Raw genomic sequence first — 57409 nt, forward strand, 5'->3', positions numbered from 1 at the left:
CGATCACCTGGCCGGCCCTGCGCCCTGTGGCGGGAATGGCCCTGGTTCTGCAGCTGATCGCCTCGATGAAGATCTTCGGCCAGACCTACATCATGACCACGGGCGGCCCCTTCAACACCACCCGCGTGACCCTGCACTACATGTACGAGACCGCCTTTACCCAGAGCGACGCCGGCTATGCCGCCGCGATCGCGGTGGCCTTCGTTGCGATCGTGGTCGCGCTGTCGCTGGCCCAGGCCGGCTTCGTGCGCTGGCTGGCGCGGAGGGAAGCATGAGCGCGGCCCGCATGCCCGCCGGCGCGCGCGGCGGCACGGCCTGGACCGCGATCGGCGCGCTGGCCGCACTGCTGCTGGCCGCCATGTGGGTGGCGCCCCTGCTGTGGGCGATGAGCACCGCGCTGCGCCCCGAACACGAGACGGTATCGAACGTGTTCCACTGGCTGCCCCGTGACTGGACCCTGGAGGCCTTCGCCAAGGTGCTGGCCGCCGGCAACGTCGGGCGCTGGCTGTTCAACAGCGCCCTGGTGGCCCTGCTGGTGACGCTGGTGACCATGGCCCTGTCCCTCATGGCCGCCTATGCGTTTTCCCAGCTGCGCTTCCGCGGCCGCAATTTCGTGTTCGCCATTACCATGCTGGCCTTCCTGGTGCCTTTCGAAGCGCTGCTGGTGCCCCTGTTCCGGATGATGAACCAGCTCGGCCTGATCAACAGCTATGCCGGCATCGTGCTGCCGCAGGTGGTGGCGCCGGTGGTGATCTACGTCTTCAAGCAGTTCTTCGACGCGATTCCCGCCGACTTTCGCGAGGCCGCCGTGATGGACGGCGCCGGGCCGCTGCGCATCCTGTGGAGCGTCTACCTGCCGGTGTCGGGCAATATCGTATGGGCGATGGCAATCGTGACCTTCATCGGCGCCTGGAACAACTTTTTGTGGCCCTTCATCATCGTCACCTCGAACGACATGATGACGATTCCGCTCGGCCTGACCCAGACCTACGACGCCTTCGGGGTACGTTATGCCCAGCTGATGGCGGCCGCGCTGATCGGCGCGCTGCCGGTGGCGCTGGCCTATGTGCTGTTCCAGCGCCGCGTCACGCACGGCTTCCTGGCCGCGACCGGCCTCAAAGGATAGGAGACTCCATGGCATCCGTACGCCTGCAAGGCATTACCAAGCACTACGAGGACAACCCCGTCATCAAGGGCGTCGACCTCGACATCGCGGACGGCGAGTTCGTGGTGCTGGTCGGCCCCTCGGGCTGCGGCAAGTCGACCCTGCTGCGCATCGTGGCCGGGCTGGAAGAGGTCAGCGCGGGCACGGTGGAGATCGGCGGACGGGTCTGCAACGAGGTGGAGCCCGCCAGGCGCGGCATTGCGATGGTGTTCCAGAGCTATGCGCTGTACCCGCACATGACGGTGGCCGAGAACATGGGCTTCGCGCTGAAGCTGGCCGGGGTGCCGCGCGCCGAGATCCAGGAGCGTGTGGGGCGCGCCGCCGAGATCCTCCAGATCGGCCACCTGCTCGAGCGCCGTCCCAAGGCGCTGTCGGGCGGCCAGCGCCAGCGCGTCGCGATCGGGCGCGCCATCGTGCGCAAACCCGAGGTCTTCCTGTTCGACGAACCCCTGTCGAACCTCGACGCCGCGCTGCGCGGCCAGACCCGGGTCGAGCTGGCGCGCCTGCACCGCGAGCTCGGCGCCACCATGATCTACGTCACCCACGACCAGGTCGAGGCCATGACGCTGGGCCAGAAGATCGTCGTGTTCAATGGCGGACGCATCGAGCAGGCCGGCACCCCGCTCGCGCTGTACGAGCGTCCGGCCAACCGCTTCGTGGCCGGCTTCCTCGGCTCGCCGCGCATGAATTTCCTGCCCGGGCTGCTGGCCGGCGAAGAAGGTCCGGCGGCCCACGTACGCCTGGCCGGAGGCGCCGTGGTCGAGGTGGCGGCCGACTGCGCGCGCGCGGCGCCCGGCGCAGCCGTCACCCTGGGCGTGCGCCCCGAGCACCTGCGGATCGAGACGGACGAAGGGGCAGGGGGCGTCCCGGCCACGGTCGCGCTGGTCGAGTACCTGGGCGACGCCGCCATCGTCTACGCCCAGGCCGACGGCGTGCCCGAGATGCTGGCCGTGAAGTGCCGGGCCGACGGCGCCGGGCCTGCGCGCGGCGCGCGGGTCCGGCTCGCCTTCGATCCCGGCCAGGCCCACCTGTTCGACGCGGACGGCGCCGCCCTGCCGCGCAGCCTGGCAGCCTGAGGGAGCGACAATGAGCGAACCGGGGGCACCGGGCCAGCGGCGGCGGCCCACCATGACCGACATCGCGAAGCTGGCCGGCGTGTCGCAGTCCACGGTGTCGCTCGTGATCAACCACATGAGCGGGGCCAAGGTGTCGAGCGAGACCCGCAAGCGGGTGCTGCGCATCGCCCGCGAACTCGGCTATCCCGTCGAGCGCATGGGCCACGCGGCCCCGCGCGACGAGCGCAAGTTGATCGTCTACCTGACCGACGAACTGTCCACCAGCCCGCACGCCATGCTGACCATCGACGGCGCCCGCGACGCCGCATGGGAGCACGACTGCCTGCTGTCGGTCTACGCCACCCGCAACGACCCTGCCTACGAAGGGGCGATCCTGGCACGGATGCTGGCCGATCCTTCGCTGCTGGGCGTGGTGTACGCCGCCATCTTCACGCGCGCCGTCGTGGTGCCCGCGCAGCTGGCCTCGGTACCTACCGTACTGCTGAACTGCCACCAGAAGGAGCGGCGCGACCGGTTGTATTCCTCGGTGGTGCCGAGCGAGGTGCTGGGCGGCTATGCCGCCACCATGCACCTGCTCGAGCGCGGCCACCGGCGCATCGGCTTCATCAACGGCGAAGGCTGGATCGAAGCGGCCGCCGAGCGCCTCAAGGGTTACCGCCAGGCCCTGTCCACGCGCGACATCCCATTCGACCCGCAACTGGTGCGCGAGGGCGACTGGCAGGTGAGCAGCGGCCGCGCGCACGCGCATGAGCTGCTCGGCCTGCAAGACCGTCCGAGCGCGCTGTTCTGCGCCAACGACCTGATGGCGGTCGGCGCCATCGAGGCGGCGCGCGAGCTCGGCCTGGAGCTGCCGCGCCAGGTGTCGGTGGTCGGCTACGACGACCAGGACATCGCCCGCTATATTCAGCCGCCGCTCACCACAGTGTTGTTGCCAAACTACGAAATGGGCCGCTGGGCCGCCGAAAGCCTGATTGCCCAGGTGAACGGCGGTGTGCTGCGCCGTACCAGCGTAAAGATGGATTGCCCTCTGGTGGAGCGTGATTCGGTGGCTTTTTTCACCCCTTTGTAAGGCCCTTTTTGGCGGTCCTTGAGTGCGCCACGCGCACACGGATTCGGATAGCTTTTGTCATATTGGTCATAAATTATGACTAATAACGATTCCAGTATCGGCGCGCCCGTCCGCCACCCGGCGGACGCAGGCGGCGCCACCGAATTCAGGAGACTTCGATGACCACCTTGAAAGTCCGGCCGGTCTGCGCCGCCGTCCTCTTGCTGTGTGCCCATTCCGGCTTGGCCGCCGCCCAGGAGCAGGCCGCCCCTGCAACCGGCGGTATCGCCACCGTCACGGTGAGCGGCATCCGCAGCAGCATCCGCTCCGCCGAGCAGATCAAGCGCGACGCCGAACAGGTGGTGGATTCGATCAATGCCGACGATATCGGCAAGTTCCCCGACCGCGCCGCCGGCGACGCCCTGCAGCGCATCGCGGGCGTGCAGGTGGGTCGCGACCGCGGCGAGACCAGCAGCGTGATCATCCGCGGCCTGCCGGACGTGGCCACCACCATCGACGGCAACGAGATCTTCACCGGCACCGGCCGCCGCCTGTCCTACCAGGACTTGCCGGTGCAGTCGATCGCCGGCCTGGACGTGTACAAGTCGGCCACCGCCAACCAGTTCGAGGGCGGTATCGCGGGGGCCGTCAACATCCGCCTGCGCGCGCCTTTCGACTTCAAGGGCTATACCCTGAGCGGCTATCTCGAGGGTCGCCGCCAGTACGTCGAAGGCAGCGAAGCGCGCAAGGAAAAGACCAGCCCGGGCGGCGGTGTCCTGATGAGCAATCGCTGGCAGACCGGCGTCGGCGAGATCGGCGTGCTGGTCGACCTCGCCTACAACAAGGAACGCTTTGCGATGCCGGTGCAGTGGGTTGACCGGCCCGACCGCATTTTCTCGGTCAGCCCGGACGGCACCGCCACCCGCCTGAACGACGACCAGCCGATTGCGCCGCTGCGCCCCGGCGACCGCCTCGGCGAGTTGCCGAACATCGGCGGCATCTATAATGCCGGCGACCGTGAACGCGGCAGCCTCCATGCCGCCGTCCAGTGGAAGCTCAATCCACAGACCGAACTCTCCGCCCAGTATCTGGGAACCGGCTACGGCACCCGGAACGAAGTCGACTACATCCTGAACATCGCCACCTGGACCCCGCGCCTGACCAACGTGGTGCTGGCGCCCCAGGGCGACTATTGCAACACACCGGTCGGCCAGATCTGTCCGATCCAGGCGGCCAGCGCGCCGGCGGCCCGTTTCGGCAACCCCTACGACTGGGATCCTTACACTGCGACCAGTACCTGGGGGGTGAAGGAGCATACCGCCACCCACTACCTGAACTTCGGCGCGAAGTACCGCCAGGGCCCGCTGTCCGTCGACAGCAACCTGGCCTTCACCCGCTCCGACTACGTCAACGACACCGTGATCGTCGACCAGCAGATCCCTGGCGCCAGCTCCTCGGTGTATACCTTCGGCCGCGACGGCCACGGGGGCTACAACGCCATCACCACGCCGACCAGCGGCAACGCACTGCGCGACCCCAGCCAGTTCGTCCTGCGCGGCATGGTGCAGAACTGGGGCGAGTCGCGCGGCGAGCAGACCCAGTTCCGTGTCGACTCGGTGTACCGCCTGGGCGACGGCTTCATCACCGCGCTGACCGGAGGCATCCGCCTGTCGAATCGGGAGGTCAGCTTCCATAGCGGGGAGCGGGCCAACGACCTGCCGGACACCACGGTGCGTCCTTCGCCGGTGGCTGCCTTCGGCGCTTCCTTCCAAAGCCTGGTACCGGGCCTGGACCGCCTTGGCGGTCCATGGGTGACGCCTTCGCGCGACTTCCTGATCGACCGGGCCGATACCGTGCGCGCCTTTTACGGCCAGCCGGCCGGACGTGTGCCGGATGACCCGATGCGCCTGTTCGAGCAGCGCGAGCGCACCGCCACGCTGCACCTGGGCGCACGCTGGAAGGCGCAGCTGGGGGCGGTCGGCATGACCGGCAATCTCGGCGGGCGCCTCGTGAAAGTCGACCGCAAGCTGGAAGGCAGGCGCCGCATCGGCGACGTCGTCACCCCGATCAGCGAAGACAGCGACGAGACCAACTTCCTGCCGAACGTATCGGCGGTGGTGAACTGGACCGACCGTATCCAGTCGCACTTTAGTGTGGGCAAGACCATTACCCGGCCCGAGTTTTCCCAGCTGAACCCGGCCCTTTCCCTGATACCGCCGACCGTGAACAGGGAGGGGACAGGCGCCGCAGGCAACCCGGAGCTCGCACCAACCGAGTCGATCAATAGCGACGCCACGCTGGAGTACTACTTCCGCGACAACGGCTTTGCCCAGATTGCGCTGTTCCACCGCGACATCGATGGCTACCTGCAGACCTTCGAACAGACCGAGACCATCAACGGCGTCGCCTACCGCGTCACCCGACCGCAGAACTCCGGGAAAGGCAAGCTGAAGGGGGCGGAGTTCGGCATCCAGAAGTTCTTCGACTTCCTGCCGGGCGCCTGGAGCGGCCTGGGCGCGCAGTTCAATTACACCTGGATCGACGGGGAGAACCAGACCCGGACCGGCTTGAACAGCGGCGCCTACACCACAACCGCGCTGATCGGGGTGGCGCGCCAGAGCTGGAACTTCGCGCTGCTCTACGAGCGCGAGCGCTGGACCGGCCGCCTGGCGGCCACCCGCCGCGGCAAGTACGTCGAGCAGATCGCCGAGCCGCGCTTCGGCCAGGACCGCATGGTCAAGGCCTCGACCTACGTCGACCTGAGCATCGGCTACGCGCTCACGCCGAACCTGTCGCTCAATTTCGATGCGATCAATCTGACCAGGGAGCGCTTCGAGAGCTACCTGGGCGACCCGATCCGTCCGCGCGACATCCGCTACAACCCGACCACGTACGGCCTGAGCCTGCGCTATCAAATGTAAGGGTGAACCGATGCTGAAGACGTATTGCAACCCGGTGTATCCGGACATCATGGCCGATCCCTTCGTGCTCAGGCACGAGGGGCGCTACTACGCCTACGGCACCGCCCCCGAAGGACCTGGCGGCGGGCGCTTCCCGGTGCTGGTGTCGAACGACCTGGTCGACTGGCGCCGCGCCGGCTACGCCATCACGGCGCCCGGCGACGACCACTTCTGGGCCCCGGAAGTGGCGTATAGCGAAGGCAAATTCTGGATGTACTACTCGTCCGGCGACATCGAGGGCAAGCACCAGAAGCTGCGCGTGGCGGTGGCCGACCATCCGGTGGGACCCTTCGTGGACCAGGGCAAGCAGCTGGTCCCGAACCTCCAGTTCTCGATCGACGCCCATCCGTTCCGCGACAAGGACGGCCAGTGGTACCTGTACTACTGCGTCGATTTCCTGGAGCTGGAAGACGACCATCGCATCGGCACCGGCATCGTGGTCGACCGCCTGGTGGCGATGGACCAGTTGGCGGGCGAGCCGCGCACGGTGGCGCGCCCGCACGCCGACTGGCAGCTGTTCAAGAAGGGGCGCGCGATGTACGACGCGGTGTACGACTGGCACACGGTGGAGGGCGCCTCGGTGCTGGTGCACGGCGGGAGGTACTACTGCTTCTACAGCGGCGGCGCCTGGGAGAAGGAAAACTATGGCGTCAGCTACGTCGTGGCCGACCACCCGCTGGGGCCGTTCACGCGGCCCGAAGGGAGCGACGAAGCCTTGCTGATGCGTTCCCGCCCCGGCAATGTGATCGGCCCCGGCCACAACTCTTTCACCACCTCGCCCGACGGCAGCCAGGACTGGATCGTGTACCACGCCTGGGACACCGCCATGACGGGGCGGCGCATGTGCATCGACCGGCTGGTGTGGGAAGGCGGCAAGCCCAGCACGGACGGGCCGAGCTTCACGCGCCAGCCGGCGCCGGGCGGGCTGGTCTTGTAGGCGGCGTCAGGGCACGACCGGCGTCAGCGCCGGCTCGCCCGCGAAGTAGGCGCGCAGGTTGGCGATGGCCAGCTCGCGCATCGCCTGCCGCGCCTCCACCGTGAAGCTGCCCACGTGCGGGCTCAGGACCACGTTCTCGAGCGCGATGAGGCCTGGGGGCACGCGTGGCTCGTCCTCGAACACGTCGAGCGCCGCCGCGCCCAGCCGCCCGGAGGCGAGGGCGGCGACCAGCGCGGCCTCGTCCACCACCGAACCGCGCGCGATGTTGACCAGGGTGCCGTCCGGCCCCAGGGCGTCCAGCACCGCCGCGTCCACCGCGGTCCGGGTGGCGGCGCCGCCCGGCGCGCACACCACCAGGTAGTCGCTGGCGGCGGCCAGCGCTTCCAGCGAGGCGCAGCGCAGCGCCGGTTCCGGCCCGCTGCTGCGCTGATAGTAGCGGATCGCCATGCCGAAGGCGCGCAGGCGCGCGGCCACGGCCTGGCCGATGCGCCCGTAGCCGTAGATGCCGGCGACCTTGCCGCGCAGGCTGCGCGCCGGGCCCAGCGCACGCTTCTCCTGCCAATGCCCGGCGCGTACATAGCGGTCCAGCTGGGGCAGGCGGCGTGCGGCGGCCAGCAGCAGGGCCACGGCCAGGTCGGCCACATCCTCGGTGAGCACGTCCGGCGTGTTGGTGACGACGACGCCGCGCCCGTGCAGGGCGCCGAGGTCGACGGCGTCCAGGCCCACTCCATGCACGGCCACGATCTCCAGCGCCGGATAGCGCGCCGCCAGCGCGGCGTCGATGCCGACCGTGCCGGTGGTGAGGATGCCGCGCACCCGGCCGGCTTCCTCGCCGGGGAAGGCCGCGGCGGCCTGCGGCGTCATGCGCGCCATCACATGGCAGGTGAAATGCGCATCAAGGGCGGATAGCGTGTCGTCGGGCCACACATTCCCGTAGATGGCGATCGCAGGCTTCATCCATGCTTCCTTGTGCTTGACTGACACCGCATCGTTCAGGCCGTTCCGCCGGCAGGCGTGAAGGACGCTGGCGCGGCCAGCAGCGCGCGCAGCGCGTCGAAGGGCATCGGCCGGGCCAGGTAATAGCCTTGCGCCTGGTCGCAGCGGGCCGCGCGCAGGAAGGCCAGCACCTCGCCCGTCTCGATGCCTTCGGCCACCACCGCCATGCCCAGCGCGTGCGCCATGTCGACAAAGGCCTTGACGAAATCGACGGTGGTCACGTTCCCGTCCTGCTGCATGACGAAGGAACGGTCGAGCTTGAGTACGTCGATGGGGAAGCGCCGCAGGTAGGCCAGGCCCGAGTAGCCGGTGCCGAAGTCGTCCACCGCGATCTGGATGCCGAGGCGCTTGAGCTCGCGCAGCATCGACGCGGTGTGCTCGATGTCCTCGATCAGCGCGCTCTCGGTCAGCTCCAGTTCCAGGCAGTCGGGCGGCAGGCCGGTGGCGGCCAGGATCGCGCAGACGTCGGCGGCGAAGCCGGCCTGGGCCAGCTGGCGCGCCGACACGTTTACCGAGACCACCATCTTGCCGCCGTGCTCCCGCATCAGCCGGCGGGTGCGCGTGCAGGCTTCTTCCAGCACCCAGCGGCCGATTGCATTGATCAAGCCGGTCTCTTCGGCGATGCCGATGAACTGCTGGGGTGACACTTGTCCGCGCTCCGGATGGTTCCAGCGGATCAGGGCCTCCATGCCGTACAGTGTCATGCCCTCCGCGCCGCTGCCGGCGAGGCGGTAGCGCGGCTGGTAGTGCAGCTCGAATTCGCCGCGCGCCAGCGCCGGGCGCAGCGATACCTCGAACGCCATGCGCTCCCGGGTGGCCACCGTCATCTCGGGCTCGAAGAAGCGGTGGCGGTTGCGGCCCGCGTTCTTGGCGCGGTACATGGCCGTGTCGGCGGTCTGGAACAGCAGTTCGCGGGTCTGGGCGTCCTGCGGGTACATGCTGATCCCGATCGACGCGCCGACGATCACGTCGATGCCGCCCACCGTCACCGGCGCCGTCAGGACCTCGAGCAGCTTGTCGGCGATGCGGGCCGCGGCCGGCTGGCCGCTGGCGCAGTGGGCGGCCACCACGAATTCGTCGCCGCCGAGGCGGGCGATGATGTCGGTCGGTCGGATCACCCGACGCAGGCGCGCGGCGACCTCGCACAGCAGCACGTCGCCCATCTCGTGGCCGAAGGAATCGTTGACTTCCTTGAAGCGGTCGAGGTCGAGGAACATCACGGCCACCGAGCTGCCGTAGGGGCAGGCGTCGAGCATCTGCTGCACGCGCTCGCCCAGCAGGGCGCGGTTCGGCAGGCCGGTGAGGGTGTCGTGGGTGGCCAGCTGCTGCAGCCGGCTCTCCGCTGCCTTGCGGCCCGTGATGTCGGTCATCAGGCCGGTAAGCGAGACGGCATGGCCGGCGGCGTCGCGCTTGATGCTGCCGTTGAACAGCACATGGATGTGCGAGCCCTGGCGGTGGCGCAGCACCGCTTCCACGCCCTGGACGGCGGCCGGGCCGTCGCCTTCGCGCAGCGAGGCCAGGGGGAAGGAGACGAACAGGTCGTCCAGGCGCAGGGCCAGCAGCATCTCGCGCGGATAGCCCGACAGCGCGCATAGCGCGGGGTTGACGTCGAGCAGGGCGCCGTCGCGGTGGGCCAGCAGGTAGCCCGCCGGGGTCATCTCGATGACCTCGCGGAAGCGCTGTTCGCTCTCGCGCAGTTGGCGCTCGGCCTCGGCGCGGTCGCTCAGGTCGCGGATCACGGCCAGGAAGAACTCTTCGCCCTCGTCGTCGAAACGGGATACCTGGACTTCCGCAGGGAAGGTGCTGCCATCCTTGCAGCGCTTGTCGAGCCGCAGCAGTTGCGCCTGGCCGGCGCGCAGGCCGGACAGCAGGGCCTGTGCTTCGGGGACGCCGAAATTCACGTCGTCCGTGACCATGCCCTGGAACTCTTCGCGACTGTAGCCGAAGCGGGCGCAGGCCATGTCGTTGACGGACACGACCCGCAGCGCGCCATCGATGATCATGATGCTGTCGCCGGCCTGGTTGTACAGCTTGCGAAAGCGCTGCTCGCTCTTCTTCAGCGCCTGCTCGGCGTCGCGCCTGGCGGTGATCTCGTGGAAGTACACCGAGATGCCGTCCGCATGCGGGTAGACGTGCACCTCCAGCCACACCTGACGCGGCTCCCAGAATTCCTCGAAGCTGTCCGGCTGGCGCGTCTCCATCGCGCGCTGGTAGCGCAGCAGCGAGGGCGAATGCAGCAGGTCCGGCGCGATCTCCAGCAAGGGGTGGCCGATGGCGGCGGCCGCGTTCACGCCGACGAAGTCGCCGGCCTTCTGGTTGGCATAGGTGAGGCGCCAGGCGCCGTCGATGGCGAAGAAGGCGTCGCCGATACTCTCGAGCATGCTGTTCAGCGTCGCTTCGGACTTCAGCAGCGCCTCGCGTGCGTGGTGCTGTTCGGTGACGTCGCGCCCGGTGAGGAACATGCGCTGGTGCGCGTGGGACCAGCGGGCCGACACCGACATCAGGACCTCGCGCCCGTCCTTGTGGCGCACGCGCATGGGAACGTCGGGGCGTTCAGGATGTTCGGTCTGCAGGCTCCCCTGGATGCCGATGGCTTCCTCGTGCTGTTCGGGGTGGACGATGTCGTTGTAGTGCCGGCCGACCAGTTCGGCCGGCTCGTAGCCGAGCAGCGAGCGCGCCGCCGCGTTCAGGCGCAGGATATGGCCGCGGCCGTCGAGCACGACCAGGAGGTCGAGCGCGTTGTCGATCAGGGCCGAGTTTTCTTCGGCGAGCAACGCAAGCCCGTCCGGCGAGGCAAGGGAGATTTCCAAGGTAGTCACTGGTGTCGCGGCCAGGCGCCGCTGCTGGTGGAAGTGCGACCGTCGGGGGGGAGGACGATCTGCGGGCCAGTATAGCCATTTCGGTGTGGAAACCGTATGCATGGCGACGAAATTACGACACTCGTATAGACAACTTTACGCATTCGCTCCAGGCTGTGTCGGGCCTCGGTATGCGGCACATCCGGCGACCATGCGGGGCAACAATTGTTACACTAGCCACGCGCCCGGGACCGGCCTGCCGGGTCCCGGCTTACCCTGCACCTGAAAACCCCGGCCCCTACTCGTCGGCGTCCTCGTGTTCGCGCTCGCGCTTGAGGGCAACGAAGTCGCGCTCGAACATCGCGTGCAGCTCCTCGCGCGCGCGGCGCGCCATCGACACGTACTGGGCGCGATCCTTGTAGTAGGGATAGACGTCGAGCACGCTGCGCAGGTTGTGCTCGCGAAAGCGCATCGCCGCCTGGCGCGCGAAATAGGCGCCGAATCCGAGTTCCTCCATCGTCCGCCGGCCCAGCATCAGCGCGGATTCAAACGTTTCTCGCTCGATCACGGTCACGCCCAGGTCCATCAACTGGTAGCAGTGGGTGACGTTGCGGGCGCGGGCCAGGATCGGCAACTGCGGGAATTCGGCGCGCACTGCGGCCGCCAGCTTCAGGCTGTCCTCGACGCCGTCGACCGACAGCACCAGCGCCCGCGCGTGCGCCGCGCCGGCTGCGTGCAGCAGGTCGGTGCGGGTGGCGTCGCCATAGAACACCTTGAAGCCGAACTCGCGCAGCGTGTCGATCTGGTCCGGGTCGTGGTCGAGCATGGTCAGCGGCACCTGGTTGGCGTGCAGCAGGCGTCCGACGATCTGGCCGAAGCGGCCGAAGCCGGCGATGATCACGTGGTCGCGGTTGTCGTCGATGGCGTCGGCCGGACGCTGGCGGCGGCCCTGCCACCAGGGTTCCAGCACCCGGTCGTACAGGATCAGCAGGAGCGGCGTCGCCAGCATCGACAGGGCCACCACGACCACCAGGATCGAGGCGGTTTCGGCGTCGAACACGCGCGCCGCCGTGGCCGCGCCGAACACCACGAAGGCGAACTCGCCGCCCTGGGACAACAGGAAGGCGAACAGCACGCGCTGGCGGCCCGGAATGCCGACCTGCCGCGCGAGCAGCCATAGGACGCCCAGCTTGATGGCCAGGAAGCCCGCGGCCATGGCGACGATGCGCCAGGGCTGGGCCAGGAACACCCCGAAGTCGACCGACATGCCGACCGCGATGAAGAACAGGCCGAGCAGCAGGCCCTTGAAGGGTTCCAGGTCGGTCTCCAGTGCATGGCGGTATTCCGAGTCGGCCAGCAGTACGCCCGCGATGAAGGCCCCCAGTGCCATCGACATGCCGACCGACTGCATCAGCAGGGAAATCGAGATCACCAGCAGCAGGGCGAAGGCGGTGAAGATCTCGCGCATGCCGGTGCCCGCGATGAAACGCAGCACCGGGCGGATCAGGAAGCGCCCGGCCAGCACCAGCGCGCCGATCACGGCCAGCGCCTTGAGCACGCCTGTCCAGCCGCCGCCCGCATCCGTGGCGGCCACGCCCAGCAGCGGCACCAGCGCGATCATCGGGATCGCGGCGATGTCCTGGAACAGCAGGATCGAGAACCCGGCCTGCCCGGCGGGCGTGGGAATCAGGTTCCTCTCCTGCATGGTCGTGAGCGCGATCGCGGTGGACGACAGCGACAGCCCGAGGGCCGCGATCAGGGCGGTCTTCCAGCCTGCGCCTGCCAGCATCGCGGCCAGCAGCAGCAAGGCCGTCACGCCCAGCACCTGGACCGCGCCCCAGCCGAAGATCGAACGGCGCAGCGACCACAGGCGGGTGGGCTCGAGTTCGAGGCCGATCACGAACAGCAGCAGCACCACGCCGAATTCGGAAAAGTGCAGGATGGTCTCGACCTCGCGGATCAGGCCCAGTCCCCAGGGGCCGATCGCGATCCCCGCCAGCAGGTAGCCAAGCACCGCGCCGAGGCCGAGGCGCCGTGCCAGCGGCACCACCAGCACCGCGGCGGCCAGGTAGACCAGGGCGTTGAGCAGCAGGTCATGTTCCATGCCGGTCTCCTGGCGCGAGCGCGATGCCGGCATGGCGTGCCAGCAGCGCGCGCAACTCGTGGGCGTGGCCGCCGGCCGCTTCGAGGTCGGCCGCATCGGCGCCGTAGAACACGTGCGGCGCGAGCCAGTCCATGCCGCAGGCCCTGGCGGTCTGCTCGAGCGGCGCGAGGAAGTCCTCCAGTGCACGTCCGTGCCGCCCGCCCGGCCGGTAATCCGATGCGGCGCCCGCGCCGGCCACGGCGGCCCAGGCGGATTTACCGTGCAGGGGGCCCGGCCGGTCCTGTGCCCAGGCCGGCTTGAACACCGTATCGAACCATTCCTTGAGCAGGGCCGGCATGGCGTACCAGCCCAGCTGGAACACGAACACCACCAGCGGCGCCGCCTTCAGGAGGGCGCGCTCGCGCGGCACGTCGATGTAGAAATCGGGATACAAGGCATACAGGTCCTGTACGCGCACGCCGGGCAGTCCCGCGACCGCTTCCGCCACGCGGCGGCTGATGCGCGAACGCTGCAGCGAGGAATCGGCGAAGACGACCAGGGCGCGCAGGTCCTCCGGGTCGGGTAGGTCAGCTGGCATGGAATCTCCTGGAATAGCGTGCGGGCAATGGCAGGATTGTACTTGCAAGGAAGAAAATGTTGTGTCTTTGCTGCGTAATGACAGTGCGCCAGATTGTTTCATGCTTAGCGTATCGATATTACAATTGCGATTCGACAAAAACGGATAGCACCAGCATGGCGCAAGCGGCAGCATCAGGTCCCCGGCGTTTCGCCCATGGCGGCGGCCGGATCGGCAAGATTATCGATGAACTCGACTGGAGCGCAACGGCGCTCGGCCCGATCGCCGGATGGCCGCCGGTGGTCCGTAATACGGTCGAGCTGATACTGCGCTCGCCGGTGCCCATGGTGACCATGTGGGGCGCGGACGGCATCATGATCTACAACGCGGGCTACGCCCGCATCGCCGCCGGGCGCCACCCGCGGCAGCTGGGCGCGCCGGTACGCAGCAGCTGGCCCGACGAGGCGGCCTTCAACGATTACGTGATGCGGGTCTGCATGGCCGGCGGTACGCTGTCCTGCCGCGATGCCGAGTTGATGCTCGGCGGCCAGGGCGCACCCGGGCGGGTCTGGCTGGACCTCGACTATTCGCCCATCGCCGGCGACGACGGCGCCATCGCCGGCGTGCTGGGCGTGGTGGTGGAAACCAGCGGGAAGGTGCGCGCCCGGCGCCTGCTGTCCAGCCAGCAGCAGCGCCTGCGCGCGAGTGAAGCGCGCCTGTCCAGCCTTGCCGAGGCGATGCCGGCCCAGGTCTGGGCTGCGGACGCCAGGGGCCGGCTCGACTGGTTCAACGAGCGCATCCACGCCTATAGCGGCTACGGCTACGACGAGCTGTCGGGCGACGGCTGGGGGCGCATGGTGCACCCGGGCGACCTGCATGCGGTCCGCACCCGCTGGACCGAGGCGGTCGCCACCGGCATGGCGTTCGAGGCCGAGGTGCGGCTGCGCCGGTCCGACGGCAGCTACCGCTGGCACCTGAACCGCGCGCTCCCGCTGCGGGCGGAGGACGGGCAGGCCAGCGGCTGGATCGGGACCAATACCGACATCGAAGAGCAGAAGAACATGGCGCAGCGCTACGCCGCGCTGAACCAGGACCTGCAGGGGCAGGTGGCCCTGCGCATGGCCGAACGCGACCGCATGTGGCGGCTGTCGCGGGATATCCTGCTGGTATGCGCCTTCGACGGCCGGGTGGAAGCCCTGAGCCCGGCCTTCGGCGCGCTGCTCGGCTGGGCCGAGACCGATATCCTGGGCAAGAACTTCCTGGAGCTGGTGCATCCGGAAGACCGCTCGGCCACGGTCGCCCAGATGGCGGCGCTCGGGCGCGGCGCCCCTGTCGAGAAGTTCGAGAACCGCTACCGGCGCAGGGACGGCAGCTGGTGCCTGCTGTCGTGGAGCGCGGCGGCCGACGAAGGCCAGGTGCACGCGATCGGGCGCGACATCACGCTCGATCGCGAGCAGCGCGAGACGGCCCGCCGCACCGAGTTCGCCCTGCAGCAGGCGCGGAAGATGGAAACCATCGGCAAGCTCGCCGGCGGGGTGGCGCATGAATTCAACGAGCTGCTGCAGCGCATCTCGGGAAACCTGCGGCTGTTCCAGGTGTCGGGGCCCGGGGCGGGCCCGGATACGGGCCCGGATTCGGGCGCCATGCACCCCGATTGCGGCCGCTGGATCGAGAACGCGCGTTCGGCGGTGGACGAGGGCGCCAGGCTGGCCGGCTGCCTGCTGGCCTTCGGCCGCCGCCAGCTGCTCGCGCCGGAGCTGGTCCGGGTCGGCCGCCTGGTCTCCGGCATGGAAGACATGCTGCGCCGCGCCCTGGGCGAGGAAATCGAGATCGCGATGGTGATCCCGGGCAGTCTGTGGAACACCTCGGTGGACCAGGCCCAGCTCGAGAACGCGCTGCTGCGCCTGGCGGCCAATGCCCGCGATGCGATGGGGGGCAGCGGGCGCATGACGATCGAAGCGGGCAACGCCGTGCTCGACGAGCTGTACTGCCGCACGCACGGCGACGCGACGCCCGGAGATTACGTCATGCTGGCGGTGAGCGACACCGGCTGCGGCATGCCGCCCGAAGTCGTCGACCGCGCCTTCGAGCCTTTCTACTCGACCAAGGAAGAGGGCAAGGGCCTGGGCCTGTCGATGGTGTACGGATTCGTGAAGCAGTCCGGCGGCCACGTAAGGATCCATGGCGAGCCGGGAAGCGGCGCCACCATCAAGGTCTACCTGCCGCGCTCGGGCGCGCCATAGGCAAGGATCCGGATGCCGTTGCGGGGCATGCCGGACGACACGCCGGCGGCCCAGGCGTCCGCCTTGTGCACACGAGCCCGCCGGCCTCGTCCTACACCAGGCTTGGGGCTGGGACTATTTGTGTGCGGCCGGCGCGGGACTATCATGGGTCCATGATTCCATGAACAGGGAGGCCATCATGTCGATGCAAAGCGAAGGCAAGGACGCCAAAGGACGCAACTACCACCAGACCACCCGGGACGGCACCGGCAGCGCCGCCAGTGTCGGCACCGGCGGCACCGGCGACATCGGGTCCATGGGCAGCGAAAGCATGAGCGGGGCCAATCAGCAATCCGCCAGCCGCAGCGACGACCTGCTTGCGGGGCACACCACCGACCAGGAAGCCGACCAGGCCTTCAGCGGCGGCAGCCAGGGCGGCCAGATCCAGACCGGGATGGAAGGCATTGGCCGGGGCAGCGGCAGCCGGCAGTCCGGTGAAGAGAAGAATCAGCAGTCCGGCCAGCAGAACCAGCAGTCCGGCCAGCAAAACCAGCAGTCTGGCCGGCAGGGCGCGACGGGGCCGGGCGAGGGCGATCCCGACCAATACGACCAGGGTAGCGCCGGGCGCGAATCCTGATGCTGTTCAGGCGCCGCCTGGCGCCGTGAGGCCGGACTCCGCGTCCGCGCAGCGCAGGCGGTAGAGCACGTGGCGCGACAGCGGATGGTCCGGCGGCAATGCCGGGTGCGCGAAGGCGCCCCCGGTGTCTTCCTGCATGCCCAGCTTTTCCATCACCGCCCGCGAACGCAGGTTGGCGGGCACGGTGAAGGAAACGATTTCATCCAGGCCCAGTTCCGTGAAACCGAAGCGCAGGCAGGCGCGCGCCGCCTCGCCGGCATAGCCCAGGCCCCAATGCGATGCCGCCAGGCGCCAGCCGATGTCGGTGCAGGGCGCGAAGGGCAGGCTCCACGGTCCACTACCCGGCTGGTGGCGCTTCAGGCCGACGAAGCCGGCGAAGTCGCCGGTGGCCGCCACGCTCACGGCGAAGTAACAGGCGCCACTGCGCGCAAACAATTCCTGCTGGGCCGCGATGAAAGCCTCGGCTTGCGCCATGCTCAAGGGGCCGGGCAGGAATTCGATCACGCGCGGGTCCTGGTTCATGGCCCAGAAGGCCTGCGCATCGGCGGCTTCCCAGGTGCGCAGCACCAGGCGCTGGGTACGGATGAAGTTCATGGCGGCTCCCATCAGCCGGCCTTGGCCACGTCGCCGGCTGCCGCGTCCTCGATGAAGCGCGCCGTGCGCTCCGGCTGGGTTATCGGCAGCATGTGCCCGCCGTCGACCAGTTCCAGCAAGGCGCCGGGAATCCTGTCGACCAGCGCCTGGCCGTTGGCGCGCCAGTCGAGGATGCCGTCCTGGCGACCGAACAGCACCCGTACCGGCAGGCGCAGTTCGCCGTAGCGGCGCGCGAGGGCAGGCATGTGGCCGGCCACGGCCTGCAGGTCGGCCGAACTGGCGAGGAATTGCGCAGGGCGCAGGCTGAGCAGGCCACCGCCGCGGATGGCGAAGTCTGCCGGCACGGTCTCGGGGCCGAACACCTGGCGCAGCACACCCTTGCCCGTGGCGATGCCGAGCGGGACGGCCAGGGTCGCCGCGAACAGCCGCCGCAGCCAGCCGCTCTCGATGGTGAGCGCACGAAAGGCCGGCGGCGCCGAGTCCGGCGCGTGGGTGAGCGGGGCCACCAGTGCCAGCGCGCCCACCAGCCGCGGATGCTCCAGCGCGAGCGTGAGCGCGGCGGCGCCTCCCAGCGAATGGCCGACCACGGTCGGCTGCTGCAGTCCGAGGCGTTCGACCAGGGCCGCAATCGCGCGCGCCTGGGTCGACAGGTCGGCCGGGATGCCGTCGGGACGCGTCGAATAGCCCGAGCCGGGGCGGTCGACCGCGACCACGCGGTAGCGCTTGGCCAGCTCGCGCACCGCGCCATAATTGAAGTGCGCCATCTGGCCGCCGAGGCCATGGATCATCAGGAGCGCCGGGCCATGCCCCTCGTCGCGCACGTGCAGGCGCACGCCTTCGAGCTCGATGAAGCTGCCGCCGGGCGGCAGCAGGGCTTCGATGCGGCGCGCGCTGCGGTGGCTGAACAGGGCCAGCAGGGCCAGCAACAGCGCCATGCCGCCGAGGAAAGAGAGCAGGGTGGTCATCGGGCAGTCGCTTTCTTCAGTATTTTCCAGTAGTGGAAGGGACTCAGGCGCTCGAGCAGGGCCACGAAGCTGGCGTCGCCGCCGGAAGCGCGCACGCCGAGCGTGCGAACGGCCAGGGCGGTGCCGCCCGCGGCCGCGGCGTCGATGTCGGCCAGGGCCAGGTGGCAGCCGTGCCGCGCCAGGGCCAGCGCGGTGGCGCGCCCGATGCCGCCGCTGGCGCCGGTGACGACGGCCACGCGCCTGGCGAGCTTCATGGGAGGCTTCCTCTAGGGCCGAGACGCAGCACGCCGTCGTCGACGCGGCCCAGCCGGATGGTGAGCAGGTCGCGCAGGTAGTTCTGGTAGACCTGCCAGGGCTTGCGCGCGCCCTGCTTGGGCAGCAGGTGGCGCGCCCGCTCGACGTAGCCGGAATGAAAGTCGAGGAAGGGCGCCTCCGGTACCGACGGGTCGCGATGGGCCACCGCAACCGACTGGCCGTGCGCGTCCATATGGCGCAGCAGGCGGCACACCCAACCGGCGGTGAGGTCGGCCTTCAGGGTCCAGGACGCGTTGGTGTAGCCGAAGGCCAGTGCGCAGTTGGGGACGTCGCTCAGCATCATGCCCTTGTAGGACATGGCCTGGCTCGGGTCGACCTCGCGCCCGTCCACGCTCAGGACGGCCCCGCCGAACAGCTTGAGGCTCAGGCCAGTGGCCATCACCACCAGGTCGGCCGGCAGTTCGCGGCCCGACTGCAGCAGGATGCCGCCTGAGGTGAAGCGCGCGACATGGTCGGTCACCACCGAAGCCTTGCCGCTGCGGATCGCCGTGAACAGGTCGCCGTCCGGCACCACGCACACGCGCTGGTCCCAGGGTCTGTAGCTGGGGCTGAAGTGGGTGGCGGCGGCGTCCGGCGAGCCGAGCTGCTGGCCCGCCATCGCGACGATCCTGTGCTTGACCAGGGCCGGCCTGCTGCGCGCCAGCCAGTACAGGAACATGCTCTCGCCGATCAGGCGCCAGCGCGTCAACGCATAGGCCAGCCGTTCCGGGAACAAACGGCGCATGCGCTGCGCGAAGCGGTAGCGCGAGGGGCGCGCCACCACGTAAGTGGGGGAACGCTGCAGCATGGTCACGTGGGCAGCGCGGTCGCTCATGGCCGGCACCACGGTCACGGCGGTGGCGCCGCTGCCGATCACCACCACCTGCTTGCCGCTGTAGTCGAGATCGGCCGGCCAGAACTGCGGCTGCACGATCCGGCCGGCGAAGCCGTCCTCGCCCGCGAAGCGCGGGCGGTAGGCTTCGTCGTAGCTGTAGTAGCCGCTGCACAGGTAGAGGAAGCGCGCCTGCAGCGTGCGTGTTTCACCGCCGGCCTGGGCCTCGACGGTCCACAGGGCCGCGCGGCTGCACCAGCTGGCCCGCAGCACCTTGTGGCCGTAGCGGATGTGCGGCTCGATGCCGTGCTCGCGCGCGGTGGCACGCACGTAGTCGAGGATGGCCGGGCCGTCGGCGATGGCCTTGGCGTCGAGCCAGGGCCGGAAGGCGTAGCCGAGCGTGTACATGTCGGAATCGGAGCGGATTCCGGGATAGCGGAACAGGTCCCAGGTACCGCCGATGGCCGCGCGCGCTTCCAGGATCGCGTAACGCTTGCCGGGGCAGCCCTGCTGCAGGGCCGCGGCGGCGCCGATACCGGACAGTCCGGCGCCGACGACCAGCACGTCCAGCGGCGCCTCGCCGGGCCGGGGGGCAGCGTGGGGCGGCATGGGTTCGGAGCTTGCTTGCATGCTGTCTCGTCGCAGTCGTTTTCCTGTTGCCGGGCCTGTTATTGAACTTATCTTGACACTGTACATTGTCAATATTGGCGTGACAAGTTTCTGTGTAGAATGTCAGCCATGAAAGCAGAGCTGACCACCACCCGTTCCTATCGCGGACTGTCGCAGGAAGAGCGGCGCGCCGAGCGGCGCGCGCGCCTGGTCGCCGCGGCGATCGCCGTGTACGGCGAGCGAGGCTACCACCAGGCCACCGTCAAGGCGGTCTGCGAGGAGGCCGGCCTGACCGAGCGATACTTCTACGAGTCTTTCCTCAACAGCGAGGCGCTGCTGATCGACTGCTTCAATACCGTGACCTATTCGGTGCTGGCGACGGTCACCCATGCCGCGCGCGAGGCGGGACGGGGACGAATTGCGCGTTCGCGCGCCATGCTGCACGCCTATTTCGCGGCGCTGCAGCGCGAGCCGCAGTCGGCGCGCGTGTTCCTGGTCGAGATCCGCGGCGTCAGCCGGGCGGTCGACCAGGCTTTCGATGCCGCGCTGCGCGCGATCGGACGCGAGGTGGCGCGCATCGTCGCCCCGCCGGACGCACCGGAAGACGAACTGCTGCAGGCCGGCGTGGTGGGCGGCGTGATCCATATCGCGCTGCGCTGGATCGACAACGGCTACGCGCCGGACATCGGGAAGGTGGTCGATTCGGCGCTGCGCCTTGGGACCGTGTTGACGACGCCGCAGGAAAGGCCACGCCGCCTCGCCAAAACGGCAAAAGCCCGGCCTGAGCCGGGCTTCGTGAAACCAGCAGCCGCTTAGAACTGGAATGCCACGCCCGCGCTCACATTGGTCGCATCGCTGGCAGGCTTCTGCACTTCGACGCGGGCTGACACGGCCGGGGTGATGGCGTAGTTCAGGCCCACGCCGTACAGGGCCTTCGTTTCCGATTCCTTGCCGCTGAAGCCGTTCAAGCTTGCCTTGGCTTCCAGGCGGTTCAGGCCCAGGCGGCCGTACATGCTGACGCGCTCGCTTACAGGCAGGCTGCCGAGCACCGACAGAGACAATTGGTCGACCTTGGCGCTGGCGCGGATGCTGCCACCGCTCCATTCGTCGTCGGCCAGACGACGGTAGCCGCCTTCGACGGCGAAGTTCTGGTGGAAGTTATAGCCGACGAAAGCGCCGACGCTGGTATCCCGGTCGCGGATATCGTCGATCTTGGTGCGGCCGACGTCGGCGCCCGCGTAAATGGTGCCCGGTTGCGCTGCGAAGCTTGCCGACGAAGCGATCATCAGGGCGGTAGCGGCTGCGATTTTCTTGAACATGTTGATGCCTTTTCTTGTTAGTAAGGCGCTGGGGTTCATTCCCGAGCGCGGTGCGATTATTGCACTCGAGATACTTTTGAAATAGGCATAAAGTTGCAAATATTGTTTGCAGTTGTAACAATGTATGCATACGAGCTTTGCCTTCAGACAGCAATCGGCAAAGAAGTCACGGTCCAGCCGCACACCGGCACGCGAAAAAAAAGCCGCCCCAAAGGGCGGCCCGGTGAAGCAGGACTGCGTCAGATGTGCAGCGCGTGTCCGAGTGCGCGCAGGGCGGCTTCCTGCACCGCCTCGCCCAGGGTCGGGTGAGCGTGGATGGTGCCCGCAATGTCTTCCAGCTGGGCGCCCAGCTCGATCGACTGGGTGAAGCCTGCAGCCAGCTCGCCCACGGCCCCGCCCACGGCCTGCCAGCCGATGATGCGGTGGTCGCTCTTGCGCGCCACTACGCGCACGAAGCCATCGGTGCTCTCGATGGTCATGGCGCGGCCGTTGGCGCTGAACGGGAAGTTCGCCGTGACGATCTCGATGCCTGCCTTGTCGGCCTCGAGCGGCGACATGCCCGCCACCACGATCTCCGGGTCGGTGTAGCACACGGCCGGGATCGCCGCCGGAGCGAAATGGCGGCGCTTGCCGGAGATGATTTCGGCGACCATCTCGCCCTGCGCCATGGCGCGGTGGGCCAGCATCGGCTCGCCGGTCAGGTCGCCGATGGCCCAGACATTTCGCATCGAGGTGCGGCACTGGTCGTCGACCTTCACCGCGCGACCAATCATGTCGAGCATCAGGTTTTCCAGGCCCCAGCCCGTCGTGTGCGGCTTGCGGCCGACCGCCACCAGCACGCGGTCCGCTTCCAGCAAGGACTCCACGCCGGAGGCATCGCGTACGCGCACGCGCTGGCCTTCCTCGTCCATGCCGAGCACCGAGGTGCCCAGGCGCAGCTCGACGCCCAGGCGCGCAAGGGACGCGGCCACGGGCTTGACCAGGTCGGCGTCGTAGGCGGGCAGGATACGGTCGGCGGCTTCCACCACTGTCACCTGGCTGCCCAGCTTGCGGTAAGCCGTGCCCAGTTCGAGACCGATGTAGCCAGCGCCAACGACCACCATGCGCTGCGGGATCTCGCCCGGGGACAGCGCCTCGGTCGACGAGATCACGCGGCCTCCGAAGGGCATGAAGGGCAGTTCCACCGCGGTGGATCCGCTGGCCAGCACCATGTGCTCGCAGCGGATGCGCACCGTGGCTTCGCTGCTGCCGTCCGGCTTCACCTCGACCGTCTTGCCGTCCAGGATGGTGGCCCAGCCGTTCACCAGCCTGACCCCGTTCTTCTTGAGCAGGGCGCCGACGCCGCCGGTGAGCTTCTTGACGATGCCGTCCTTCCAGGCCACCGTGGTGGCGAGGTCGATGCGCGGCTCGCTGGCGGTGATGCCCAGCGGTGAGGTCTCGGCGGCGTAGCTGCGCGCCTTGCAGTACTCGTCCGCCGCGTGGATCAAGGCCTTCGAGGGGATGCAGCCGACGTTCAGGCAGGTGCCGCCCGGGGACGCGCCTTCGACCAGCACGGTCGGCACGTTCAACTGGCCGGCGCGGATGCCGGCCACGTAGCCGCCGGGGCCGCCGCCGATGATCAGCAGGGTTGTATTGATAGTCTCCATGTGCCTTTTACTCCACGAAGATGGTGGCCGGGGTTTCCAGGTAGCCGCGGATGGCCTGGATGAACTTCGCCGCCACCTGGCCGTCGATCACGCGATGGTCGAACGAGGACGACAGGTTCATCATCTTGCGCGCCACCATGGCGCCGTCCCTGATCACCGGACGGTCGACGATGCGGTTGGTGCCGATGATCGCCACTTCCGGACGGTTGATGACCGGGGTGGTGACGATGCCGCCCAGCGGACCGAGGCTGGTGATGGTGATGGTCGAACCGGTCAGCTCGTCGCGCGTCGCCTTGCCCAGGCGCGCGGCATCGGCCAGGCGCGCCACTTCGCGCGCGCTGTCCCACGGATCGCGCGCTTCCGCGTGACGGACCACCGGCACCATCAGGCCGGCGTCGGTCTGGGCCGCGATGCCCAGGTGAACCGGCTCGTACTGGGTGAGCAGGTTGTTGGCATCGTCGTAGCGCGCATTCATCATCGGATACTGGCGCAGCGCCAGCACCACGGCGCGCATCAGGAGCGGCAGCAGGGTCAGCTTGCCGCGCTCGGCGCCGTAGCGTGCGTTGAGCTGGGCGCGCAGCAGTTCCAGTTCGGTGACGTCGATCTCTTCGACATAGGTGAAGTGCGGGATTTGCCGCTTGGCTTCCTGCATCTTCTCGGCGATCTTGCGGCGCAGGCCGATCACCGGTGCGGCGTGCTCGCCCTCGCGCTTGGCGTAGCGGTTGTCGCTGCCCGCACCGGCTGCGGCGCCGCGCCGACCCGACACGTGGGCGTCGAGGTCGGCATGCGTGATGCGTCCGGCCGGACCGCTGCCGTGCACGAACTGCAGCTCGATGCCGAGGTCCCAGGCGCGCTGGCGCACGGCGGGCGCGGCCAGCGGCTTGTCGCCTTCGGCGCGCATCGGCGCCGGGCCGTTCTGGTAGCTGCGCGACTGCGGTGCGGGCGCCTTCGGCGGGGGAGGCGCCGAGGGCGCCGGCGCCTTGGCGCCTGCGCCCGCAGTCGATCCTGCCTGCGCTTCCGCCTGCGCCACCGCTGCCAGCTGCGGCTCGCCCACTTCCTCGGCCGGGGCCGTGGCGGCCGCCGATTTCACCGGCTCCTGTTTCGCCTTGTCGCCGGAATAGTTGCCTGCGCCTTCGACTTCCAGGCGGATCAGTTCCGCGCCCACGGCCAGCGACTGGCCGACCGCGCCGCCCAGGCTCGTAATCGTGCCGGCGACCGGGGATGGAATCTCGACGGTGGCCTTGTCGGTCATGACGTCGGCCAGCACCTGGTCTTCCTTGACCGTGTCGCCCGGCTGCACGTGCCACGCGACCACTTCGACTTCGGCAATGCCTTCGCCGAGGTCCGGCATTTTAATGACGTGAATGCCCATGTTTTAACGTCCCTCCATCGCACGTTTCAAGGCGGCCGCGACGCGGTCCGGCCCCGGGAAGTAAGCCCATTCCTGCGCATGCGGATACGGGGTGTCCCAGCCGGTGACGCGCTCGATCGGCGCCTCCAGCTGGTAGAAGCAGTGTTCCTGCACCAGGGCCGCCAGTTCGGCGCCGAAGCCGCTGGTGCGGGTCGCCTCGTGGACGATCACGCAGCGGCCGGTCTTTTTCACCGAGTTGACGATGGTGTCGAGGTCGAGCGGCCAGATGCTGCGCAGGTCGATCACTTCGGCGTCGACGCCGCTCTCGCGTGCCGCCGCTTCCGACACCCAGACCATGGTGCCGTAGGCCAGCACGGTCACGTCGTTGCCCGGACGGACCACGGCCGCCTTGTCGAGGTCGACCTTGTAGTAGCCGGTCGGCACGCTGCCCATCGGGTGGCCCGTCCACGGGACCACCGGACGGTCGTGGTGGCCATCGAAGGGGCCGTTGTACAGGCGCTTCGGTTCCAGGAAGATCACCGGGTCGTCGTTCTCGATCGATGCGATCAGCAGGCCTTTCGCGTCGTAGGGATTGGACGGCATCACGGTGCGCAGGCCGCACACGTGGGTGAAGAAGGCTTCCGGGCTCTGGCTGTGGGTCTGGCCGCCGTAGATGCCGCCGCCGCAGGGCATGCGGATCACCATCGACGACGTGAATTCACCGGCCGAGCGGTAGCGCAGGCGCGCCGCCTCCGACACGATCTGGTCGGTCGCCGGATAGAAATAGTCGGCGAACTGGATCTCGACCACGGGGCGCAGGCCATAGGCGGCCATGCCCACCGCGGTGCCGACGATGCCGCCTTCCGAGATCGGCGCGTCGAACACGCGCGACTTGCCGTACTTCACCTGCAGGCCGTCGGTCACGCGGAACACGCCGCCGAAATAGCCCACGTCCTGCCCGAACACCACCACGTTGGGGTCGCGCTCCATCATCACGTCCATTGCCGAGCGCAAGGCCTGGATCATGGTCATGGGCATGCTGGCGACGTCCTTGTCCTTCTCGTCGCCACTGTCTTTCGTTTGATCGTCACGTGCCATCATCAGACTCCCAGCTCCTGGCGCTGCCGGCGCAGGTGCTCCGGCATTTCCTTGTATACGTCCTCGAACATCGTCGCGGCGCTCGGGGCGCGCTCGTCGCCCAGGATGCCGTACGATTCCGCCTCTTTCTGGGCGGCGAGGACTTCTGCTTCCAGCTCGGCCTGTACCTTGTCGTGCTCTGCGTCCGACCACCAGCCCTGCTTGGTGAGGTAGCGGCGCAGGCGCGCGATCGGGTCACCCAGCGGGAAGTGCTGGGCATCGTCTGCCGGGCGGTAGCGCGACGGATCGTCCGAGGTCGAGTGCGGGCCGGCGCGGTAGGTGACCCATTCGATCAAGGTCGGGCCCAGGTTGCTGCGGGCGCGTTCGGCGGCCCAGCGCGAGGCGGACAGCACCGCCAGGAAGTCGTTGCCGTCCACGCGCAGCGAGGCAATGCCGCTGCCGATGCCGCGGGTGGCGAAGGTAACGCTCTCCCCCCCGGCGATGGCCTGGAAGCTCGAGATCGCCCACTGGTTGTTCACCACGTTCAGGATCACCGGCGCGCGGTACACGTGGGCGAAGGTGAGGGCGGTGGAGAAGTCGGATTCTGCGGTGGCGCCGTCGCCGATCCAGGCCGACGCGATTTTCGTGTCGCCCTTGATGGCGGACGCCATGGCCCAGCCGACCGCTTGCGGGTACTGGGTGGCCAGGTTGCCGGAAATGGTGAAGAAGCCGGCGCGGCGCACCGAGTACATCACCGGCAGCTGGCGGCCCTTGAGCGGGTCGCGCTCGTTCGACAGCAGCTGGCAGATCATCTCGACCATCGGCACCTGCTTGGCGAACAGCAGGCTTTGCTGGCGGTAGGTCGGGAAATGCATGTCGCCGTCTTCCAGGGCCAGGGCCTGCGCCGTGCCGATGGCTTCCTCGCCGAGCGAGAGCATATAGAAGGACATTTTCTTCTGGCGCTGGGCGATGACCATGCGCGCATCGAAGATGCGGGTCTTCATCATGGTGCGCAGCCCGAAGCGCAACAGCTCGGGCTCGGCTTCCGGGACCCAGGGACCGACGGCGTCGCCGTTCTCGTCCAGGACGCGGATCAGCCCGGTCGCGATGTCGCTCGTGTCGAGCGGCGCCACGTCGATGGGCGGACGCCGGACGGAGCCGGCGGGACTCAATTGCAGATACGAAAAATCGGTCTTGCAGCCCGGGCGGCCGGTAGGCTCCGGTACATGCAGCGACAGAGGCTTACTCTGACTCATAAACGCTTCCCCTTTGTAAGGTGACTTGCGGCAAGCATGATAAGGCTTACGGGCCTGCACACGAAGACCCCCGGCCAACTATTTTCATATTGCTATGCAGCATAAATGGGTCGTGCAGGCATACGGACCATGCGAAGCCTGAACCGTCGCGATGGCGGTACAGGCCCGTGACGGGCAGGCGTTGCGGATTGCGCGCCGCCTGCGGCGTCTGTAGTATGGATCGGGCGCAGGATGCGTGCATGCCCGTTCGCAGGCAAACATGAAAAAAACTGCCGTCGTCCTCTCTGGAAATGCATCCGACTTCCATGTCGGCATCAACGTGTGCGGGCCGATTTCCATTCGCCGGGCTTCATCGACGACCTGCAGGGCTTCCTCCACCGGATGGGTGCGCATCCGTCCAGCCTGATCCTCGAAGTGACCGAGCGCGGGCTGCTCGACCCGGTGGTGGCGCGCGAGGTCTCGGGGCTGCTGCGCAGGCATGGCTTCGCGCTGGCGATCGACGACTTCGGCGCCGGCTATTCGAGCCTGTCCTGCCTGGAGTCGCTGGAACTCGATTACCTGAAGATCTTCCGCAGCTTCATCGAGGCGATCGGCGCCGGCGCGCCGACCAGCCAGGTGGTGGGGCACATCATCCGGATGGCCAGGGACCTCGGCCTGCGGATGATCGCGGAAGGGGTGGAAAGCCAGGCGCAGTACGAGTTCCTGGCGCGCCACGGCGTGCAGTACGGGCAAGGCTGGCTGTTCGGCAGGCCGATGCCGTTTACCGAAGTGCTGCGGCGGATGGAGGCGATGGCGCAGGAAGAAGCGGGCACGGCGCGCGCCGCCGGCTGACGACACGATGGCGCGGTTACGACTCAGCCGCCGGCACGCTTCGCATCGTGCCCATGCCTTGCGAGCTCCCGCATCGCCTGCTCGCAGTGATCGCCCTGCAGTTCGATCACGCCGTCCTTGACCGTGCCGCCGGCGCCGCAAGCCGTGCGCAGGCCTTTACCCAGCGCGGCCAGCGCGATCGGGTCGAGGGCAAGGCCCTTGACGAGGGTGACGCTCTTGCCGCCGCGGCCCTTGGTCTGCAGGGACACGCGCAACACGCCGCTGCCGACGGGCGCCGCCTTCGCCTTGCAGGCACAGTTCGCGAGCGGCTGGCGGCATGCGGGACACATCCTGCCGCTTTCGGTGGAATAGACGAGGCCGCCCTCTGGATGACGCTTCATTGGATTGCTTGAGATCGTTAAGGTGGTACGGGCTTCATTCTAGCGTGTCGGATCGCGTTCATCGCGACGATCTGCGATATTTCAGGCTTGACTAGCTGTTATCCTTGGCGTAGTCAGACGCGTTGTTCATCAAGCTGCATTTTCACTGTTGGGGACCATTATGAACGCTAAACTAGTTGCTGCAACAATGCTGGCCTTGGCTGCATTCGCTGTCACGCCCTCATCGGCGCAGACGCTGAAGCCGGGCCTGTGGGAAATAAAGACTGCGGGTCAAGGCGGTGCCGGCAGTGGCAAGGCGATGTCCGAACAGATGGCACGCATGAAAAGCCAGATCGCAGCCATGCCAGCCGAGCAGCGCAAGCAATTCGAAGCGGCGATCCAGGCCGCCGAAGCAAACGATGTCCAGTTCACTGACGAAGGCATGACCATGAAACACTGCATCGGCAAGGACGACGCAGCGGAGTTTCATCAACTCGTCACCAGGGACGGCAACTGTACATCGCAGCGTTCGCCGATGGTTGGGGGAGTCGTCAAGCTGGAGGTCAGCTGCACCACACCCCCGGCCGCGGGCACCGGCAGCATCCGATTCCAGGGCGACACCGGGTACACCATGGAAATGACAATGACCGCCAAGTCCAGCGGCGGCAGCCACAGCAGCAAGATCGGCGCCTCAGGCAGATGGCTGGGTGCGAACTGCGGCAAGGTCAAGCCCGCCGTGCGTGGGCAATAGGGTCGCCACTGGCGTTCGCACCTGGATGCCGCTGCCCCAGGTTTTCGAGCATCTGTCGAGGAAGCTTACAACCGGCCGTCACGCCCGATAGAAAACAAGGACTTACATCACGGCACATGTTTTGCTTTAGTGAATGGCAGAACATGACGGAGAAGGTGATGAAAGCTTGCGTTCTACTGAAGTTGCTCGCGCTGGCGCTTCTGCTCGCGTCGTGCGGAGGACGCGAAGCAGCGCCGCCCGCGTCGAGCATGGCGACGGTCACCAGCAAGTCGTCGGCGCTGGAGGAACAGGCGGCCAGGCGCTACCATCCGATGGTGCAGCGCCTGTATCTGGCGTATTTCGGGCGTCCCGCCGATCCCGGCGGACTGGCATTCTATGCCGAGAAGTACCTGGAAGCCGGCGCGCCCTCGGATATCCCCGGGTTGGCGCGCGCCTATCCGTCCAGCCCCGCCATCCGGATGCTGGTCGACAGCTTCGGAAACAGCGCCGAGTCCAGGGGCATGTATGGGGGCGACGATGCCGCTTTCGTTGCCGCGATCTACCGCTACCTGTTCAACCGGGCGCCCGACAGCGCGGGCGCAGCGTTCTGGGTAACGCAGATCCGGGCCGGCACCGTGACGCGCGGCAGTGCGTCGCTCTCGATCATGGCCGGGGCCCAGGGAGGGGACGTCGCCGTCGTCGACCGGAAGGCGGGGGCGGTGTCCGCGTTCACCGATGCGCTCGACAGCGACATCCGGCGTCTCGTGTATGCGGGCCCCATCGCGAACGAGGCGGTGCGCACGATGATCGGGACCGTCGCCGCCTCCACCGCAGAGCCGGAGCTGGCGGAGCGCATCGAGACGACCATCCAGCACCTGCTGGGCACGCCCAGCCAGGTGACGCTCGACACCAGCATTCCAGCGTCGACCGCTGCCGCGGTCACGACGCTGGCGACGGTACGCGGCGCGGTTCCGTACGGGCAGGCGGTGCCGTCGATGGTGGACGAGCAGCCGGTGATGGCGCTCGACGCTGCCGGCAAGATGCGTGCCGCCGGTTTCACCACCAGCGGCGCGCGCGCCCTGATCGGCGCCCACTCCACTGCGCTGGCGCTGGTCCGCATGGCGCTTCCGGCGCCGGAGAGCCTGTCCTCCCAGCAGTTCAATGGCGTGATCGCCGCCACCCCCGGTTTTGCCGGCTTGCTGGCCGAGGTCACGGATGAGCTGGCGAAGGGAACGGCGCCCGCGGACGCGCCGGCGCTGCTGCGCACCGTGCTGTCGGTTGCGCGGCAGGCCGAGACCGGGCTGCTCCAGGGCGCACGACGGGCAGCGCTGGCGCCCTCGCCGGCGGCGCAGTCGCCCTTTCCCCATACGCTGGTGAGCCATCCGCGCGCGCTCGGGAAGATCAGCATCGGCCGCGACACCGTGCTGCACAATTCGACTTCCCTTGCCTGGACCGTACGCAGCTTCGACTACGGAGGCGCCGAGCTGGGCGAACCGGGCAAGGACAAGATTTTCCCGGCGCCGGCCAGTATCGGCGGCCGCATCGCCGGTCTACGCACGCTCACGCCGGTACAGGACGCCGGCCGCAGCTTCCGCCTGCGGGTCAGCCAGGATCCGCGGGCCATCAAGACCAACCTGGACAACATCGTCAAGGACATCCTGCTGGATCTCAGCGGCAAGTACGTCGAAGGAATGGCCGGCCTGTTCAAGGAGAATTGCGTCGCCGCGGTGGTCGGTACCGTCGGCCAGGTGCCCCGGCTGGTTGCGCTTGCCGAGGAACCCAACAGCGACAATCTGCTCAACGTGCTGGAAGCGAACCTTGTCACGGCTGTCCTCGACCAGGTAGCGACGGCGCCGATCGTGGCCAGCTGCTTCAAGGACTTCCGCGCCGCCGCCTTCATCGGCGCCAAGCTCGGGCTGCAACTGGCGTTCGCCAAGACGGCCGAAACCGGGATTGGGCTTGCAAGCCTGATCGAAAAGTACTGGTCCCTGGCGCACTTCTGGGGCACCAGGAAGGACCTGGTGATCTGCATGGACCGGAACAAACAGGTGGCCAATTGCGCGGCGCGTTTCCGCGTCAAGCCGGACCCGCTGCTGCTGTTCGCCGGCGACGCAGCGGAAGGAACACTCGAAGCCTTCGACGCCCAGGACGGGGCCACCGGCCTGCCGCTCAATGTCGAGGTGACGGGACCCGGCCTGCGCTTCGAGGACGGGCGGCTGGTCGCCATGGCCCCGGGGTCCGGAAGCCTGGTGATCCGCGATCCGGTCACCGGCGTGTCGAGCACCCAGTCCTCCACCGTCGCACTCGCGAGCTTCGACCGCAGGGTGGTGCCGCTGGCGGTCGGCACCAGCGCTACGGCGAACCTGGTGGGCCCGGCCGGAGCGTACGTGCGGGTCTACCGGGTCTCCGATCTGTACCGCTACACGGCGTCCGTGCCCGACGCGGTCCAGCTCACCCGCGTCGGCCAGACCGGGCTGGAAATCCGCCTCCTGAAACCGCAGCCTGTCACCATCACCGCCACCAACACGGTCGTCGCCCACAGCGTCACGCTCGAAGTGATTCCCTTCGATCTCAAGCCTTGCAGCGCCGGGATGGTCCCGCCGACCAGCTGTACTTCCACCCGGTTCCCCCACAAGAACGTCGTCAGCTTCGAGGTGGTCGGCGACCGGCTGGTCATCGAAGAAGACGCGCTGTACGACCAGCGCGAAGACCGGCACCGCTACTCGCAATGGACCACCGGGTCGACGAACTACTACGGCGGGGACCATCCGGAACTCGTTATCGATCTGGACAACAATGGCGAAATCCTCTCGCAGCGCGACAACCGCTATCTGGTGTCCTGCCCGGTGGCCGAAAGTATCCGCCCGGTCTACAACCAGGAACAGTTCATCGAGTACTACGTGATCCTGCACGACTTCCCGGGCGGGTACACGGACATCCTGTGCCGCGACCCTTCGGCCAGCATCCCGCTGACCAAGCAGTTCGCCCCGACGATGTATGAAACGCTGCCGCACTGGCTCTACAAGTATTCGCTGCCGCTGTCAGCGATCCTGTCGCCCGACGGCTACGTGCATTTGCATGTTGGACGCTACCGCAATGCGCCGTATTCCTTGAAGATCCGCTGACACCGAACCTGGACCCGCAAGATGGCCGATACAAGCAAACCACAGCTGAACTTCCTGCGCATTCCCGCTGGTGGCGACGTCGGTACGGGCGCGCTCCGGTTCGAGGTCGGCGCCGACGACGGCAACGGCAGCGGAATTTCGTATGTGCAAGTGGTGTTCGACCGGCCCCTTATCGACCCGCGCGGCGGATTCCTGTCGTTTTTCCAGTTCAGGGATGGCGAGCAGTCGACCATCGATGGCTTTGGCGACGCGACACCGGGGTATGCGATCTCGAATCTTGCGGTGAGCCCATCGACCGCGCCGGGTACCTACAACATCGCTTTCGTCGCGGTTGCGGACCAGGCCGGAAATACGAGCATCTACACCCCGGCGATGCTGCAGGCGATGGGCGTGGCCACCGCCATTACCCTCGTCAATCCGAAGGCGCCGCCGGCTCCGGGCGCGCAGGTCATCCTGAACGGCGCCGGCCAGATCGTCGGGAACGTCGCAAGCTTCACGGGAACGGCGCAGCCCGGGCAGACGGTCGAGGTGACCGGCCGCCGCGTCTACGAGGAGCCGCCCGGGTCGGGCCACAGCTACCAGCAGGACCTGGTGCTCGGCACCGCGAAGGCCGACGGCGCAGGACGATGGTCGCTGCAGGTGGCGGGGCTGAAGGACGGCCGCTACACGCAGGTCGCCGCCAAGCAGCTCGACGGGCAGGGCAATGCATCGGCGCCGAGCCAGCCCCTGTCCTTCGAGATCAACACGATGGTGCCGGGCGCGCCCGTGGCAGCGGTAGCGAAAGATGCGTCCGGCGTCAGCACGGCTGCGGTGAACCTGATCTGGGGCGAGGCGGCGCCGAATAGCACGATCACCATCGTCGAGGACGGGCAAGTAATGGGGACGACCCGGTCCGATGCCAGCGGCAGCTGGCATCTCAAGACGCCGGCCCTTGGGAAAGGCTTCCACAGTTTTGCGGTGTACACGGAAAACGCCGGCGGGCTGCAGTCCGCCCCAGCCATCCTCGAGCTCACCGTCGATCCGCAGCCGGGCATCCGCTTCACCGTGGCGAGCTTCGCCAACCAGACGAGCCACCCGGTGCAGCAGGCGGCCATCCAGGCCGGGCTGGACGAGGCGGCCGCCAGGTTCAACGCGGTGATCGACGCCGACTTCGAGGTCTTGCTGGCCACGCGCGCGCTCGTGCTGGGCGGGCGCGCCTACGCCAATGCAGGCGCGTCGGTCGCCGCACAGGTGGGCAGTGACGGCCAGGCTACGACGCCCCTGCTCAGCGACGCGGAACTCAACGTATCCGTCCCGTTTGCGGCGGTGCTGTCGCGGCCGGGAGGCGCCTACGAACCCTTCTCGGTCCAGGTATTCGTGCATGAAATGCTGCATGTGATGGGCTTCAATCGGGTGCCCGTGATGGACAGGTACATCGAGTACGTGGACGGCACGCCGTATTTCCACGGTCCGAACGCCATGGCGATCGTCGGCAAGCCGGTACAGATGAGCGAGGACCGGGCGCATGTCATGGACCCGCACGATGCCATCCATTCGGGCACCTCGCCGGAGTCGCCCTGGCTCGCACCTGGCAACCCGACCGCACCGCTATCGCCGCTCGACCTGGCGATGCTGAAAGATTTCGGTTACCAGATCAAGGACACGCTGGTGTCTTACGACGGCCGCACCTTCATCCCAGGCAGCCAGACAACGAACGTAGCGGGAACGGCCGGCATCGATACCGTCAAATATGCCGGCAAGGCGTCCGACTATCAAGTCAGGCTCCTGCAGTCGGCGGCAACGGTGACCAGGCTGGGCGATCCGCTTGACCGCGACAGCCTGTTTGCGGTCGAGCGGATCATGTTCGATGACCGTATGCTGGCCATCGATATCGACGGCAATGCGGGGCAGGCTTACCGGCTCTACCAGGCTGCCTTCAACCGCACGCCGGATCCAGGCGGATTGGGCTACTGGATCGCCCAGATGGACAGGGGCCTCGGACTGGCGGACGTCGCCGGCGAATTCTATCAATCGGCCGAATTCAGGAGCATGTACGGAAGCCACCCGACCAGTAGCGGCTTCCTCACCAGGCTGTACGAAAACATCCTGCATCGCGCACCCGACCAGGCGGGCTACGACTTCTGGCTGGACAAGCTCGACGGGAAGAATGTCTCGATGCAGCAGTTGCTGGCCTTGTTCAGCGAAAGCAGCGAGAACCAGGTCGCCCTGATGGGCGTGCTCCAGAACGGCGTGAGCTACACCCCATATTATGGGTGACCGGCCTATCCGCCAACGCGCCGAGCCGGGGCAGAGCGCACGGGCAGGCCGGCGCGAACGATGCGCCCGGAGCTGCCCCCCGGCGCGTCGTTCGCTGTGCGCGCAGTCTTATTGCACGACCGGCAGTTCGATATAGCTCTGGTTGCCGGCGTCGTGGTGCAGCACGTTATCCGCCACCACGCCCGTCTTCTCGCTCTCGTTCGGCCCGCCCGTGTTCAGGTTGCGCACGAACTTCGGGAAGTTGGAGGAGGTCACCTCGACCCGGATCCGGTGGCCCGCGCCGAACTGGATCGCGGTCGCGATCGGGGTCGGGCGGATCGTCACCACCTCGCCCGGCGTCAAGGGCGCTGGCTTGTCGAAGCCGTTGCGGTAGCGGGCGCGGAAGATGGTGTCGCCGACGATCCAGGCGGTGCCGTCCGGGGCGACGTCGACCAGCTTCACGGCGAAGTCGGTGTCCCTGGCATTCGACGAGACCTTCAGCACCGCGTCCACGAAACCGGCCACGCTGACCGGCTTAGGCAGCGGGTCGCTGGTGTACACCAGCACGTCGCTGCGCGCCTCGACCGGACGCTGGTCGAAGGCGCCCGGCACCACGATGCCGCCATTGCAGCAATCGCCGCCGCCGATCGTCTGCACCGGGTTCATTGGATCGTAGCGGTAGCGGTCCGCCGCCTCGTTGGCGGCTGGGGCCTCGGCGCTGAGGCGTCCGTCGCCGTACAGCGAGTTCGCCTTGCCGCCCGAGCGCAGGTACAGGCGCATCGGCTTGGCCTTCTCCGGCGGCCAGGCGCCCGCGCTCTGCCAGCGGTTGGCGCCCATCTCGAAGTAGCGCACCTGCGGGGTGGTGCTCGGGAAGGCTTTGGTGTCGCCCTTGAGCCAGCGGTCGAACCAGCCGTAAATGGCGCCGTCGACGTCGAAGCTGGTGTCGCCCATGTTGCGCTCGCCGATGGTGTTGTTCGGGCCCAGCCGCGAGAAGGCGCAGTGCACGTTCGGCGCCACCACCGCGTACTGGTTGGCGCTGGCTTCCTTGTCGGTGCCGGCCGCGCGTGCATGGTTGAACAGCTCGAGGTTCGGGCCGATCGAGACGTCGTACCAGCTGTTGAACCACAGCGCCGGCACGCCCCAGCCCATGCCTTCGTGGTACAGGCCGCCCTTGCGCCAGCCCGGGTCGGCCGGGGTGCGCTTGATCAGGGTTTCAAAAGTGCCGGGCGGCTCGCCGAGCGACGACAGCAACTGGTCGACCGGCAGGTGCTTGATCTGCCTGTTCCAGTCGACCTGCGGCTTCTTCGGATCCAGGTCGTTGTAGGCTTCGATGCGGGCGCGCATCTTTTCGTCCGTGATCGAGGCCGGCAGCTCCGCGCGCAGCGGATTGTCGACGCCGTACAGCCACACGAAGAACAGGTTGCGCGGCACGCCGCCCGTGTACCAGTTGCCTTGCTCCTGGAAGCGGCCGACCTTGCCGATCCCGGCGCCGGCCGCCATCGGCACCATGGCCGCATGGGCCGGGTGGTTCAGGCCGGCCAGGGCCAGCTGCCATTCGGCCGAGGAGGAGCAGCCCAGCGTACCGACCTTGCCGTTCGACCAGGGCTGCTGCGCAATCCAGGACAGGGTGTCGTAACCGTCGGTCTGCGGATTGCCCAGGATTTCCCATTTACCCTGCGAGAAATAGCGGCCGCGCTCGTTCTGGACGATGAAGGTGTAGCCGCGCTTGACCGATTCGAGCACGTAGCGCTGGGTCGAACCCTTGAGCTTGCCCTCGTTGTACGGGGTCTTCCACAGGATTGTCGGGAGCTTGCCGTTCGGGTTCTTCGGCATGTAGATGTCGGTCGACAGGCCTACGCCGTCGCGCATGGGCACCATCACGCTCAGGCGCGACGTGGCGATCCGCGCCAGTTCCTTCTCCAGCGCCTCCTGGCTGTACTTGGCATAGTCCTGGGCCGCGACGACGACGCTGGCGTCGGCCGCCAGCAGGGAAACGGCGACGACAGTGGCAACGATCTTGTTCAAGCTGACTCCTCCACACATGGTTGGTCGGCGCCCGGACGGCGGGTGGCCGCCCGGGGCAAGCGCATGGAGCATCACCGGCATCGGATCGACGCGATCGCGGCTCCACTGGAGTGCTACTTTATCAACAGCTTTGCTGTTGAGCTACCGCAACACGACAATTTAATGGGCCGTGCATGAAATGCGGCCGGGATGTCGCATTACGGCGTCTTTACGGCCGGCGAGGACACCGCCGTGGCGCCCGGGCCCTTCTTCTGGCGCAGCCAGTAGCCGAAGCCCAGCAGTGCCAGCCAGGCCGGCATCATCCATACCGACAGCTGCAGGCCCGGGGTCAGGTACATCACCACGATGATGCCGGCCAGGAATGCCAGGCACAGGTAGTTCGTGAGGGGAAACAGGGGGCTGCGGAAAGCGGTTGCCTGGCCGGCGGCGGCCTTGGCGCGCCGGAAGCGCAGGTGGCTCCAGCACACCATGCCCCAGTTGATGACGAGGGCGGCCACGGCCAGGCCCATCAGCATGCCGAAGGCTTCGCGCGGCAGGAAGTAGTTGATGCAGATGCAGATACCGGTGGCGACCGCGGACACGGCCAGCGCCGCGAGCGGCACGCCGCGCCGGCTCAACTTCAGCAGGGCGCGCGGCGCATTGCCCTGTTCGGCCAGGCCGAACAGCATGCGGCTGTTGGCGTACACGCAGCCGTTGTACACCGATAGTGCCGCCGTCAGCACCACCAGGTTGAGGACGTTCGCCACCGCATTGCTGTCGAGGGCCGCGAAGATCAGGACGAAGGGACTGCCGCCCGTGACCACCTTTTGCCACGGATACAGCATCAGCAGCACGGCAAGCGCGCCGACGTAAAAGATGGCGATGCGCCAGATAGCCTGGTTGATGGCGCGCGGAATGGTCCGCCCCGGATTGTCCGCCTCGGCGGCCGTGATGCCGATCATTTCCAGGCCGCCGAACGAGAACATGATCACCGCCATCGACAGGGCCAGGCCGGCAAAGCCGTTCGGGAAGAAGCCGCCATGCTGCCACAGGTTGGCCACGCCGGCCTGCGGGCCGGCCGTGTCGCTGATCAAGAGGTAGCAGCCGAACAGGATCATGCCGACCACGGCCGCAACCTTGATGATCGAGAACCAGAATTCAAGCTCGCCGAAGGCCTTCACGTTGAGCAGGCTGAGCAGGTTGACGAGGACGAAGAACGCGAGCGCCGAGACCCAGGTGGGAATCTCGGGGAACCAGTACTGGACGTAGATGCCGAGCGCGGACAGTTCGGCCATGCTGACGAGGATGTACATCACCCAGTAGTTCCAGCCGGAGACGAAGCCGGCCATGGGGCTGCCGTACTTGCTGGCAAAATAACCGAAGGAACCGGCGACGGGTTCGTCGACGATCATCTCGCCAAGCTGGCGCATGATGAGGAAGGCGACCAGGCCGGCAAGGGCGTAGCCGAGCAGGGCGGAAGGGCCGGCCTGCTGGATGGTCTGGGCGACGCCCAGGAACAGGCCGGTGCCGATGGCGCCGCCGAGCGCGATCAGCTGGATGTGGCGGTTCTTTAAGCCGCGTTTGAGTTCATGCTTCGCGTCGTCCATCGTTGGCCTTAAGGTGAAATCGAAGTTGCCTTAAAGCCAGCGATTCTACTGCATGGAAGGCCGCCGTGGACGGCCTTCCGGACGAAAGCTTCCTGCCGACGCTCAGAAGCGGCGGTAGCTGCGGCGGCCCATCGGGTAGCGCTGGGCGTACTTGCCGCCAAATTTCTTCCAGAGCAGGCCTGCAATGGCCATCATGATCATTTTACGCATGCTGTCCTCCATTCGTGATAGGGCTCGCCGCGCGGCGCGCGGCATTGCTGCTACCTTAGCAGGATTGCGGCATAGATGGCGCAGGACCTGCGTCACCTATTTTAGAACTCGTCGCGCCCGGCCGCTCCGACTACGTACCAGACGCGCAGTCCGACGTCGGAGAAGATCAGGTTCGCCATGCCGCCCCCGGCTACGTTCTTCAGAGTTTCAATGTTGAGCGGCTGGATGCCGGTGCGCTGCATCCACTCGTTGGCGTCCACCAGGGCGCGGTCGATGCCTTCCGGCCGGCCGAACTGGTGAAAGGAAAAATCCCTGAATGCGATCATCGTGTCTCCATGTGGTAGTTCCGGGGTGGTGGCGCGTGCAGCTGTTCAGCCGGGCATCGCGAAGAAAGCTAGCACGCCGCCCAGTGCGGCGGCCAGCATCAGCAGCAGGAAGCCCGACAGGCGCGCAAGCGCTTCCATGCGGCTGCCTCGCGGGCGGCTGCGCAGGAGGTAGACCGGGATGGCAAGGGGCGAGAGCGCGACGACGGCCGAGTTCATCCAGCGCGAGCGCCGGTACAGGCGCGCTTCGCTGTCGAGGCGGTACCAGTAATAGGGCAGGAAGTTCAGCAGGAAGGCCGACAGCAGGGCCCACCAGGCCGGCATGCGCATATGGGCTGCCGCGTGCAGGGCGTCGGCCATGCCGCAGGCAAACATGAGCACCAGCAGTGCCCACAGGGTATTCTTGGAAGTCATTGCGTTGAATCGGAAGCGAGGGGCGGAGCATAGCACCCGGACCAGGCGCCGAAATTCAACAAAAGTCACGAGGCTGCGGGAAGCTTCCGTTTATCAGCACTATTTCGGCAAGGTAAATACGTCCGCCACCAGCGTGCTCTCGCCGATCTGGCGGCTGGGCGACGCGGCATCGTGCACCACCAGCAGCGTTTCGAGGCCGTGGCGGCCGGCGCCGAACAGGGCGATGCCCTCGGGATGGTCGACGCCGTGCCCGAAGGGCAGCTCCAGCACCCGTTCGAGTTCATCCGCATGCAGTACGCATTCCTTGCCGGGCGCGGCGCCGCCGCGCCAGCGCAACACGGTGACCGGGCCATCGAGGTCCATGGTGGGGCCGGCCAGCACGAGGATGTCCTTGCCCTGCACGCACAGGTCGCGGATGCCAAGCCCGCCGAGGTCGAGGAAGTGCTTGCGGTACAGGCTGCCGTCGTCGGCGACCGGCGCCAGGCGCAAGCGGCCCGGCGCCTCGTCGTCGACGAGGGCGACTTCCACCACCAGCGCCCAGCCGCGCAGCACCGGGCCGCGCAGGCCCAGCAGCAGGTGCTTGCCGGCCACCGCCAGGCCCTCGATGTCGAAGCCATTGTCCTTGCCGGGAATGGCAAGGAAGGGGCCGAGGTGCTCGTCTTCGCGCAGCAGCGCGGTCAGCTCGTTGCCGTGCTCGTCGCCGCGCAGCATGGCCGCGCACCTGGGCTTGTCCTTGTGCGCGGCCTCGCGTGCGAGCGTAAAGCCTTCGCCTTCCGTGACCACCGGGATGCGCGCCAGCAGGTAACGGTTGGCATCGAAGCTGAGGCTGGCCAGGCGCCGGTGCGCCTTCTTGACGCCGTCGCCGGCCTTCGGCTGCCGGCGGCGCAGGCTGTGCGAGCCGGCCAGCCACAGGTACTTGCCGTCGCAGGCCAGGCCCTCGATATCGGCCTCGTTGATGTCGTCCGCCGTTTCGCCGTGCGGCGGCAGCGGCAGGTCGAGGAAATCGTGCAGCGCGTACTGCCGGTGCTCGCGCGCGTAGCTGCTCCTGCCGGTGCTGTCTTCCTCGCTGATGGTGAGGCGTTCGAGGCTCACCGATTCGTCATTGGCGACCCACAGCGAATTCCCCATGCGCAGGGCGACCGACAGGCCGTCGCGCAATTCCTTGCCGTAGCAAAGCTCATCGCGTTCCGGGTGGAACTCGAGCAGGACGATGTTCGACGGATGCATGTGCGTGCCCCTGGCTGCGTGCGATATTGCCGGGCTACGATAGCATGCGACCGGGCGGCGCGTCGCCCGGTCGGCGCGCCGCCGGCTCACCCCGGCACACCTCGGCACAGTTATTGCGGCTCAGCGCAGATATGGCGCGACGTTGCCGGCGATCCGCGCGCGCTCCTCCGCGGTAAGCGGCAGCGCGCTGAACGCCGCCCAGGCCTCGCGCGGCTTCATGTTGGTGGGCGTGGCGGCGTCGGAACCGTACAGGATCCTGTCGACGCCCACCATGCGGATGCGCTCGACCATCTCGCGCGCGTGCTGCGGGCTGATGTCCGGCGTGGCGATCGAGGCCACGTCGAAGTACAGCGTGCGGGTATGCGGGTCCTTGCGCGCGGCCGCCTCGGCGAACACGCGCATTACCTCGTTGGCCGGCGGGTCTTCGTAGCCCGGTCCCGCGCCAGCCAGGTGCGCCACCTGCACCATGGTGTCCGGGACCTCGGGCATCAGCTGTTCCAGGAAGGCGCGCGCCTGCGCTTCGCCATACGGGCGCTTGAGCGAGATGGAGGCGCGCATGTGGACCGCGATGGCCATGCGATGCCGGTTGGCCGCCCGGAACACTTCCTTCAGGCGCGCGAGGTGGGCCGGGTTGTCGAGCTGGACATCGGAATTCCCGAAGTGCATCTTGATCCCGTGGCGCAGGCCCGGGTGGGCCGCGCAGCGCGCCAGTTCGGCCAGCGCATAGTCCTTGAGCGGGTTGAAACCGCAGAAGGCGCGCAGGCGGCCGGGGTACTTCGCGGCCTGGGCCGCGGTCCAGTCGTTCTCCGCCTTCACCTTGGCGTATTCGTCTTCCACCACGCGCGAGGGGCGGCCGAACATGTAGGCGGTCGACATGACGGCGGCGCGGCGGATCCCGGCGCTGTCCAGCACGGCGATCAGCTCGCTCACCGGGAGCTCGCGCAGCGCGTCCGGCCCCGGCTTCGGATCGATCAGGGCGATGATGGGCGCGCTGAACAGGTGCTGGTGGTGGTCGGCGATGGGCGCGGCGGACCCGCCGGGGGCGGCTGCGGCGGTGGCCGCAAGAGCGGCGGCGGGCAGGGCGAGCAGCAGGATGGCGGCGGCGCGCAGCCTGGCGGACACGGAGGACATGGACAAACCTCTATCAAAAGAACGAGGCTTCAGCCTACCGGCTGGCGCTGGCGCTGTCCACGACAAATGGATGCATATGCCGCATGCCTGCCGCGGCGTGGAGACGATGCGCGCGTCAGGCCGCGGGACGCATTGCCTGCCCGGTCAGGCGCGCCGCATGCCAGCAGTCGAACATGCGGCGGAAGGCGTCGAACAGCTGGTTCACGAGGAAGTCGGCCGTGATGAATTCGTCCTCGGCCACGGTATGCATGGGCGGCGGCAGGACGGTGTGGCGCGCGATGTGGTTGGCCTCGGCGTGGCGGTGCACGCGGCCGAAGTAGTGCAGGCGCTCGGCGAGGCCCAGCTCGTCGACCAGCCGGTACATCGGTTCGTTGAAGCAGGAAAAGGTGGCTTCCAGCGCGCGGATGATGACCATGCGGTAGAACGGGGTGCGCCAGGTCTTGGCGAGGTGGATGGTGTGGTAGACGGTTTCGCGGGTGGCGTGGTTGGCGGGAGCCCAGATGTCGGTGAAGGCCTGGGCCGCCGGCAGCCGCAGCAGGCGTCGCCCGTGTTCGATGCTCTCCAGGTCGTCGAGGTACCACTGCCAGTGGAAGGCGTCCTCGTCGCAGTGCCGGTGCACGCTCTGCTGCAGGGGTGACCTGTCGCTGTTGTCGCGCAGCGCGGCCAGGATGTCCTTGAAGCCCATGGTAAAGAAGATCATGGCGGGAATGAAGGACAGGCGCAGGAACGGGTCGACCCTGGCATCGGCCATGTAGATGCACAACGCACTCTGGCTAAGGCGCGCCATGCGCGCCTCGAGTATGTCGTCGAGAAAATCCATGACTTGAGTAGGGTCCTTGTGTGCTTGGGCAACGCCGGCGCGTGGAATTCGGGGGCCGCTTTCGCTGCGCCGCACAGGTGCAGCGTCACAGCCTGCAAGGAGTATAGGGAAACGCCGGGACCGGGTCCTCCCCCATCTCTGGGGGAACATTTGTTGCGCTATAGAATGGTCACCACGACGCGCCGCCGGTGTGGCGCCGTGCGGTGCTCGTACAGGTAGATGCCTTGCCAGGTTCCTAGCAGCAGGCGGCCCCCGCCCACCGGCACGCTCAGGCCGGAGCCGGTGAGCATGTTGCGCACGTGGGCCGCCATGTCGTCCGGACCTTCGGCATCGTGGCGGTAGGCCGGGTCGCCGTCCGGCGCGAGGCGCGCCAGCACGGTCTCCAGGTCGCGCCGCACGTCGGGGTCGGCGTTCTCGGTAATCAGGAGCGAACAGCTGGTGTGCTGCACGAACACGTGGGCCAGGCCGCACGCCACGCCGGAGGCGCGCGCCACTTCCGCCACCGCCGCGGTGATGTCGCGGGCGCCGCGTCCCGGCGTCGCGATGTCGAGGATGGCCTGGTGCGCCATGGCTTTCTCCTGTTGGTGCGGCTCAGGCCGCGGCGGGTTCGCTGTCGATGGCGCCCAGCAAGGCCAGCACCTCGTCGAGCGGAGCGGGGCGGGCGAACAGGTAGCCCTGCATGCAGGGGCTGCCGTGCTGGGTCAGGTACTGGACCTGCTGGGCGGTCTCGATGCCCTCGGCCACCACGCGCAGGCCGAGGTGCTCGGCCATGGCGAGGATCGACTGCACGATCGCGGTGCCGTTGACGTCGTTCGGGGTGTCGCGGATGAAGCTCTTGTCGATCTTGAGTTCGTACAGCGGCATGCGGCGCAGGTAGGCCAGGTTCGAGTAGCCGGTGCCGAAATCGTCCACCGAGAAGCGGATGCCGAGTGCGGACAGTTCGTGCATGCGGGCGATGGTGTCGTCCAGGTGCGACACCAGCAGGCCTTCGGTGACCTCGAAAATCAACTGTTCCGGCGGCGCGCCGGTCTCTTCGAGCACGGCGCGCACCTGGGAAACGAAGTCGGGCTGGCGGAACTGGGCAGGGCTGACGTTGATCGACAGCGGCAGCGGGTGGCCGGCCTGCTCGAGGCGCAGCCAGGCGGCGCAGGCCTGGCGCAGCACCCACTTCCCGAGCGGGACGATCAGGCCAGTGGATTCCGCAATCGGGATGAACACGTCCGGCGGCACCAGGATGCCGTCGGCGCGGCGCCAGCGCATCAGGAGCTCGGCGCCCACCGGCCGCTGGCGGCCGTCGACCTGCAGCTGCAGGTGCATGGCCAGCTCGCCCTTCTCGAGCGCCAGCGCGAGGTCGCGCTCGAGCGTGAACTTCTGCTCGGCTGCGGCCAGCATGCCGGTCTCGAACAGGGCCACGCCGTTACGGCCTGCAGCCTTTGCCTGGTACATCGCGGTATCGGCTTCGCGCAGCAGGTCGAGGCCGGTCTGACCGGGACGCAGCGGCAGGGCCACGCCGATGCTGCCCGAGGAGCGGTAGACGTGCTCGCCGATGGCGACTTCCTCGCCGAGCGCGGCCAGCACCTTGCGCGCCAGCCCCATGGCCGACTCGGTGGCCAGCGCTGCGTCGTGGCCCAGGTCGCCCAGCAGGATCACGAATTCGTCGCCGCCGAGGCGGGCCACGGTGTCGCGCACGCGCACGGCCGCCACCAGGCGCTCGGCCGCGTGGCGCAGCAGGGCGTCGCCGGTGGCGTGCCCGCGCGCGTCGTTGACGTACTTGAAGTTGTCGAGATCGATGAACAGGACCGCCCCGAGGGTGCCGCCGGCGTCGCGCGCGGCCACCAGGGCATCGAGGCGCTCGGTGAACAGGCGGCGGTTGGGCAGGCCGGTGAGTACGTCGTAGAAGGCCAGGTGGTGGATCGCCTTGGCCGAATTGCGGCGCTCGGTGACATCGCGCCCGACCACGACCCAGTGCGTGCTGCGCCCGTCCTCGCTGGCGAAGGGGACCATGTCCATTTCGGCCCAGAAGGGCTCGCCATCCTTGGTGTAGTTGAGCAGCTCGGCGCTGACCGCTTCGTTGCGCGCCACCGCCTGCAGGATGCGCGCCACCACTTCCGGGTCGGTGTCGGGACCGTGCAGCAGGCGCATGCTGCGTCCGATGATCTCCTCGCGCCGGTAACCGGTGCGGCGCTCGAAGGCTTCGTTGGCGAAGATGATCGGCTGCTGGGCGTCCGGGAGGTCCACCGCGCGCGCGATCAGCACCATGTCGTTCAGGCGCGCCACCGCGGCGGAGGTCAGGCGCAGTTCGGCGTTCAGCTCATGCAGCCTGTCCTGCTTGGCCGCCAGGGTGTCGGCGAAGCCCTGCACCTCGCCCAGGGTCTGGGACAGGCCCTTGAGCAGGGCGCCGCAGGCGACCGTGATGAGGGCGCCCACGCACAGGTAGTTGAGGGTGACCACCAGCGTGGCCAGCACGCCCCCGTCGCCCAGCCCTTCGACCACCAGCCTGGCGTGTCCGGACAGGCCGAGCGCGAGGATGGTCGCCGCGCTCAGCACGAGGGCCGCCAGCGCCTGCCGGGTACCGAGCAGCACCACCGCCAGCACGGGCGGCCCGATCAGGAAGATCTGGCTCACCGCGCCGACGGTGAGCATCAGGCCCACGCCCACGAGGAAGAGAACCGCCAGGAAGTTCAGCACGCGCAGGCGGTAGGGGAGGCGATCGCACCACCAGATGGCGAACAGCCAGGCCAGCGCGACGCCGTCCATCAGCGCGACCTGCCACAAGCCGTCGGCCAGTGCCAGCACCGTGCTGGGAAGCGCCGCCACGGCGCCCACGACCAGCACGGTCGACATCAGGGTCGAGAAGATGCGCGTGCGCCAGTGCGCGAGGTCGTCGAACTGTTTCATGCAGTTGCCCTCCCGGTACGCCCGATGAAAAAGTTGCTGCCAGCGCAGGTTACATTAACTAAAGGAAATGATACAGGAATGTTGCCGACTTATCACAACAGCGGGCGCGCCGATCCTTGACACCGGCAGCGCGTTGCGCCGACCCGGTCCGGTATGGAAGCGGCTCAGGCCACGTGCCCCAGCCCCAGGTTGCGGTTGGCCGGCACCGCCACGTCCATCAGCTTCGGCCGCGGCAGGTCGAGGGCGGCCATGAGCGCCACGAATTCCTCGCGCGTGCGGCCGGCCAGGCGTGCGTTGGTGCGCTTTTCCCAGCCGATGGTCGACACCGACTGGCCCTTGTAGTCGTGGCCGGGCCAGACCCGGGTGGCGTCGTCCAGCGCGAACAGCTTGCGGATGACGCTGTCGTACAGTGCTTCCGCGCTTCCGCCCTGGAAATCGGTGCGGCCGCAGCCGTTCACGAGCAGGGTGTCGCCGGTGAACAGGTTGCCGCGCCACAGGTAGCACATGCTGCCTGCGGTATGGCCAGGGGTATGGATCACGGCGATGTGTTCGCGCGCACCAAAACGGATCAGGTCGCCGTCGTTGAGCTGGACTTCGGCCGGCGGGATGCCGCAGCCGCTCGGCACGCAGGCCTTGGCGCCAGTCAGCTGGCGCAGCCTGCCGGCCGAGGTCACATGGTCGGCGTGGGCGTGGGTCTCGAGCACGTGGGTCAGCGTCAATCCGAGCCGCTCGACGTGCGCCAGGTCGCGCTCCCAGTGGCGGTCGACCGGGTCGATGATCACGGCGTCACGGCTGTCCGGCGCGGACAGGATATAGGTGTAGGTCGAGGATTCGGCGTCGAACAACTGGATCGGGTTGACTTGCATGGGCTCTCCTGGATGCGGCGATGTTGTACCACAGGATGTCGGTACAGGGAAGGCCGGGAAAAAAAGTCTCCCGCGCACGTCCAGTGCTTAACTATACTAGCGACAACTTTTTATAACAAAGCACGACCATCCACAGGAGACAGACTTGACATCCCCACAGCCATCCCGCCCTTCGCGCCTTGTTGCGCTGTTCGCGCTGACCGCCATCGCTGCCGCCACCGGCGCTGTTGCCGCGCCGAAGGCCAGGCCGACCGTTGCCGAAGCCGAGAAGTTCATCGCGGCCACCGAGACCCGCTTCGCCGACGAATACGAGAACATCGCGCGCGCCCAGTGGATCGGCGCGAACTTCATCACCGACGACACGGAAGCGATCGCCAGCTATTTCGGCGAAAAGGCCCTGAACTCGCAGGGTGAGGCGGCCCTGGCCGCGCGCCGCTACAACGGTCTCAAGCTCAAGGAAGATTCGGCGCGCAAGCTCAAGCTGCTGCAGTTGACCCTGATGCTGTCGGATCCGAAGGAGCGCGCCGCCTACGCCGCCAAGCAGGCGGCCCTGTCGGGCGCCTACGGCAAGGCCAAGTACTGCCCGAGCGAATCGAAGGATGCCTGCCTGCCGCTGGGCGAACTGGAAAAGACCCTGGCGACCAGCCGCGATCCCGCCAGGCTCAAGGATGCCTGGATCGGCTGGCACCAGCAGGCGCCCAGCTACAAGCAGACCTATGTCGACTACGTGGCCCTGTCCAACAAGGGCGCGCGCGAAATGGGCTTCGCCGACACCGGCGCCCTGTGGCGCTCCCAGTACGACATGAAGCCCGAGGAGTTCGCCGCCGAGATGGAGCGCATGTGGCAGCAGGTCAAGCCGCTCTACGATTCGCTGCACACCTACACCCGCCTGAAGCTGCGCCAGCACTACGGCGCCTCCGTGGTCCCGGCCAGCGGTCCGGTGCCGTCCCACCTGTTCGGCAATATGTGGAGCCAGAACTGGGAGCACATCTACCCGCTGCTCAAGCCGGCGACCGGCGCAGGCAGCTTCGACCTGACCAAGGTGCTGGTCGACCGCAAGATGTCGGCCAAGGAGATGACGCAGTACGCGGAGCGCTTCTACACCTCGCTCGGCATGCAGAAACTGCCGGAGACCTTCTGGACCCGTTCGCTGCTGACCAAGCCGGCCGACCGCGACGTGGTGTGCCATGCATCGGCCTGGAGCATCGACCGCAAGGACGATGTGCGCATCAAGATGTGCATCCGGCCGACCTCGGAGGAATTCAAGGTCATCCACCATGAGCTGGGCCACACCTATTACCAGCTGGCCTACAAGAACCAGCCGATCCTGTTCCAGACCGGCGCCAACGACGGCTTCCATGAAGCCATCGGCGACACGGTCGCGCTGTCGATGACGCCGAGCTATTACCAGCAGCTGGGCCTGATGGACAAGGCGCCCGAGGCCGGCGCCGAGATCGGCGAGCTGCTGCAGACCGCCCTGTCCAAGGTGGCCTTCCTGCCGTTCGCCTACTCGGTCGACAAGTGGCGCTGGGACGTGTATGCCGGCAAGGTCAAGCCGGACGACTACGACAAGACCTGGTGGCAGCTGCGCGAGCAGTACATGGGCGTGGGCCGTCCGGCGCCGATGGCGGCTGGCGGCTTCGACGCCGGCGCCAAGTACCACGTGGCGGCCGACGTTCCCTATGCACGCTACTTCCTGGCCCACCTGCTGCAGTTCCAGCTGCACCGCTCCCTGTGCGCCGAAGCCGGCTACAAGGGACCGCTGCACCAGTGCTCGATCTACGGCAGCAAGAAAGCGGGCGCCAAGCTGCAGAACCTGCTCGAAATGGGCGCCAGCAAGCCGTGGCAGGAGGCCTTGAAGGCGGCCACCGGCGAAGAGCGGATCGACGGCTCGGCGCTGCTCGACTATTTTGCGCCCTTGAAGACCTGGCTGGACGAGCAGAACACGCAGCTCGCTGCTGTTGCAGTCAAGCAGTAACAGCGATGAGCCGGGCAGGGCCGTGCCATACGGCCTTGCCCTTTCCTTACCATGCGTCGGCTATCGTCAGGGCAGGCCGCGCGTTGCGTTTCAGTCGGCCGCTTGCAAACCGTTTTCCCGGCACCAGTGCCGCAGTGCGCTCGTGGTGGCGTCCGCGTGAAAACCCTCCCAAGCTTGGCCGAGACCGCGCTGTTCCAGCAGGCGCGCGAAGCCTTCGGTGTCACGGTCGCGGAACATGTCGCGCACCGCATCCTGGTCGTCGGCCAGGTGGGTGGCGGCGAAGCGGAGCACCAGCCCATCGCCGATGCCGAGCGTGCCTGCCGGCGGCACTTCCACATAGCCGCCACCGCCAGCGGACACCGACGGCATCGGCGCCTCTTCGTCCATGTACTCGTCGTTCAGCAGGTGGATCATGCCGGTCTCGCGCGACACCAGGGCAGTGACCGATCCGGCGCCGTCCTCGACCAGCATGGCGGCCCGTTCGAGCTCGTCCAAATCGACTGTTGTCATGGCAACTCCTGTGTGGGTAGTCCGAGCCAGGCAGTATGCAGCGCCGCAAGGGACAGGTGCGCACGCCTGGCGGCGACGGCCTCCCCGCTACGGCGCCAGCGCCTCGAGCTTTTCGCTGAGCGTCGCCTCGGACACTTCGCCCACATGGCGGGCGCGCAGCACGCCGCGGGCGTCGTAGAACAGGGTGGTCGGGTACCCCGCCGCCCCGGTGCGGGCCGCTACCTGGCCGGCCGGATCGATTACCACGTTCTGCAAGCGCAGTCCCTGCGCCGAGAGAAAGCGCGCGACCGCCTGCGCCGATTCGCCCTGGTTCACGAACACGAAGGCGACGTCGGGGCGCTTCGCCTGCATTGCGCCGAGCGCCGGCATCTCGCGCCGGCACGGCGGACACCAGGTGGCCCACAGGTTCACCACCAGCGGCCGGCCGGCGAAGCTGCGCAAGGGGACCTCGAGGCCGTCGAGGCGGCGCACGTTCAGTTCGGGCAGTGGCGCCAGGGGCGGCGCAAAAGCCTGCAGCAGCAGCGTGCCGCCCAGCCAGATGGCGATCCCGGCCAGCGCGGAAGCCAGTACGGGACGGCGCAGGGCCGCATGGCGGCGGGTCAGCTCGGCGCCGACCACGCAGGCGACCAGCAGGCCGGCCGTGGCGTCGAAGCCGCCGTCGCGGAAGTCGAGTGCGGTCCAGGGACGTTCCGCGAACAGGTCGTGGTGGCGCAGCACGAACACGGCGCGTGCGGCGATGAAGCAGGACAGCGTCATCTTCCACAGCACCGGGCCCGCATCCAGGCCGCGCCGACGGGCGAACCAGCCGGCCAGCAGGTTGGCGGCCAGCAGGCCGCCCAGCACCAGCATCACGGTGGTGGACAGGACCACCGGCCCGAGCTTGACGACATCCATCGCCTTTCCCCTTGTTGAGATGGCGCGACTCTAGCGCGGCTGGCTTAACAGAAGATTAATGAGGCGTATTCCACGCGCGGCGCGCGCAACGGGACCGGGCGGGACCGGGCGGGGCAGGGCGCGATCAGTCGCGCTCCGGCTCCGGGTCCTGCTGTTCGTAGCGCGACACCATGATGCGGTCGATGCGGTTGCCGTCCATGTCCACGACCTCGAAGCGGAAGCCTTGCCAGTCGACGATGTCGGCCGCCTTGGGAATGTAGCCCAGCTGGTACAGCAGGAAGCCGGCCAGGGTGTGGAAGGCGCCTTCCTCTTCGCCCGGGAAGACCTGCGCGGTCTCCAGCAGGTCGCGGAAGCGGTCGAGCGACACGCCGCCGTCGAGCAGCCAGCTGCCGTCGGCGCGCTGCACGGCGTCGGCGTCGTGCTCCTCGCCGGCCACCGTCACGTCGCCCACCAGGGCGCTCATCACGTCGCTGAGGGTGACCATGCCCTGGATGTCGCCGTATTCGTCGACGATCAGGGCCAGTTCGGCGCGGTTCTTCTTGAACATCTCGAGCAGGGCCATCGCGCTCACGGTCTCCGGCACGTACAGCAATTCCTGCACTGCGTCGTCGAGAGCGATCGCGTCGAGCGAGCCGGCGCGCACGGACTGGGCGAACAGGTCGCGCGCCATCACGTAGCCGAGGATGTGCGAGCGGTCGCCGCGGCAGACCGGATAGCGGCTGTAGGGGTTGGCGCCGATGGTTTCCAGGTTGCGCTGGCGGTCTTCCTCGAGGTCGATGATGACCAGGTCGACGCGCGGCGTCATCAGGGACTTCAGGTGCTGGTCGTCCAGGCGCAGGGCGCGCTGGACGATGTCGTATTCGGTTTTCTCGAAGACGCCGGTGTCGGCCCCTTCCTTGATCATGCCGGCGATGTCTTCTTCGGTGGGAGCATCTTCCTTCGCTTGCCTGATGCCGATGACACGCACCAGGGCGTTCGTGCTCAGCGACAGGAACCTGACGAAGGGCGACATCATCACCGACAGGACGCGCAGCGGCTGGGCGATCAGGATGGCCGTTGCTTCCGGGAAGGCCATGGCAATACGCTTTGGAACCAGCTCGCCGAAGATGATCGATGCGATCGTGATGAACACGACTACCAGCCCGGTGGCGGCTTCGCGCGCATAGGGCGCGATCGCTGGAATGGTCTGCAGGTGGGCGGCCAGGCTGCTGGCGAGCGAGGCTTCGCCGAAGGCGCCGTTGAAAATGCCGATGACGGTAATGCCGACCTGGACAGTGGAAAGGAAGTTGCTGGGATCCTCGGCCAGGTCGATCGCCGCGCGCGCGCCGCGGCTGCCATCTTCGGCGCGCCGTTCGAGGCGCATGCGCTTGGCCGAGACCAGTGCCAACTCGCTCATGGCGAACACTCCGTTCATCAGGATGAGGAAGGAGATGATCAATATGTCGGTCAACACTGGCGCTCGGCCTCCGTCGGACTATCCGGGCCGCGACCGGGCGCGCCGGAAGGCGGCGCACGCCGCATCATCGCATGCCGGCGCAGGTTTGCGCCACACGCATTGTCAGGATGCCATCACGGAGCGTCGGGCCGGAAATGCTTGCCTATGCCCGCCCAGCACTGCTGGTAGTCCGGCTGCAGCTGCGGCGAGGCCAGCGCCTGCGCGGTCGGCGCCAGCACGTTGCGGGTCTCGAACATGAAGGCCATGGTGTCCGCCACCTTGTGCGGCTGGCTGGTGTCGGCGCCGCTGGCCTTCTCGAAGGTGGCGGCGTCCGGACCGTGCCCGCTCATGCAGTTGTGCAGGCTGGCCCCGCCCGGCACGAAGCCATCTGCCTTGGCGTCGTAGGCGCCGTGGATCAGGCCCATGAACTCGCTGGCGACGTTGCGGTGGAACCAGGGGGGGCGGAAGGTGTCTTCGCCGACCAGCCAGCGGGGCGGGAAGATGACGAAGTCCAGCGTGTCCACGCCAGGGGTGTCGCTGGGCGCCTGCAGCACCAGGAAGATCGAGGGGTCGGGGTGGTCGTAGCTGATCGAGCCGATGGTATTGAAGTGGCGCAGGTCGTATTTATAGGGGGCGTAGTTGCCGTGCCAGGCCACCACGTCCAGCGGCGAATGGCCGATGCTTGCCCTCCACAGGCCGCCGCAGAACTTGGCCACCAGCTCGAAGTCGCCCTCGACATCCTCGTAGCGCGCGATTGGGGTGAGGAAGTCGCGCGGGTTGGCCAGGCCGTTCGAGCCGATCGGGCCCATGTCCGGCAACTGCAGCAGGGCGCCGAAGTTCTCGCAGACGTAGCCGCGCGCCTGGCCGTCCGGCAGGCTCACGGAAAAGCGCACGCCGCGCGGAATCACCGCGATCTCGTGCGGCTCCACGTCGAGCAATCCGAGTTCGGTGGCGATCGCGAGGCGCCCCAGCTGCGGCACGACCAGCAGTTCGCCGTCGGCGCTGTAGAAGTAGCGGCCTTCCATGTCGCGGTTGGCGGCGTACAGGTGGATCGCACAGCCGGTCATGGCTTCGGGCGAGCCGTTGCCGGCCATGGTCACCCAGCCGTCGATGAAATCGGTCGGCGCATCGGGCAGGGGCAGGGGGCTCCAGCGCAGCTGGTCCGGCGGGGCCGGGGTGTCGAAGCGGCTGACGATCCTGCCTGCGTCGATCGGCGTGAACCGTCCATGCACGGCGGCCGGGCGGATCCGGTACAGCCAGGAGCGGCGGTTGTGGCTGCGCGGGGCCGTGAAGGCGGTGCCGGAAATCTGCTCGGCGTACAGGCCGTAGGGCACGCGCTGCGGCGAATTGCGGTGCCGCGGCAGGGCGCCGGGCAGGGCCTCGGTGGCGAATTCGTTGCCGAAGCCGCTCATGTAGGCGCTCGCGGGCGCGCTGGCGGCGTCAAGCTGGCGGCCAAGGTGCTGGCTCATGTTTTCTCCTGGCGGATGGAACGGGGATGGGGATCGCCGCCACTGTAGAAGAATTCAGCATGTTTTACGAGATGAATAGAAAAATGTAGACTATTCACCATCTAAATATAGCTATGCTCGCGCCGGACGCAGGCCGACAATGCAGCCCACGCCATGATCGAACCGCACACCATCGACCTGAACCTGCTGTCGGTCTTCCAGGAAGTCTACCGGGAACGCCAGATCTCCTCGGCGGCCCGCAAGCTGGGACTGAGCCAGTCGGCGGTGAGCAATGCGCTGGCGCGGCTGCGGCGCGCTTTCGGGGACGAGCTGTTCGTCCGCACCGCGGCCGGCATGCAGCCGACGCCGCTGGCGACGCAGATGGCCGAGCCGATCGGCGTGGCGATGGCACAGGTGGCCCTGGCGCTGAACCAGCGCAGCCGCTTCGACCCGGCCACCAGCCGGCGCCGCTTCGTGCTGGCGATGACGGACGTGGGCGAGATCTACTTCATGCCGGCGCTGATCGAGCGCTGCCGGGTGCTGGCGCCGCTGGTGGAAATCAGTTCGGTGCGCGCCGGGGCGGCGCTGCTGAAGGAAGATATGGAAGGCGGCAGGGTCGACCTGGCGGTCGGTCCTTTCGAAGACATCTCGGAAGCGCTGTACCAGCGGCAGCTGTTCCGCCAGCCCTACGTGACGATGTTCCGCAAGGGGCATCCACTGGGCCGGGGCGAGATGACGCTGGAGCGCTTCGTGAAGGCCGAGCACATGCTGGTGGACTCGCGCGAGACGCCCTACGAGCGCATCAACGGGCTGCTGGCGCGTGCCGGCATCGGACCTGCGGTGCGCTTCCGGGTGCCGCATTTCACCGCGGTGCCGTATATGGTGAGCAGCTCCGACCTGGTGGTCACGGTGCCGCAAAAGCTGGCCGAACGCGCGGCGCTGCCCTTCGGCCTGGAATGGATCGCGCCGCCGCTCGAGCTGCCGCCGCTGCAGACCAATGTGTTCTGGCACCGGCGCTACAACCAGGACCCGGGCAACCAGTGGCTGCGCGGCCTGCTGGCGGAAGTGTTCGCAGAATGAGATTGAACGAACGGCCATGACCGGCACCCATGGCCGCTGACCAACGACACGCAATGACAATGAGGGAATAGAAATGGCAGACCTGTTTGAGAATCCCATGGGCCTGATGGGCTTCGAGTTCGTCGAGTTCGCGTCGCCCACCCCGGGTGTGCTGGAGCCGGTGTTCGAGGCGCTGGGCTTCACCAAGGTGGCGGTGCACCGCTCGAAGCAAGTGGTGCTGTACCGCCAGGGCGGCATCAACTTCATCGTCAACAACGAGCCGAAGAGCCACGCCGCCTACTTCGCGGCCGAGCACGGGCCGTCGGCCTGCGGCATGGCCTTCCGCGTCAAGGATGCGCACAAGGCCTACGCGCGCGCGCTGGAACTGGGCGCCCAGGCCGTCGAGATCCCGACCGGTCCGATGGAGTTGCGCCTGCCGGCCATCAAGGGCATCGGCGGCGCGCCGCTGTACCTGATCGACCGTTTCGACGACGGCGTCAATGCGGGCAAGTCGATCTATGACATCGACTTCGAGTTCATCGAGGGTGTCGAGCGCAATCCGGCCGGTCACGGCCTGTCGATCATCGACCACCTGACCCACAACGTCTACCGCGGCCGCATGAGCTTCTGGGCGAACTTCTACGAGAAGCTGTTCAATTTCCGCGAGATCCGCTACTTCGACATCAAGGGCGAGTACACCGGCCTGACCTCGAAGGCGCTGACCGCGCCGGACGGCATGATCCGCATTCCGTTGAACGAAGAGGGCAAGCAGGGCGGCGGCCAGATCGAGGAATTCCTGATGAAGTTCAACGGCGAGGGCATCCAGCACATCGCGCTGCTCACCGATGACCTGATGAAGACCGTCGACAGCCTGCGCGCCGCCGGCGTGCCCCTGATGAGCGCCCCGCCGGCCACTTATTACGAGATGCTGGACGAGCGCGTGCCGGGCCACGGCGAGAACGCCGAGGAGCTCAGGAAGCGCGGCCTGCTGCTGGACGGTACGGTGACGGACGGCCGTCCGCGCCTGCTGCTGCAGATCTTCTCCGAAACCCAGCTGGGACCGGTGTTTTTCGAGTTCATCCAGCGCAAGGGCGATGACGGCTTCGGCGAAGGCAACTTCAAGGCGCTGTTCGAGTCGATCGAGCGCGACCAGCTGCGTCGCGGGGCGATTGCGGGGGCGACAGCGGAGGTATAAGCCTTCGGCGCGGCTCTTGAACGTCAAATTGGGCTCCCGCGCTCGCGGGAGCGACGGTCTTCCGGACGTCGCAGGAATCGCGCGGTAAGGGTATTGAGCCTTCCGCCAATGTCTTCCCGCGTAGGCGTGGACCCGATTCCTTCGCGTTCCAATAACGCCCGCGCGGCGCACGCCGCCCCATTCACTTTGCTATCCTGTGCGCTTTGCCCCACCCAAAGCCGCATGCTCCCCGCCTTCACCATCCTCCTGCTGTTCCAGTGTCTCGGCGAAGGCATTGTCTTCCTGTTTTCGCTGCCCATCCCCGGCCCGGTGGCCGGCATGCTGCTGTTGATGGTCGCGCTGCTGGCCTGGCCCTCGCTGCAGGCGCGGATCGAGGAAGCCGCCAACACGCTGCTGTCGCACCTGTCCCTGCTGTTCGTGCCGGCCGGCGTCGGCATCGTCGCCGCGGCCGCCAGCGGCAGCGGCCACTGGCTTGCCATCCTCGCCGCGCTGGCGAGCAGCACGCTGCTGGCCCTGGCCGTCACCGGCCTGCTGCTGCGCGGCCTGGATGACAGGGGCGCGACCACGAAAGACAAGGATGCTTGAAGTACACGAGCTCGGCCAGCTCGGCCGCTTCTGGGTCTACCTGTCCGCATCCCCGCTGCTGGGCCTGACCATGACCCTGTGCGCCTACCTTGCCGCGCAGCGCGTCGCGCGTTTGCTAGGGAACGCACCGCTGGCCAACCCGGTCGCCATCTCGGTTGCCCTGGTCGCGCTGCTGCTGTCGGCATCCGGCATGTCCTACGAGCGCTACTTTGACGGGGCCCAGTTCGTCCACTTCCTGCTCGGCCCGGCCACGGTGGCCCTCGCGCTGCCGCTGGTGCGCCAGTTGCCGCGCCTGCGCCGAGCCGGGCCGCTGCTGGCCTGCGCGTTGCTGCTCGGCTCGGTGACGGCGATCGTGGCCAGCGTCGGCTGCGCGCTGCTGCTCGGCGCCACGCCCGAGTTGGCCGCCACCCTGGGGCCGAAATCCGCGACCTCGCCGATTGCGATGGCGGTGTCGGAAAGGCTGGGTGGCATCCCGGCCCTGACCGCCGCGCTGGTGATCGGCACCGGCATCTTCGGCGCCATCAGCGGTCCCTGGCTGTTCGACCGCCTGCGCATCGGCTCGCCGGCGGCGCGCGGCTTTGCGCTCGGCCTGGCCGCGCATGGCGTCGGCACGGCGCGCGCCTTCCAGGTGAGCGCCGAGATGGGTGCCTTTGCCGGGCTGGCCATGGGCCTGAACGGCGCGTTGACCGCGCTGCTGGCGCCCTGGCTGGTGCCGGTCGTGATGGACTGGTTCGCCTGAACCTGCACGCCTTGTTGAACATGCCTTTAGGCAGCGTCGCGCCGTCAATCTGACCCACTTGCTAGACTCCGGCGATTCAGGCGGCCGCTCCGGCCGCCCGCAGATCAGGGAGTATCGATTGTCTCTACCTAACAAGAAAATCAGTCTGGGCCTGCAAGGGGCTGGATCCTACGGCGCATTCACCTGGGGCGTGCTCGACCGGCTGCTGCAGGAGGAATGGCTCGACATCGGCGCCATCAGCGGCACCAGCGCCGGCGCCATCAATGCCGCCGTCGTGGCGGACGGCTACGCCCATGGGGGCGGCCGGGAAGGCGCGCGCGCGGCGCTCGGCCGCTTCTGGCGCGCCCTCGGCGCCGCCGTGGCGTACAGCCCGATGCGGCGCACACCCATGGATTACCTGGCCGGCCGCTACACCATGAGCCACTCACCCTTCTACCACCTGATGGAAATGGCGGGGGCACTGGCAGGCCCGGTGCGCGAGATGCCGCTCACGACCAATCCGCTGCGCCATTTCCTCAGCGCGAACATCGACTTCGAGCGGGTGCGCGCCTGCGAGAAACTGCAACTGTTCGTCAATGCGACCAAGGTGAACGACGGGGTCGGCAAAGTGTGGCGGCGCGAGGAACTCGATGTGCAGCGGGTGATGGCGTCCGCCTGCCTGCCGACCGTGTTCGCTTCGGTCGAAGTGGAGGGCGAACTGTACTGGGATGGCGGGTATACCGCGAATCCGCCGCTGGCGCCGCTGGTGGCTTCGCATGCCGCCCAGGACCTGCTCGTGGTGCAGATCAACCCGATCGCGCGCAGCGAGACGCCGCGCAGCGTCGCCGACATCAGCAACCGGGCCAATGAACTGGCCTTCAACATCAGCTTCATGCGCGAGATGAACGCGCTGCTGCACCATCACGCGGTGCCGGACGAGGAAGGCGGCGAGGGCATTGTCCATGCGCCGGTGAGGATGCACCTGATCAGCGCGAACGAGACCTTCAAGGAGTTGAGCATCTCGAGCAAATTCAACGCCGAACTCGGCTTCTTGCAGATGCTGCACGCGCAGGGCGTGGCGGCGGCGGACAGCTGGCTGGCGGCGCACGCGGCCGACATCGGCCGCCGCACCAGCATCGACACGGCGCCAGTGCTCAGGGCGGCCTGAAGACGGCGCCGGCCACAACCGATTGGGGCGGCCGGCGCGGCGGGACGGCGCAAGGCGTCCCGCCTGAAGGCGTCAGGCCGGGTTGGACTTCCAGGTCTTCTTCGGTCCGAAGGCCTTGACAGCAAATAGCGCGCTGGCCAGGCCCACGACGAGGGCGGCGCCGCTGCCGCCGAAGCCGACCGCATGTTCCTTGGCCAGCTTGCCGGCTTTCGGGCCCACCAGTTCCATACGGCGACGGGTCATCTTGGCGCCCATGTCGGACAGCATCTCGCGGCTCAACTTGGCCTCGGCATGCGGCAGCAGGGTGGTTTCCTCGTCCGCCACGTGGTGCATCACATCGCGCATCAGTTCCATCACCAGCTTGTCGTGGCGCGGGTCGGAGCCGCTGGTGCGGCGCAGTTCGGCGATCATGCGGCGCATTTCCATGTGCTCGGGCTCGGCCTTGTGCATGAAGGGCTCGCCGGCGTCGCGCTGGCGCATCACCGGATAGAAGATCTCTTCCTCGAGGGTCGCGTGGATTTCCAGCGCGTCGCAGATGGTGTCGGCCAGCGCTTTCTTGACGCGCGGCGACTTGTCCTTTTCGTACTGGTGGAAGGTGACCATGACATGCGAATGGTCGAAGCGGATCATGTTGGTGATGGTCGGGCTCAGCTTACTCAAGTTAAACATCGTTACCCCCTTTATGGTCATATGTTCAACATGGTAGTGCGCTGCCGCTCGTCTTTACTGTAGGAGCGCGCGCCGCTCCCCTGTCGGCGTAAACCGCAGTCGAGGGCGGGTCCAGGCTCGCAAGCTGTCGGAAACAGAAGCTAATTGCCGATGAAAACGCTTATTAATCAAATTAAATATTTCCGTCGAGTTCACTAATTGTCGACTTAATCCTACAAGATTACGCGCGAACCCCCGATCCCCACTGCCGTGTTGGACTGCCAACATGAGATATAGAGGTTGCCGGCCACGGCCGCAACCATGCACGGCGACGCTGCGGCGCGCCATCACTCAACAACGGAGGGATTGTTCATGTTTGCACATAACAAACGCCTGCAATACACGGTCCGCGTCAATGGCCCCAACCCGGGCCTGGCCAACCTGATGCTGGAGCAGTTCGGCGGCCCGCAGGGCGAACTGGCCGCAGCGATGCGCTACTTTACCCAGGCCGTTTCGGAAGACGATCCAGGCCGCAAGGACATGCTGTTC

Annotated in this window: 49 protein-coding genes (2 of these 49 running past the window's edge); 20 read left to right on the forward strand and 29 right to left on the reverse strand. The window is 67.6% G+C overall.

Annotated elements, in window-relative coordinates; genetic code table 11:
- From AC56KL_RS09255 to AC56KL_RS09280, 6 genes are all read left to right on the forward strand, one after another.
- A protein-coding gene (locus AC56KL_RS09255; RefSeq protein ID WP_497179857.1) for a carbohydrate ABC transporter permease crosses the window boundary here: on the forward strand, nt 1-275 show its final stretch. It extends 610 nt beyond the left edge of the window; 275 of the gene's 885 nt are visible here — the last part of the coding sequence; its start codon lies beyond the left edge, outside the window; its stop codon occupies nt 273-275.
- Entirely contained in the window at nt 272-1126 is an 855-nt protein-coding gene (locus tag AC56KL_RS09260; protein ID WP_497179858.1) for a carbohydrate ABC transporter permease, read from the forward strand. Before AC56KL_RS09255 ends, AC56KL_RS09260 begins: the two co-directional genes overlap by 4 nt.
- Before the next feature lie 8 nt (nt 1127-1134).
- Nucleotides 1135-2241 (forward strand): ABC transporter ATP-binding protein, encoded by a 1107-nt coding sequence (locus tag AC56KL_RS09265; RefSeq protein ID WP_497179859.1) that lies wholly within the window; start codon nt 1135-1137, stop codon nt 2239-2241.
- Nucleotides 2242-2251: 10 nt separating this feature from the next.
- Nucleotides 2252-3310, forward strand: a complete 1059-nt coding sequence (locus AC56KL_RS09270; protein WP_497179860.1) for a LacI family DNA-binding transcriptional regulator — start codon at nt 2252-2254, stop codon at nt 3308-3310.
- A 158-nt stretch (nt 3311-3468) separates the two neighbouring features.
- On the forward strand, nt 3469-6210 hold the full coding sequence (locus AC56KL_RS09275) for a TonB-dependent receptor (RefSeq protein WP_497179861.1): 2742 nt from the start codon (nt 3469-3471) through the stop codon (nt 6208-6210).
- Nucleotides 6211-6220: 10 nt separating this feature from the next.
- Entirely contained in the window at nt 6221-7186 is a 966-nt protein-coding gene (locus tag AC56KL_RS09280; protein WP_497179862.1) for a glycoside hydrolase family 43 protein, read from the forward strand.
- Nucleotides 7187-7192: 6 nt separating this feature from the next.
- Here AC56KL_RS09280 and AC56KL_RS09285 read toward each other — a convergent pair whose 3' ends face one another.
- The 4 genes from AC56KL_RS09285 to AC56KL_RS09300 form a co-directional block, all read right to left on the reverse strand.
- Nucleotides 7193-8143 (reverse strand): NAD(P)-dependent oxidoreductase, encoded by a 951-nt coding sequence (locus AC56KL_RS09285; RefSeq protein ID WP_497179863.1) that lies wholly within the window; start codon nt 8141-8143, stop codon nt 7193-7195.
- Nucleotides 8144-8178: 35 nt separating this feature from the next.
- Nucleotides 8179-10992 carry a bifunctional diguanylate cyclase/phosphodiesterase gene (locus AC56KL_RS09290; protein WP_497179864.1) on the reverse strand — a complete coding sequence of 938 codons (2814 nt, stop codon included), beginning with the start codon at nt 10990-10992 and terminating at the stop codon, nt 8179-8181.
- 286 nt (nt 10993-11278) lie between these two features.
- Nucleotides 11279-13084, reverse strand: a complete 1806-nt coding sequence (gene kefC, locus AC56KL_RS09295; protein ID WP_497179865.1) for a glutathione-regulated potassium-efflux system protein KefC — start codon at nt 13082-13084, stop codon at nt 11279-11281.
- Nucleotides 13074-13661, reverse strand: coding sequence for an NAD(P)H-dependent oxidoreductase (locus AC56KL_RS09300; protein ID WP_497179866.1), 588 nt, complete (start codon nt 13659-13661; stop codon nt 13074-13076). Before AC56KL_RS09300 ends, kefC begins: the two co-directional genes overlap by 11 nt.
- 155 nt (nt 13662-13816) lie before the next feature.
- Between AC56KL_RS09300 and AC56KL_RS09305 the strand changes: the two genes are divergently transcribed.
- Together AC56KL_RS09305 and AC56KL_RS09310 are read left to right on the forward strand one after the other, a co-directional pair.
- Complete coding sequence (locus AC56KL_RS09305) at nt 13817-15883, forward strand: PAS domain-containing hybrid sensor histidine kinase/response regulator family protein (protein WP_497179867.1); 2067 nt, start codon at nt 13817-13819, stop codon at nt 15881-15883.
- A gap of 178 nt (nt 15884-16061) precedes the next feature.
- On the forward strand, nt 16062-16499 hold the full coding sequence (locus tag AC56KL_RS09310) for a hypothetical protein (protein ID WP_497179868.1): 438 nt from the start codon (nt 16062-16064) through the stop codon (nt 16497-16499).
- 6 nt (nt 16500-16505) lie between these two features.
- Here AC56KL_RS09310 and AC56KL_RS09315 read toward each other — a convergent pair whose 3' ends face one another.
- The 4 genes from AC56KL_RS09315 to AC56KL_RS09330 are packed head-to-tail and all read right to left on the reverse strand — an operon-like array spanning nt 16506 to nt 19793.
- On the reverse strand, nt 16506-17093 hold the full coding sequence (locus AC56KL_RS09315; protein ID WP_497179869.1) for a GNAT family N-acetyltransferase: 588 nt from the start codon (nt 17091-17093) through the stop codon (nt 16506-16508).
- 11 nt (nt 17094-17104) lie between these two features.
- A complete protein-coding gene (locus tag AC56KL_RS09320) occupies nt 17105-18058 on the reverse strand; it encodes an alpha/beta fold hydrolase (protein WP_497179870.1) in 954 nt (317 codons plus the stop codon).
- Complete coding sequence (locus AC56KL_RS09325) at nt 18055-18312, reverse strand: SDR family NAD(P)-dependent oxidoreductase (protein WP_497179871.1); 258 nt, start codon at nt 18310-18312, stop codon at nt 18055-18057. The genes AC56KL_RS09320 and AC56KL_RS09325 overlap by 4 nt, the downstream gene beginning before the upstream one ends.
- Nucleotides 18309-19793 carry a flavin-containing monooxygenase gene (locus tag AC56KL_RS09330; RefSeq protein WP_497179872.1) on the reverse strand — a complete coding sequence of 495 codons (1485 nt, stop codon included), beginning with the start codon at nt 19791-19793 and terminating at the stop codon, nt 18309-18311. Before AC56KL_RS09330 ends, AC56KL_RS09325 begins: the two co-directional genes overlap by 4 nt.
- A 120-nt stretch (nt 19794-19913) precedes the next feature.
- Between AC56KL_RS09330 and AC56KL_RS09335 the strand changes: the two genes are divergently transcribed.
- Nucleotides 19914-20609, forward strand: coding sequence for a TetR/AcrR family transcriptional regulator (locus tag AC56KL_RS09335; protein WP_497179873.1), 696 nt, complete (start codon nt 19914-19916; stop codon nt 20607-20609).
- Here the strand turns inward: AC56KL_RS09335 and AC56KL_RS09340 are convergent.
- From AC56KL_RS09340 to AC56KL_RS09360, 5 genes are all read right to left on the reverse strand, one after another.
- Nucleotides 20606-21112, reverse strand: a complete 507-nt coding sequence (locus tag AC56KL_RS09340) for an outer membrane beta-barrel protein (protein WP_497179874.1) — start codon at nt 21110-21112, stop codon at nt 20606-20608. The genes AC56KL_RS09335 and AC56KL_RS09340 overlap by 4 nt on opposite strands.
- A gap of 239 nt (nt 21113-21351) precedes the next feature.
- A complete protein-coding gene (gene lpdA, locus AC56KL_RS09345) occupies nt 21352-22758 on the reverse strand; it encodes a dihydrolipoyl dehydrogenase (RefSeq protein ID WP_497179875.1) in 1407 nt (468 codons plus the stop codon).
- Between the two features lie 7 nt (nt 22759-22765).
- Nucleotides 22766-24130, reverse strand: coding sequence for a dihydrolipoamide acetyltransferase family protein (locus AC56KL_RS09350; protein ID WP_497179876.1), 1365 nt, complete (start codon nt 24128-24130; stop codon nt 22766-22768).
- A gap of 3 nt (nt 24131-24133) precedes the next feature.
- Nucleotides 24134-25147: an alpha-ketoacid dehydrogenase subunit beta gene (locus AC56KL_RS09355; protein ID WP_497180142.1), complete on the reverse strand. Its 1014-nt coding sequence runs from the start codon at nt 25145-25147 to the stop codon at nt 24134-24136.
- A 62-nt stretch (nt 25148-25209) separates the two neighbouring features.
- A complete protein-coding gene (locus tag AC56KL_RS09360) occupies nt 25210-26442 on the reverse strand; it encodes a 3-methyl-2-oxobutanoate dehydrogenase (2-methylpropanoyl-transferring) subunit alpha (protein ID WP_497179877.1) in 1233 nt (410 codons plus the stop codon).
- A gap of 321 nt (nt 26443-26763) precedes the next feature.
- Between AC56KL_RS09360 and AC56KL_RS09365 the strand changes: the two genes are divergently transcribed.
- Nucleotides 26764-27273 (forward strand): EAL domain-containing protein, encoded by a 510-nt coding sequence (locus AC56KL_RS09365; RefSeq protein ID WP_497179878.1) that lies wholly within the window; start codon nt 26764-26766, stop codon nt 27271-27273.
- A 23-nt stretch (nt 27274-27296) separates the two neighbouring features.
- On the opposite strand, the gene AC56KL_RS09370 is transcribed toward AC56KL_RS09365, so the two are convergent.
- A complete protein-coding gene (locus AC56KL_RS09370; protein WP_497179879.1) occupies nt 27297-27653 on the reverse strand; it encodes a translation initiation factor Sui1 in 357 nt (118 codons plus the stop codon).
- A 187-nt stretch (nt 27654-27840) separates the two neighbouring features.
- Between AC56KL_RS09370 and AC56KL_RS09375 the strand changes: the two genes are divergently transcribed.
- The 3 genes from AC56KL_RS09375 (at nt 27841) to AC56KL_RS09385 (ending at nt 33743) form a co-directional block, all read left to right on the forward strand.
- Complete coding sequence (locus AC56KL_RS09375; protein WP_497179880.1) at nt 27841-28383, forward strand: DUF3617 domain-containing protein; 543 nt, start codon at nt 27841-27843, stop codon at nt 28381-28383.
- Between the two features lie 158 nt (nt 28384-28541).
- Nucleotides 28542-31487, forward strand: a complete 2946-nt coding sequence (locus AC56KL_RS09380; RefSeq protein ID WP_497179881.1) for a DUF4214 domain-containing protein — start codon at nt 28542-28544, stop codon at nt 31485-31487.
- A 21-nt stretch (nt 31488-31508) separates the two neighbouring features.
- Nucleotides 31509-33743 (forward strand): DUF4214 domain-containing protein, encoded by a 2235-nt coding sequence (locus AC56KL_RS09385; protein WP_497179882.1) that lies wholly within the window; start codon nt 31509-31511, stop codon nt 33741-33743.
- A 108-nt stretch (nt 33744-33851) separates the two neighbouring features.
- Here the strand turns inward: AC56KL_RS09385 and AC56KL_RS09390 are convergent, their stop codons facing one another.
- From AC56KL_RS09390 to AC56KL_RS09435, 10 genes are all read right to left on the reverse strand, one after another.
- Nucleotides 33852-35747 (reverse strand): CocE/NonD family hydrolase, encoded by a 1896-nt coding sequence (locus AC56KL_RS09390; RefSeq protein ID WP_497179883.1) that lies wholly within the window; start codon nt 35745-35747, stop codon nt 33852-33854.
- A 197-nt stretch (nt 35748-35944) separates the two neighbouring features.
- Nucleotides 35945-37333 carry an amino acid permease gene (locus AC56KL_RS09395; protein WP_497179884.1) on the reverse strand — a complete coding sequence of 463 codons (1389 nt, stop codon included), beginning with the start codon at nt 37331-37333 and terminating at the stop codon, nt 35945-35947.
- 311 nt (nt 37334-37644) lie between these two features.
- Nucleotides 37645-37869: a hypothetical protein gene (locus AC56KL_RS09400; protein ID WP_497179885.1), complete on the reverse strand. Its 225-nt coding sequence runs from the start codon at nt 37867-37869 to the stop codon at nt 37645-37647.
- Between the two features lie 45 nt (nt 37870-37914).
- A complete protein-coding gene (locus tag AC56KL_RS09405) occupies nt 37915-38280 on the reverse strand; it encodes a hypothetical protein (protein WP_497179886.1) in 366 nt (121 codons plus the stop codon).
- Nucleotides 38281-38379: 99 nt separating this feature from the next.
- A complete protein-coding gene (locus tag AC56KL_RS09410; RefSeq protein ID WP_497179887.1) occupies nt 38380-39507 on the reverse strand; it encodes a DUF3616 domain-containing protein in 1128 nt (375 codons plus the stop codon).
- 120 nt (nt 39508-39627) lie between these two features.
- A complete protein-coding gene (locus tag AC56KL_RS09415; protein ID WP_497179888.1) occupies nt 39628-40638 on the reverse strand; it encodes an amidohydrolase family protein in 1011 nt (336 codons plus the stop codon).
- A gap of 115 nt (nt 40639-40753) precedes the next feature.
- Nucleotides 40754-41458 carry a hypothetical protein gene (locus AC56KL_RS09420; RefSeq protein ID WP_497179889.1) on the reverse strand — a complete coding sequence of 235 codons (705 nt, stop codon included), beginning with the start codon at nt 41456-41458 and terminating at the stop codon, nt 40754-40756.
- A 158-nt stretch (nt 41459-41616) separates the two neighbouring features.
- Nucleotides 41617-42027 (reverse strand): secondary thiamine-phosphate synthase enzyme YjbQ, encoded by a 411-nt coding sequence (locus AC56KL_RS09425; protein WP_497179890.1) that lies wholly within the window; start codon nt 42025-42027, stop codon nt 41617-41619.
- A gap of 22 nt (nt 42028-42049) precedes the next feature.
- Nucleotides 42050-44356 (reverse strand): putative bifunctional diguanylate cyclase/phosphodiesterase, encoded by a 2307-nt coding sequence (locus tag AC56KL_RS09430; RefSeq protein WP_497179891.1) that lies wholly within the window; start codon nt 44354-44356, stop codon nt 42050-42052.
- Between the two features lie 164 nt (nt 44357-44520).
- Nucleotides 44521-45222: an MBL fold metallo-hydrolase gene (locus AC56KL_RS09435; RefSeq protein WP_497179892.1), complete on the reverse strand. Its 702-nt coding sequence runs from the start codon at nt 45220-45222 to the stop codon at nt 44521-44523.
- Nucleotides 45223-45367: 145 nt separating this feature from the next.
- On the opposite strand from AC56KL_RS09435, the gene AC56KL_RS09440 reads away from it, so the two are divergent.
- The gene (locus tag AC56KL_RS09440) at nt 45368-47200 is read left to right on the forward strand and encodes a M2 family metallopeptidase (RefSeq protein ID WP_497179893.1); all 1833 of its coding nucleotides are present in this window, start codon (nt 45368-45370) and stop codon (nt 47198-47200) included.
- Nucleotides 47201-47290: 90 nt separating this feature from the next.
- Here AC56KL_RS09440 and AC56KL_RS09445 read toward each other — a convergent pair whose 3' ends face one another.
- The 4 genes from AC56KL_RS09445 to hmgA form a co-directional block, all read right to left on the reverse strand.
- Nucleotides 47291-47710: a hypothetical protein gene (locus AC56KL_RS09445; protein ID WP_497179894.1), complete on the reverse strand. Its 420-nt coding sequence runs from the start codon at nt 47708-47710 to the stop codon at nt 47291-47293.
- An 87-nt stretch (nt 47711-47797) separates the two neighbouring features.
- Nucleotides 47798-48604, reverse strand: a complete 807-nt coding sequence (locus tag AC56KL_RS09450; protein WP_497179895.1) for a TlpA family protein disulfide reductase — start codon at nt 48602-48604, stop codon at nt 47798-47800.
- A gap of 124 nt (nt 48605-48728) precedes the next feature.
- Nucleotides 48729-50057: a hemolysin family protein gene (locus AC56KL_RS09455; protein WP_497179896.1), complete on the reverse strand. Its 1329-nt coding sequence runs from the start codon at nt 50055-50057 to the stop codon at nt 48729-48731.
- A gap of 116 nt (nt 50058-50173) precedes the next feature.
- Nucleotides 50174-51508: a homogentisate 1,2-dioxygenase gene (hmgA, locus tag AC56KL_RS09460; RefSeq protein WP_497179897.1), complete on the reverse strand. Its 1335-nt coding sequence runs from the start codon at nt 51506-51508 to the stop codon at nt 50174-50176.
- 153 nt (nt 51509-51661) lie between these two features.
- Here hmgA and AC56KL_RS09465 point away from each other — a divergent pair, with 153 nt between their 5' ends.
- The 5 genes from AC56KL_RS09465 to AC56KL_RS09485 all read left to right on the forward strand — a co-directional run bounded on the left by AC56KL_RS09465 (nt 51662) and on the right by AC56KL_RS09485 (nt 56212).
- Entirely contained in the window at nt 51662-52567 is a 906-nt protein-coding gene (locus AC56KL_RS09465) for a LysR family transcriptional regulator (protein ID WP_497179898.1), read from the forward strand.
- A 73-nt stretch (nt 52568-52640) separates the two neighbouring features.
- Nucleotides 52641-53741 (forward strand): 4-hydroxyphenylpyruvate dioxygenase, encoded by a 1101-nt coding sequence (gene hppD, locus AC56KL_RS09470; protein WP_497179899.1) that lies wholly within the window; start codon nt 52641-52643, stop codon nt 53739-53741.
- Between the two features lie 222 nt (nt 53742-53963).
- Nucleotides 53964-54326, forward strand: a complete 363-nt coding sequence (locus AC56KL_RS09475) for a CidA/LrgA family protein (RefSeq protein ID WP_497179900.1) — start codon at nt 53964-53966, stop codon at nt 54324-54326.
- Complete coding sequence (locus AC56KL_RS09480) at nt 54319-55065, forward strand: LrgB family protein (RefSeq protein WP_497179901.1); 747 nt, start codon at nt 54319-54321, stop codon at nt 55063-55065. The genes AC56KL_RS09475 and AC56KL_RS09480 overlap by 8 nt, the downstream gene beginning before the upstream one ends.
- Before the next feature lie 118 nt (nt 55066-55183).
- A complete protein-coding gene (locus tag AC56KL_RS09485; RefSeq protein ID WP_497179902.1) occupies nt 55184-56212 on the forward strand; it encodes a patatin-like phospholipase family protein in 1029 nt (342 codons plus the stop codon).
- Between the two features lie 72 nt (nt 56213-56284).
- On the opposite strand, the gene AC56KL_RS09490 is transcribed toward AC56KL_RS09485, so the two are convergent.
- Nucleotides 56285-56881, reverse strand: coding sequence for a hemerythrin domain-containing protein (locus tag AC56KL_RS09490; RefSeq protein WP_497179903.1), 597 nt, complete (start codon nt 56879-56881; stop codon nt 56285-56287).
- Between the two features lie 351 nt (nt 56882-57232).
- Between AC56KL_RS09490 and AC56KL_RS09495 the strand changes: the two genes are divergently transcribed.
- Nucleotides 57233-57409, forward strand: partial view of a manganese catalase family protein gene (locus AC56KL_RS09495; protein ID WP_497179904.1) — the 5' portion only. It continues 846 nt past the right edge of the window; the window shows 177 of its 1023 coding nt (coding positions 1-177); the start codon lies at nt 57233-57235; the stop codon falls past the right edge of the window.

This window comes from Telluria sp. ZB4P34, assembly GCF_059686055.1.

Bases quoted from the DNA above. Each gene is read 5' to 3' on its own strand.
- AC56KL_RS09260 (WP_497179858.1), top strand. From the start codon at position 272: ATGAGCGCGGCCCGCATGCCCGCCGGCGCGCGCGGCGGCACGGCCTGG.
- AC56KL_RS09265 (WP_497179859.1), top strand. From the start codon at position 1,135: ATGGCATCCGTACGCCTGCAAGGCATTACCAAGCACTACGAGGACAAC.
- AC56KL_RS09270 (WP_497179860.1), top strand. From the start codon at position 2,252: ATGAGCGAACCGGGGGCACCGGGCCAGCGGCGGCGGCCCACCATGACC.
- AC56KL_RS09275 (WP_497179861.1), top strand. From the start codon at position 3,469: ATGACCACCTTGAAAGTCCGGCCGGTCTGCGCCGCCGTCCTCTTGCTG.
- AC56KL_RS09280 (WP_497179862.1), top strand. From the start codon at position 6,221: ATGCTGAAGACGTATTGCAACCCGGTGTATCCGGACATCATGGCCGAT.
- AC56KL_RS09285 (WP_497179863.1), bottom strand. From the start codon at position 8,143: ATGAAGCCTGCGATCGCCATCTACGGGAATGTGTGGCCCGACGACACG.
- kefC (WP_497179865.1), bottom strand. From the start codon at position 13,084: ATGGAACATGACCTGCTGCTCAACGCCCTGGTCTACCTGGCCGCCGCG.
- AC56KL_RS09300 (WP_497179866.1), bottom strand. From the start codon at position 13,661: ATGCCAGCTGACCTACCCGACCCGGAGGACCTGCGCGCCCTGGTCGTC.
- AC56KL_RS09305 (WP_497179867.1), top strand. From the start codon at position 13,817: ATGGCGCAAGCGGCAGCATCAGGTCCCCGGCGTTTCGCCCATGGCGGC.
- AC56KL_RS09310 (WP_497179868.1), top strand. From the start codon at position 16,062: ATGTCGATGCAAAGCGAAGGCAAGGACGCCAAAGGACGCAACTACCAC.
- AC56KL_RS09315 (WP_497179869.1), bottom strand. From the start codon at position 17,093: ATGAACTTCATCCGTACCCAGCGCCTGGTGCTGCGCACCTGGGAAGCC.
- AC56KL_RS09320 (WP_497179870.1), bottom strand. From the start codon at position 18,058: ATGACCACCCTGCTCTCTTTCCTCGGCGGCATGGCGCTGTTGCTGGCC.
- AC56KL_RS09325 (WP_497179871.1), bottom strand. From the start codon at position 18,312: ATGAAGCTCGCCAGGCGCGTGGCCGTCGTCACCGGCGCCAGCGGCGGC.
- AC56KL_RS09330 (WP_497179872.1), bottom strand. From the start codon at position 19,793: ATGCCGCCCCACGCTGCCCCCCGGCCCGGCGAGGCGCCGCTGGACGTG.
- AC56KL_RS09335 (WP_497179873.1), top strand. From the start codon at position 19,914: ATGTCAGCCATGAAAGCAGAGCTGACCACCACCCGTTCCTATCGCGGA.
- AC56KL_RS09340 (WP_497179874.1), bottom strand. From the start codon at position 21,112: ATGTTCAAGAAAATCGCAGCCGCTACCGCCCTGATGATCGCTTCGTCG.
- lpdA (WP_497179875.1), bottom strand. From the start codon at position 22,758: ATGGAGACTATCAATACAACCCTGCTGATCATCGGCGGCGGCCCCGGC.
- AC56KL_RS09350 (WP_497179876.1), bottom strand. From the start codon at position 24,130: ATGGGCATTCACGTCATTAAAATGCCGGACCTCGGCGAAGGCATTGCC.
- AC56KL_RS09355 (WP_497180142.1), bottom strand. From the start codon at position 25,147: ATGCCCATGACCATGATCCAGGCCTTGCGCTCGGCAATGGACGTGATG.
- AC56KL_RS09360 (WP_497179877.1), bottom strand. From the start codon at position 26,442: ATGAGTCAGAGTAAGCCTCTGTCGCTGCATGTACCGGAGCCTACCGGC.
- AC56KL_RS09370 (WP_497179879.1), bottom strand. From the start codon at position 27,653: ATGAAGCGTCATCCAGAGGGCGGCCTCGTCTATTCCACCGAAAGCGGC.
- AC56KL_RS09375 (WP_497179880.1), top strand. From the start codon at position 27,841: ATGCTGGCCTTGGCTGCATTCGCTGTCACGCCCTCATCGGCGCAGACG.
- AC56KL_RS09380 (WP_497179881.1), top strand. From the start codon at position 28,542: ATGAAAGCTTGCGTTCTACTGAAGTTGCTCGCGCTGGCGCTTCTGCTC.
- AC56KL_RS09385 (WP_497179882.1), top strand. From the start codon at position 31,509: ATGGCCGATACAAGCAAACCACAGCTGAACTTCCTGCGCATTCCCGCT.
- AC56KL_RS09395 (WP_497179884.1), bottom strand. From the start codon at position 37,333: ATGGACGACGCGAAGCATGAACTCAAACGCGGCTTAAAGAACCGCCAC.
- AC56KL_RS09400 (WP_497179885.1), bottom strand. From the start codon at position 37,869: ATGATCGCATTCAGGGATTTTTCCTTTCACCAGTTCGGCCGGCCGGAA.
- AC56KL_RS09405 (WP_497179886.1), bottom strand. From the start codon at position 38,280: ATGACTTCCAAGAATACCCTGTGGGCACTGCTGGTGCTCATGTTTGCC.
- AC56KL_RS09410 (WP_497179887.1), bottom strand. From the start codon at position 39,507: ATGCATCCGTCGAACATCGTCCTGCTCGAGTTCCACCCGGAACGCGAT.
- AC56KL_RS09415 (WP_497179888.1), bottom strand. From the start codon at position 40,638: ATGTCCTCCGTGTCCGCCAGGCTGCGCGCCGCCGCCATCCTGCTGCTC.
- AC56KL_RS09420 (WP_497179889.1), bottom strand. From the start codon at position 41,458: ATGGATTTTCTCGACGACATACTCGAGGCGCGCATGGCGCGCCTTAGC.
- AC56KL_RS09425 (WP_497179890.1), bottom strand. From the start codon at position 42,027: ATGGCGCACCAGGCCATCCTCGACATCGCGACGCCGGGACGCGGCGCC.
- AC56KL_RS09430 (WP_497179891.1), bottom strand. From the start codon at position 44,356: ATGAAACAGTTCGACGACCTCGCGCACTGGCGCACGCGCATCTTCTCG.
- AC56KL_RS09435 (WP_497179892.1), bottom strand. From the start codon at position 45,222: ATGCAAGTCAACCCGATCCAGTTGTTCGACGCCGAATCCTCGACCTAC.
- AC56KL_RS09445 (WP_497179894.1), bottom strand. From the start codon at position 47,710: ATGACAACAGTCGATTTGGACGAGCTCGAACGGGCCGCCATGCTGGTC.
- AC56KL_RS09450 (WP_497179895.1), bottom strand. From the start codon at position 48,604: ATGGATGTCGTCAAGCTCGGGCCGGTGGTCCTGTCCACCACCGTGATG.
- hmgA (WP_497179897.1), bottom strand. From the start codon at position 51,508: ATGAGCCAGCACCTTGGCCGCCAGCTTGACGCCGCCAGCGCGCCCGCG.
- AC56KL_RS09465 (WP_497179898.1), top strand. From the start codon at position 51,662: ATGATCGAACCGCACACCATCGACCTGAACCTGCTGTCGGTCTTCCAG.
- hppD (WP_497179899.1), top strand. From the start codon at position 52,641: ATGGCAGACCTGTTTGAGAATCCCATGGGCCTGATGGGCTTCGAGTTC.
- AC56KL_RS09475 (WP_497179900.1), top strand. From the start codon at position 53,964: ATGCTCCCCGCCTTCACCATCCTCCTGCTGTTCCAGTGTCTCGGCGAA.
- AC56KL_RS09480 (WP_497179901.1), top strand. From the start codon at position 54,319: ATGCTTGAAGTACACGAGCTCGGCCAGCTCGGCCGCTTCTGGGTCTAC.
- AC56KL_RS09490 (WP_497179903.1), bottom strand. From the start codon at position 56,881: ATGTTTAACTTGAGTAAGCTGAGCCCGACCATCACCAACATGATCCGC.